Source organism: Desulfosporosinus sp. FKB (assembly GCF_002196705.1).
Lineage (GTDB): Bacteria > Bacillota > Desulfitobacteriia > Desulfitobacteriales > Desulfitobacteriaceae > Desulfosporosinus.
In genome coordinates this window covers 344770-402440 of the sequence record NZ_NADJ01000039.1, presented here as the reverse complement: position 1 = coordinate 402440, position 57671 = coordinate 344770, and the positions used below count along the sequence as shown (strand labels likewise).

At 40.8% G+C, this 57671-nt stretch carries 56 protein-coding genes (2 of these 56 only partly in view); 35 read left to right on the top strand and 21 right to left on the bottom strand.

Annotation, left to right across the window (positions count from 1 at the left end):
- On the bottom strand, window positions 1-586 hold the 5' portion of the coding sequence (locus tag B5Y67_RS20610) for a hypothetical protein (RefSeq protein WP_088228261.1). The gene continues 491 nt to the left of window position 1, outside the view; 586 of the gene's 1077 nt are visible here — the first part of the coding sequence; the start codon lies at window positions 584-586; its stop codon lies beyond the left edge, outside the window.
- 114 nt (window positions 587-700) lie between these two features.
- Between B5Y67_RS20610 and B5Y67_RS20605 the strand changes: the two genes are divergently transcribed.
- The 9 genes from B5Y67_RS20605 (at window position 701) to B5Y67_RS20565 (ending at window position 9955) form a co-directional block, all read left to right on the top strand.
- On the top strand, window positions 701-1033 hold the full coding sequence (locus B5Y67_RS20605) for an AAA family ATPase (protein WP_348982312.1): 333 nt from the start codon (window positions 701-703) through the stop codon (window positions 1031-1033).
- A 512-nt stretch (window positions 1034-1545) separates the two neighbouring features.
- Window positions 1546-3486 carry a DNA mismatch repair protein MutS gene (locus tag B5Y67_RS20600; RefSeq protein ID WP_088228260.1) on the top strand — a complete coding sequence of 647 codons (1941 nt, stop codon included), beginning with the start codon at window positions 1546-1548 and terminating at the stop codon, window positions 3484-3486.
- 378 nt (window positions 3487-3864) lie between these two features.
- Complete coding sequence (locus B5Y67_RS20595; RefSeq protein WP_047808533.1) at window positions 3865-4326, top strand: DUF2975 domain-containing protein; 462 nt, start codon at window positions 3865-3867, stop codon at window positions 4324-4326.
- A gap of 16 nt (window positions 4327-4342) precedes the next feature.
- A complete protein-coding gene (locus B5Y67_RS20590; RefSeq protein ID WP_088228259.1) occupies window positions 4343-4576 on the top strand; it encodes a helix-turn-helix transcriptional regulator in 234 nt (77 codons plus the stop codon).
- The gene (locus B5Y67_RS20585) at window positions 4569-6116 is read left to right on the top strand and encodes a DUF4173 domain-containing protein (RefSeq protein WP_088228258.1); all 1548 of its coding nucleotides are present in this window, start codon (window positions 4569-4571) and stop codon (window positions 6114-6116) included. Before B5Y67_RS20590 ends, B5Y67_RS20585 begins: the two co-directional genes overlap by 8 nt.
- A 284-nt stretch (window positions 6117-6400) precedes the next feature.
- Window positions 6401-7258, top strand: a complete 858-nt coding sequence (locus tag B5Y67_RS20580) for an ARMT1-like domain-containing protein (protein WP_088228257.1) — start codon at window positions 6401-6403, stop codon at window positions 7256-7258.
- A 50-nt stretch (window positions 7259-7308) separates the two neighbouring features.
- Window positions 7309-8115: an ABC-2 family transporter protein gene (locus B5Y67_RS20575; RefSeq protein ID WP_088228256.1), complete on the top strand. Its 807-nt coding sequence runs from the start codon at window positions 7309-7311 to the stop codon at window positions 8113-8115.
- 2 nt (window positions 8116-8117) lie between these two features.
- Window positions 8118-8930: an ABC-2 family transporter protein gene (locus B5Y67_RS20570; RefSeq protein ID WP_088228255.1), complete on the top strand. Its 813-nt coding sequence runs from the start codon at window positions 8118-8120 to the stop codon at window positions 8928-8930.
- A gap of 35 nt (window positions 8931-8965) precedes the next feature.
- Window positions 8966-9955, top strand: a complete 990-nt coding sequence (locus B5Y67_RS20565; RefSeq protein WP_088228254.1) for an ATP-binding cassette domain-containing protein — start codon at window positions 8966-8968, stop codon at window positions 9953-9955.
- 5 nt (window positions 9956-9960) lie between these two features.
- Here B5Y67_RS20565 and B5Y67_RS20560 read toward each other — a convergent pair whose 3' ends face one another.
- Window positions 9961-10530 carry an isochorismatase family cysteine hydrolase gene (locus tag B5Y67_RS20560; protein WP_088228253.1) on the bottom strand — a complete coding sequence of 190 codons (570 nt, stop codon included), beginning with the start codon at window positions 10528-10530 and terminating at the stop codon, window positions 9961-9963.
- Window positions 10531-10645: 115 nt separating this feature from the next.
- Here B5Y67_RS20560 and B5Y67_RS20555 point away from each other — a divergent pair, with 115 nt between their 5' ends.
- The 3 genes from B5Y67_RS20555 (at window position 10646) to B5Y67_RS20545 (ending at window position 13907) form a co-directional block, all read left to right on the top strand.
- On the top strand, window positions 10646-11257 hold the full coding sequence (locus B5Y67_RS20555) for a TetR/AcrR family transcriptional regulator (protein ID WP_088228430.1): 612 nt from the start codon (window positions 10646-10648) through the stop codon (window positions 11255-11257).
- A 33-nt stretch (window positions 11258-11290) separates the two neighbouring features.
- Complete coding sequence (gene trmB, locus B5Y67_RS20550) at window positions 11291-11929, top strand: tRNA (guanosine(46)-N7)-methyltransferase TrmB (protein WP_088228252.1); 639 nt, start codon at window positions 11291-11293, stop codon at window positions 11927-11929.
- Between the two features lie 253 nt (window positions 11930-12182).
- Window positions 12183-13907 carry a diguanylate cyclase gene (locus B5Y67_RS20545; protein WP_170932758.1) on the top strand — a complete coding sequence of 575 codons (1725 nt, stop codon included), beginning with the start codon at window positions 12183-12185 and terminating at the stop codon, window positions 13905-13907.
- 270 nt (window positions 13908-14177) lie between these two features.
- Here the strand turns inward: B5Y67_RS20545 and B5Y67_RS20540 are convergent, their stop codons facing one another.
- The gene (locus B5Y67_RS20540; protein WP_088228251.1) at window positions 14178-14786 is read right to left on the bottom strand and encodes a DUF1836 domain-containing protein; all 609 of its coding nucleotides are present in this window, start codon (window positions 14784-14786) and stop codon (window positions 14178-14180) included.
- Between the two features lie 270 nt (window positions 14787-15056).
- On the opposite strand from B5Y67_RS20540, the gene B5Y67_RS20535 reads away from it, so the two are divergent.
- From B5Y67_RS20535 to B5Y67_RS20525, 3 genes are read left to right on the top strand one after another with little or no spacing between them, the layout of a single operon-like run.
- Complete coding sequence (locus B5Y67_RS20535; RefSeq protein ID WP_088228250.1) at window positions 15057-15731, top strand: PspA/IM30 family protein; 675 nt, start codon at window positions 15057-15059, stop codon at window positions 15729-15731.
- 39 nt (window positions 15732-15770) lie between these two features.
- Complete coding sequence (locus B5Y67_RS20530) at window positions 15771-16295, top strand: protease (protein WP_088228249.1); 525 nt, start codon at window positions 15771-15773, stop codon at window positions 16293-16295.
- Between the two features lie 16 nt (window positions 16296-16311).
- Complete coding sequence (locus tag B5Y67_RS20525) at window positions 16312-17793, top strand: flotillin family protein (protein ID WP_348982311.1); 1482 nt, start codon at window positions 16312-16314, stop codon at window positions 17791-17793.
- 72 nt (window positions 17794-17865) lie between these two features.
- Here B5Y67_RS20525 and B5Y67_RS20520 read toward each other — a convergent pair whose 3' ends face one another.
- The 3 genes from B5Y67_RS20520 to B5Y67_RS20510 are packed head-to-tail and all read right to left on the bottom strand — an operon-like array spanning window position 17866 to window position 19723.
- Window positions 17866-18663, bottom strand: a complete 798-nt coding sequence (locus B5Y67_RS20520; RefSeq protein WP_088228248.1) for a hypothetical protein — start codon at window positions 18661-18663, stop codon at window positions 17866-17868.
- Window positions 18657-19355: an ABC transporter ATP-binding protein gene (locus B5Y67_RS20515; protein WP_088228247.1), complete on the bottom strand. Its 699-nt coding sequence runs from the start codon at window positions 19353-19355 to the stop codon at window positions 18657-18659. The genes B5Y67_RS20520 and B5Y67_RS20515 overlap by 7 nt, the downstream gene beginning before the upstream one ends.
- Complete coding sequence (locus B5Y67_RS20510) at window positions 19355-19723, bottom strand: GntR family transcriptional regulator (RefSeq protein WP_088228246.1); 369 nt, start codon at window positions 19721-19723, stop codon at window positions 19355-19357. The genes B5Y67_RS20515 and B5Y67_RS20510 overlap by 1 nt, the downstream gene beginning before the upstream one ends.
- A gap of 333 nt (window positions 19724-20056) precedes the next feature.
- On the opposite strand from B5Y67_RS20510, the gene B5Y67_RS20505 reads away from it, so the two are divergent.
- Window positions 20057-20614 carry a DJ-1/PfpI family protein gene (locus B5Y67_RS20505; RefSeq protein ID WP_088228245.1) on the top strand — a complete coding sequence of 186 codons (558 nt, stop codon included), beginning with the start codon at window positions 20057-20059 and terminating at the stop codon, window positions 20612-20614.
- 332 nt (window positions 20615-20946) lie between these two features.
- Here B5Y67_RS20505 and B5Y67_RS20500 read toward each other — a convergent pair whose 3' ends face one another.
- The 7 genes from B5Y67_RS20500 to B5Y67_RS20470 all read right to left on the bottom strand — a co-directional run bounded on the left by B5Y67_RS20500 (window position 20947) and on the right by B5Y67_RS20470 (window position 30130).
- Window positions 20947-21804: a pyridoxamine kinase gene (locus B5Y67_RS20500; protein WP_088228244.1), complete on the bottom strand. Its 858-nt coding sequence runs from the start codon at window positions 21802-21804 to the stop codon at window positions 20947-20949.
- Window positions 21805-22045: 241 nt separating this feature from the next.
- Window positions 22046-23443 carry a sigma-54 dependent transcriptional regulator gene (locus B5Y67_RS20495; RefSeq protein WP_088228243.1) on the bottom strand — a complete coding sequence of 466 codons (1398 nt, stop codon included), beginning with the start codon at window positions 23441-23443 and terminating at the stop codon, window positions 22046-22048.
- A gap of 5 nt (window positions 23444-23448) precedes the next feature.
- Window positions 23449-25584 carry an ATP-binding protein gene (locus B5Y67_RS20490; RefSeq protein ID WP_088228242.1) on the bottom strand — a complete coding sequence of 712 codons (2136 nt, stop codon included), beginning with the start codon at window positions 25582-25584 and terminating at the stop codon, window positions 23449-23451.
- Window positions 25585-25807: 223 nt separating this feature from the next.
- Window positions 25808-26176, bottom strand: coding sequence for a hypothetical protein (locus B5Y67_RS20485; protein WP_088228241.1), 369 nt, complete (start codon window positions 26174-26176; stop codon window positions 25808-25810).
- Window positions 26177-26361: 185 nt separating this feature from the next.
- Window positions 26362-27711, bottom strand: a complete 1350-nt coding sequence (locus B5Y67_RS20480) for a putative sulfate exporter family transporter (RefSeq protein WP_088228240.1) — start codon at window positions 27709-27711, stop codon at window positions 26362-26364.
- A 566-nt stretch (window positions 27712-28277) separates the two neighbouring features.
- Window positions 28278-29627 carry a putative sulfate exporter family transporter gene (locus B5Y67_RS20475; protein WP_088228427.1) on the bottom strand — a complete coding sequence of 450 codons (1350 nt, stop codon included), beginning with the start codon at window positions 29625-29627 and terminating at the stop codon, window positions 28278-28280.
- A gap of 281 nt (window positions 29628-29908) precedes the next feature.
- Window positions 29909-30130: a hypothetical protein gene (locus B5Y67_RS20470; RefSeq protein WP_047808549.1), complete on the bottom strand. Its 222-nt coding sequence runs from the start codon at window positions 30128-30130 to the stop codon at window positions 29909-29911.
- Window positions 30131-30531: 401 nt separating this feature from the next.
- Here B5Y67_RS20470 and B5Y67_RS20465 point away from each other — a divergent pair, with 401 nt between their 5' ends.
- The 6 genes from B5Y67_RS20465 to nagA all read left to right on the top strand — a co-directional run bounded on the left by B5Y67_RS20465 (window position 30532) and on the right by nagA (window position 35436).
- Window positions 30532-31080: an isochorismatase family protein gene (locus B5Y67_RS20465; RefSeq protein ID WP_088228239.1), complete on the top strand. Its 549-nt coding sequence runs from the start codon at window positions 30532-30534 to the stop codon at window positions 31078-31080.
- Between the two features lie 240 nt (window positions 31081-31320).
- On the top strand, window positions 31321-31995 hold the full coding sequence (locus B5Y67_RS20460; RefSeq protein WP_088228238.1) for an SOS response-associated peptidase: 675 nt from the start codon (window positions 31321-31323) through the stop codon (window positions 31993-31995).
- A 347-nt stretch (window positions 31996-32342) separates the two neighbouring features.
- The gene (locus tag B5Y67_RS20450) at window positions 32343-33263 is read left to right on the top strand and encodes a ComEC/Rec2 family competence protein (protein WP_242976058.1); all 921 of its coding nucleotides are present in this window, start codon (window positions 32343-32345) and stop codon (window positions 33261-33263) included.
- A 54-nt stretch (window positions 33264-33317) separates the two neighbouring features.
- A complete protein-coding gene (locus B5Y67_RS20445) occupies window positions 33318-33527 on the top strand; it encodes a DUF3006 domain-containing protein (RefSeq protein ID WP_088228236.1) in 210 nt (69 codons plus the stop codon).
- Window positions 33528-33679: 152 nt separating this feature from the next.
- Complete coding sequence (locus B5Y67_RS20440; protein WP_088228235.1) at window positions 33680-34174, top strand: rubrerythrin family protein; 495 nt, start codon at window positions 33680-33682, stop codon at window positions 34172-34174.
- A gap of 107 nt (window positions 34175-34281) precedes the next feature.
- Complete coding sequence (gene nagA / locus B5Y67_RS20435) at window positions 34282-35436, top strand: N-acetylglucosamine-6-phosphate deacetylase (RefSeq protein ID WP_088228234.1); 1155 nt, start codon at window positions 34282-34284, stop codon at window positions 35434-35436.
- 120 nt (window positions 35437-35556) lie between these two features.
- On the opposite strand, the gene B5Y67_RS20430 is transcribed toward nagA, so the two are convergent.
- Both B5Y67_RS20430 and B5Y67_RS20425 read right to left on the bottom strand, forming a co-directional pair.
- Window positions 35557-35859 carry a hypothetical protein gene (locus tag B5Y67_RS20430; protein ID WP_242976057.1) on the bottom strand — a complete coding sequence of 101 codons (303 nt, stop codon included), beginning with the start codon at window positions 35857-35859 and terminating at the stop codon, window positions 35557-35559.
- Between the two features lie 116 nt (window positions 35860-35975).
- Window positions 35976-36590 carry an undecaprenyl-diphosphatase gene (locus B5Y67_RS20425; RefSeq protein WP_088228233.1) on the bottom strand — a complete coding sequence of 205 codons (615 nt, stop codon included), beginning with the start codon at window positions 36588-36590 and terminating at the stop codon, window positions 35976-35978.
- A gap of 198 nt (window positions 36591-36788) precedes the next feature.
- Between B5Y67_RS20425 and B5Y67_RS20420 the strand changes: the two genes are divergently transcribed.
- From B5Y67_RS20420 to B5Y67_RS20405, 4 genes are read left to right on the top strand one after another with little or no spacing between them, the layout of a single operon-like run.
- A complete protein-coding gene (locus B5Y67_RS20420) occupies window positions 36789-37310 on the top strand; it encodes an RNA polymerase sigma factor (RefSeq protein WP_170932757.1) in 522 nt (173 codons plus the stop codon).
- A 16-nt stretch (window positions 37311-37326) separates the two neighbouring features.
- Window positions 37327-37827: a zf-HC2 domain-containing protein gene (locus B5Y67_RS20415; RefSeq protein ID WP_170932756.1), complete on the top strand. Its 501-nt coding sequence runs from the start codon at window positions 37327-37329 to the stop codon at window positions 37825-37827.
- Window positions 37824-38681: a hypothetical protein gene (locus tag B5Y67_RS20410; protein ID WP_088228230.1), complete on the top strand. Its 858-nt coding sequence runs from the start codon at window positions 37824-37826 to the stop codon at window positions 38679-38681. Before B5Y67_RS20415 ends, B5Y67_RS20410 begins: the two co-directional genes overlap by 4 nt.
- Window positions 38682-38704: 23 nt before the next feature.
- A complete protein-coding gene (locus B5Y67_RS20405; RefSeq protein ID WP_088228229.1) occupies window positions 38705-39988 on the top strand; it encodes a DedA family protein in 1284 nt (427 codons plus the stop codon).
- Between the two features lie 101 nt (window positions 39989-40089).
- Here B5Y67_RS20405 and B5Y67_RS20400 read toward each other — a convergent pair whose 3' ends face one another.
- The gene (locus tag B5Y67_RS20400; protein ID WP_088228228.1) at window positions 40090-40416 is read right to left on the bottom strand and encodes a DUF1992 domain-containing protein; all 327 of its coding nucleotides are present in this window, start codon (window positions 40414-40416) and stop codon (window positions 40090-40092) included.
- Between the two features lie 341 nt (window positions 40417-40757).
- On the opposite strand from B5Y67_RS20400, the gene B5Y67_RS20395 reads away from it, so the two are divergent.
- From B5Y67_RS20395 to asrC, 4 genes are all read left to right on the top strand, one after another.
- Window positions 40758-41753, top strand: coding sequence for an NADH:flavin oxidoreductase (locus B5Y67_RS20395; RefSeq protein ID WP_088228227.1), 996 nt, complete (start codon window positions 40758-40760; stop codon window positions 41751-41753).
- Between the two features lie 391 nt (window positions 41754-42144).
- Window positions 42145-43155 carry an anaerobic sulfite reductase subunit AsrA gene (asrA, locus tag B5Y67_RS20390; protein WP_088228226.1) on the top strand — a complete coding sequence of 337 codons (1011 nt, stop codon included), beginning with the start codon at window positions 42145-42147 and terminating at the stop codon, window positions 43153-43155.
- Window positions 43148-43969: an anaerobic sulfite reductase subunit AsrB gene (asrB, locus tag B5Y67_RS20385; RefSeq protein ID WP_088228225.1), complete on the top strand. Its 822-nt coding sequence runs from the start codon at window positions 43148-43150 to the stop codon at window positions 43967-43969. The genes asrA and asrB overlap by 8 nt, the downstream gene beginning before the upstream one ends.
- A 14-nt stretch (window positions 43970-43983) precedes the next feature.
- Window positions 43984-44970, top strand: coding sequence for a sulfite reductase subunit C (gene asrC / locus B5Y67_RS20380; RefSeq protein ID WP_088228224.1), 987 nt, complete (start codon window positions 43984-43986; stop codon window positions 44968-44970).
- Window positions 44971-44982: 12 nt separating this feature from the next.
- Here the strand turns inward: asrC and B5Y67_RS20375 are convergent, their stop codons facing one another.
- The 4 genes from B5Y67_RS20375 to iorA form a co-directional block, all read right to left on the bottom strand.
- Window positions 44983-46107 carry an NAD(P)/FAD-dependent oxidoreductase gene (locus B5Y67_RS20375; RefSeq protein WP_088228223.1) on the bottom strand — a complete coding sequence of 375 codons (1125 nt, stop codon included), beginning with the start codon at window positions 46105-46107 and terminating at the stop codon, window positions 44983-44985.
- A 387-nt stretch (window positions 46108-46494) separates the two neighbouring features.
- The gene (locus B5Y67_RS20370; RefSeq protein ID WP_088228425.1) at window positions 46495-47721 is read right to left on the bottom strand and encodes a phenylacetate--CoA ligase; all 1227 of its coding nucleotides are present in this window, start codon (window positions 47719-47721) and stop codon (window positions 46495-46497) included.
- Window positions 47722-47730: 9 nt separating this feature from the next.
- Window positions 47731-48318, bottom strand: a complete 588-nt coding sequence (locus B5Y67_RS20365) for an indolepyruvate oxidoreductase subunit beta (RefSeq protein ID WP_170932755.1) — start codon at window positions 48316-48318, stop codon at window positions 47731-47733.
- Window positions 48319-50106 carry an indolepyruvate ferredoxin oxidoreductase subunit alpha gene (gene iorA, locus B5Y67_RS20360; RefSeq protein WP_088228222.1) on the bottom strand — a complete coding sequence of 596 codons (1788 nt, stop codon included), beginning with the start codon at window positions 50104-50106 and terminating at the stop codon, window positions 48319-48321. It lies immediately after the preceding gene.
- A 620-nt stretch (window positions 50107-50726) separates the two neighbouring features.
- On the opposite strand from iorA, the gene B5Y67_RS20355 reads away from it, so the two are divergent.
- Both B5Y67_RS20355 and B5Y67_RS20350 read left to right on the top strand, forming a co-directional pair.
- Window positions 50727-51785 (top strand): 3D domain-containing protein, encoded by a 1059-nt coding sequence (locus tag B5Y67_RS20355; protein WP_088228221.1) that lies wholly within the window; start codon window positions 50727-50729, stop codon window positions 51783-51785.
- A 219-nt stretch (window positions 51786-52004) separates the two neighbouring features.
- A complete protein-coding gene (locus B5Y67_RS20350; protein WP_088228220.1) occupies window positions 52005-52853 on the top strand; it encodes a GDSL-type esterase/lipase family protein in 849 nt (282 codons plus the stop codon).
- 587 nt (window positions 52854-53440) lie between these two features.
- Here B5Y67_RS20350 and B5Y67_RS20345 read toward each other — a convergent pair.
- On the bottom strand, window positions 53441-54334 hold the full coding sequence (locus tag B5Y67_RS20345; protein ID WP_170932754.1) for a GDSL-type esterase/lipase family protein: 894 nt from the start codon (window positions 54332-54334) through the stop codon (window positions 53441-53443).
- Window positions 54335-54639: 305 nt separating this feature from the next.
- Here B5Y67_RS20345 and B5Y67_RS20340 point away from each other — a divergent pair, with 305 nt between their 5' ends.
- From B5Y67_RS20340 to B5Y67_RS20330, 3 genes are all read left to right on the top strand, one after another.
- Window positions 54640-55119 carry a DUF4358 domain-containing protein gene (locus B5Y67_RS20340; RefSeq protein ID WP_088228218.1) on the top strand — a complete coding sequence of 160 codons (480 nt, stop codon included), beginning with the start codon at window positions 54640-54642 and terminating at the stop codon, window positions 55117-55119.
- Window positions 55120-55158: 39 nt separating this feature from the next.
- Complete coding sequence (locus tag B5Y67_RS20335; RefSeq protein ID WP_088228217.1) at window positions 55159-56565, top strand: MBOAT family O-acyltransferase; 1407 nt, start codon at window positions 55159-55161, stop codon at window positions 56563-56565.
- A 117-nt stretch (window positions 56566-56682) separates the two neighbouring features.
- Window positions 56683-57671, top strand: the 5' portion of a protein-coding gene (locus tag B5Y67_RS20330) for a DHHW family protein (RefSeq protein WP_242976056.1). 91 nt of this gene lie beyond the right edge of the window; 989 of the gene's 1080 nt are visible here — the first part of the coding sequence; its start codon is at window positions 56683-56685; its stop codon lies off the right edge, out of view.

The following is a 57671-nucleotide window of genomic DNA, read 5'->3' as shown; positions in this document are numbered from 1 at the left end:
ACTCTTCGTCCGCCAACTCCAGTAATCCAGCCAGTCGCGAGAAGCTTCTCCGGATTTCTCGGGGAACAGCGTGTTCATTTTTGTAACCCAAGTCATGTTCGATTTCAGCCCATGTATGTTGAAGGATGGAGCGAATTTGAATTTCCACTTTACAATCTTTAAAGCGTTGGTACTCAATAAGCTGAAGTCTGAAGGATGAAAGTTTGACGACATAATGAAGGGATAGATAGCCAAATTTCTCAGGGTCAATCAGCTCTCGCTTGTCCACGGAATTTGACCGATCTACCTCAAATTCCTCCTCCACGAAACTTGCGATAAGGTCTACTTGGTCAGCAAAATAAGTAATAATCCGGATTCCGGCCAAATCGGTGATGTCTTCAAGTTTTGAGTATTTATCATCTTCCCGATTTGCTTTTCTCTTTAAGCTTTCTCGGCTTTTTACCCGGGAAGTGATTGAGTGAACGTTGATGCACTTAAGCTGAAGTATTCCTTTTAACAGGTTTTCAGTGACATTTGTAAAATCAGAATATACTGGATAAACTTGATCAAATTTAGCGATAATGTCGGCTGAATTTTGATTGGCCATTTTAAATTTCCCTTCGGTTCCCTAATCTTATTTTAGTTATTATGGTATCATATTTATTTTGCCATATAAACGTCACGTCATCACTCAGAATGTACGGGAAATTAAGGAGATGCAATGGACGCAAACAGTGTTAAACAGTACATAAGATATATTGAATTAGATAGAGAAAGAGTCCCATCATTTTCGGAATATCCTTTTAATCTGCCGGCAATCAAGAGTCTGCAGAGGTTATCATTTCATCCGCAGGTTACATTTATTGTGGGAGAAAATGGTTCCGGCAAGTCAACGATCTTAGAATCAATAGCTGTAGCTTATGGGTTTAATGCTGAAGGTGGCACTAAGAATTTCAATTTTACGTCGAAAGCTACTCATTCTACACTGAATAATTATATTAAAGTTGTCAAAGGCACCGTGAAGTATACCAAGACTAAACATTCTATTAACTGATTATTGTCCATATTCTGGTATAATTGACATTTGCCATAGAAATGTAATAAACTAGATTATACCTAAAAACGAGAGGATGGTTTTTTTGTTAAATGTGTCTGTAATGGTGATTTTCAACTAAACAGTTGAGAGAGGCTGCCTGATAAAAGGTGGGTGTTGAGCCTGCATTTTTAAGTGTGCCTTTCTGAAAGCGTATTGTTTGCGCTTTTGGATAACGCCTTACAGATTACTTCCTACAATAACCATTTGAGTTATAACAGTGTCAACCTTTGACGATAAGGTCAACAAAGCTGACATTGAAACTATGGCGATTGTTATCGTTATAGTTATGTAGAGTGTAACAGGCATGTCCTGTTGCACTCTATTTATTTTCTCAATATCGTTGCGTGATTTTATACGTCAGTTAAAATCATTGCCCACAGGAGTAGTCTGCGTATTTTAAGGATCTTAAGATCCTTAAAATACGGCACCTCTCTTGTGGGCAATTTCATTGTTATGAGGAGGATTTATTGATGAACGTCAACAATACACTGGAATTTAATATTATACTTGAAACTTTGGCGGAATACGCACTTTCTCAAAGGGCAAAAGAAAAATTGCTTTCCCTAAAGCCATTTTTAAGCGAGCGGGAGTGCAAATCTAAAATGCAGGAAACAACCGAGGCGCGGAAAATGTTAGAGGGTATTGGCACGCCGCCGCTTGCAGCAATGAAAGAGCTTGATAAGATCCTAGATTTAACCGTGAAGGGCTCTATGCTGACTCCTGAACAGTTTACAGGTATCTGTGATTTTATTTCTTCCTGTAAAAGAATGAAAAAATATCTTAAAAAGGCTGAAGCATTCAAGACGGAGATCGCCTTTTATGGCCAGTCTTTAAGTTCGCTCGACGTGCTTTTTGAGGAGATTGAACGCTGCATCAGAAATGAAGCGGTTGACGATAACGCTTCTTCAGCTCTTCGGGATATACGCAGAAAAATAGAGAACACAAAATCTGCCGTTAATCTCAAGCTTGACGCTATCCTTCACAGTAAAAAGGAATGGTTCACCGATGGATATGTCACCATCCGTAACGGACGGTTTGTCTTGCCGGTTAAAAAGGGCTATAAAAATCAGTTAAGCGGCACAGTCGTTGATACTTCAAGTTCAGGCGGCACGTATTTTATTGAACCTACAGCAGTTAGAAAACTTCAGGAAGAACTGGCCATTTTAAGAATTGATGAAGAGAATGAGATTCGAAAAATATTATATACCCTTACTGTCCTTGTTGATGAGCATATGAATGAGCTGAAAATCAACAAGGACTGCATGGAAACATTGGACTTCATATTTGCCAAGGCCAAGCTGTCTGTGGAAATGAAAGCAATTCCCGTCTCCATGACAACAGAACGGAAAATTGTCATAAAGCAAGGAAAGCACCCACTATTGAGGCAAGATCAATGCGTCCCTCTTGATTTTGAACTAGGAGGGGATGTTCGCGATGAAGTAATTAACGGTGTTGTGATTACCGGACCAAATACAGGCGGTAAGACCGTGGCCTTAAAAACAATTGGTTTACTATCATTGATGGCTCAAAGCGGACTTCATGTTCCTGTGTCCCAGGGCAGCATCTTTTGCATGCATAATAGTATTTTTTGCGATATTGGTGATGGGCAAAGTATTTCCGAAAATCTATCCACTTTTTCATCCCATATTAAAAACATCGTTGCCATTCTTAAAGGTATATCCAGCGAAAGTCTTGTTTTGCTGGATGAGTTAGGTTCCGGTACAGATCCTGCTGAAGGAATGGGACTGGCAATTGCAATTTTAGCTGAATTAATTCAGAGAGGCTGTCTTTTCGTTGCGACCACCCATTACCCGGAAATAAAGGATTTTGCCAAGAATACTAAAGGACTTATGAATGCACGAATGGAGTTTGATCGTGAAAACTTACAGCCTTTATACAAGCTGCAAATTGGCGAGGCTGGAGAAAGCTGTGCCTTATTTATTGCCCAAAGATTAGGATTCCCGGGGCATATGCTAAAACGAGCCCAAATGGAAGCATATCGAAGCAGATCTTCGGGGTCAGGCGACAGAAATACTATTCTGTTTGACGAGGACAAGACTAAGATGGATGCTGATACCGTTTCCTATAGTAAAATTCAAAAAGAAGTTCCGAAAGAAAAATCGCCCTCACGGAGTGAAAGCTTTAATATAGGTGACTGTGTAACGGTTTACCCGCAAAAGTTGCTTGGTATTATTTACAAGAGGGCCAATGAAAAGGGCGAACTGGGAGTACAGATAAAAGATAAGAAACAGCTTATCAATCACAAGCGGATTAAGCTTTTCATTCCTGCAAGTGAACTTTACCCTGAGGATTATGATCTTTCGATTATTTTTGATACGGTGGAAAACCGAAAGGCCAGACACCAATTAGAAAAAGGGCACGATGTAGTGATTGAATATGATGAGGATTAAAGGAAATTAACGAAGTGCAGTGAAGCAATCATTGCCGAATGCAAGTCCCTTCTTAAGTGGCCGGATCACAAGGTGATTCGGCTCTTTTGCCCTCATCGGAAAGTTGCATTTGGTTTTCAAAACGGGCTTTTCGGCTACAAAAACTGCGTTTCATTTACAAATATTTAGTTGTCAGTTTCAAAGATTGCTTTTCAGTTTACAAAATGGCATCTCGCCTTTCAATTAAGTTCCTCAGATTAGTGTTTATTGAAAAACAATAAATATTTAGCGTTTATTAATAAAAATTTATTGATAAATATACGAATCCCATTTATACTCTTATGGTAAGGGAACGTTATAAAACAGCAGAAGATGTTATAAAGGAGGATTTAGTGGATCATGGTTATTTTGGACAAAAACGGCTTGTCGGGCTTTACGAAACGAATTTTGGATTTTATTTTCCTGGGAGGGCTTGGAATCTTTGTTACTCTTCCCTATGCCCTGAGATGGTATATGAATGCAATTTACCGCACGAGTACGGAAAATTATTATTTTTTGCTTGGATTCCTATACATAACAGGACTGGTATGCCTTGGGTTGGTTAACGAGATGAGAAAGATATTTAAAACCCTCAACAGAAGAAACCCTTTTATGATGGATAATGTAAAAAGCCTGAACCGAGTTGGAGGGTCTTGTTTTATCATTGCTGCGGCTTATCTCATTAAGATTTTTTTCTATAATTCGGTCCTAACTGCGATTATTACAATGGTGTTTATTATTGCAGGACTGTTTGCCGTAGTTCTGGCAGAAGTTTTTCGACAAGCAATTGCAGTTAAGGAAGAAAATGATCTGACAGTATGATGAAAGGATGCTTGAGATGGCTATAGTTGTGAACTTAGATGTAGTAATGGCAAAAAGAAAAATTAGTTTATCCGAATTAGCAGCTAAAATAGATATTACTTTAGCGAATCTTTCAATCTTAAAAAATAATAAGGCCAAGGCCATTCGGTTTACGACCTTGGAAGCGATTTGCCGTGCTTTAGATTGCCAGCCAGGAGATATTTTAGAATTTACGCCGGAAGGGCAGATTGGAGACATTGAAGATGAGTGAAATTAATGTTTATCCATCCGTATGTAAGGATGAACCCCTTGCCAAGAAGGAGAATAGCTTTCTTTTAATTTCTGCTCTAGGCTTGGGTTTACTGTTTGATCTTTTGTTCTATGGAAAACCTCTAGGAGTATCCTATCCGTTATACATAATGGTTCTATATCTCGTATTATTTTGGAATATGCGAAATAAGCGACCCATTAAATTTGATCAGAAATTGCTGATGGGCATCCCGATTATTTTTCTTTCGTTTTCTTATTTCCTATATTCCAATCAGGTTTTCGCTGTTCTGAATTTCTTTGTAATTCCTATTCTCGTAGTTGCCCATACACTGCTTCTGACTGCAAACAACAGATACGAGTGGTTTAAATCTCAATTTTTGGGAGAAATAATTTATGGTATGGTTGTCCGTCCCCTGGAGAACTTCCTCAAGCCTTTCTTCGTGATCTTAGCCTTTGCAAGGCGTGGGGCAAATCCAGATAAGTATAGTGTTGCCAGCAAGATATTTATTGGTTTATTGTCTGCAACGGCATTGCTAATTATAATCATTCCACTTTTAGCTTCTGCAGATGATATATTTCGTCAGTTGATTGAACAAATTCCCAACATTTTCAAGTTCGTTAACATTGATGATGTTATTCCAAGATTGATTGTCGTCACACTGGTTACATGCCTTGTGTTCAGCTATCTTTGGAGTTTATTAACTTCTAAGGTAAGATTAAACAAGGGATCATCAAACACGTTAAGCGAGGGAGTTTCAGAGACTGACAGTCGGCAAAAATCCAGAGCATTTCTTGATCCTATTACGGTTACATCGATGCTGGTGCTGATTGACTTACTTTATGCCGTTTTTATAGCAATTCAGTTTTCCTACCTTTTTGGCAGTTTGAGGTTTGGCCATCCGCAAAATTTCACATATGCCCAATATGCAAGAAAAGGATTCTTTGAACTGGTTGTAATCACGTTAATCAATCTGATAATTCTCTTGGGGAATATGAATTTTCTGAAGTCGTCGGGTACTAAACTAGATAAGGTTGTAAAACTATTAAACACAATTCTGGTGGCTTGTACCCTCATTATATTGTTATCGGCCCATTTTAGAATGTCTTTATATGAAGAGGTGTACGGTTTTACTTATCTGAGAGTTCTAACCCACGCTTTCATGGGATATCTGTTTGTCTTGTTAGTTGTTACCTTATGCAAAATATGGCGCCAAAGGACGCAATTACTTAAATCTTACTTAATAATATCAGTGGTTGCCTATACACTGATTAATTATGTTAATATCGACAATATCATTGTCAAAAATAATATTGAACGTTACAACAAGGGAAATCCAATAGACATTATATATTTAACAACCCTTTCCTATGATGTTGTGCCCAAGCTTGTGGACCTTGCTAACAGCACTTCTGATCAGGTGTTGGCTGACCAGCTGGAGAAAGGCCTTACCCATAAAAAGCAAGTGTTGGCTCAAGCGCGGCCCTGGCAGTCGTTTAATATTTCAATGTATAGGGCAAGTAAAGTCTTAACACAGCAATAAGTTCGGCTCTGACTTAGAAACTCTCAACGTATACTGCAGTAGTATTCAATTTTCTTTTAAAGGATGCACTATATTTTGTGAGTGACATAAACCGATTAAATAGATATAATTAATGATTTAGAAAAGAGATTGAACCAGAGGTTGAATTTTATACTTCTGTGCAACGAAGCAAAATTATTAGATTAACAATATATTTGCCTGAAATGGGATAACTTAAGTCGGGGATTGCTTTAGAGTAATAGATAAATAACCAATTAAAGTTAAATATCAAGGAGGCTCCCATATTGAACGTTGTCTTGGATTGTATCCCCTGCTATATCAAACAAACCATCAATACCTTAGCCCAAACTGATATTTCTGAGGACGAAATGCGAGAAATTATTTATCAGACGCTGCTTCTCTTGCCGCAATTAGATCCTCACGGAACTCCCGCTGAAAATTCGACGATTGTTCTGAGAAAAGTCAATGAGCTATTGGGAAACAAAGATCCCTTTCATAAGGCTAAGAAGGAGTCCAACGAATTGGCGCTTAAACTTCTCCCCCAGCTAAAGGAGAGAATTAAGCAAAATTCAGATCCCCTCTTGATGTCTTTGAAAATCGCTGTTGCCGGAAATATTATCGATATGGGCATTCTCAAGGACTTTGACGTCGAAGGAAGCATTCGGGAGGCTATGGAGAAGAATTTTGCCCGGGACGATTATTCATCGTTCCAAAGAAAATTAAAAGATGCCAAGAAAATCCTAATTCTGGGAGATAACAGCGGAGAAATTGCCTTTGACCGTCTTTTGGCTGAACAGTTGTCCGAATTGGGGGCTAAGGTAACCTATGCCGTTAAGGATCAGCCGATCTTGAATGATGCTACGATGGAGGACGCGGAATATGTAGGCATGACAGAACAAGCCCGCGTTATTTCCAATGGCAGCATCTTTTTGGGGACCATTCTCAAAGATTGTTCAGATGAGTTCCTGGAGGCCTATAAAATGGCCGACTTAATAATCTGTAAAGGGCAGGCCAATTACGAATCACTGGAGGCACTGGGTAAAGAGGACCAACGACTGTATTTTCTGCTGCGGGCAAAGTGTGAAATTGTGGCGAAGAATTTGGGGGTTCAACTTGGTGAAATGGTATTTTGCTGCAGCTAAAGGGGTAAGATTTTTATAATTTCGGTTATAAATGGGCGGGGAAGATAGATATGATTGGAACCTTGAGAATGTACGGGGTGTTTACTCGTAAATCCTTCCAAAGGGCGGCGGCTTACCGTTTTGATGCCTGGACGAGAATTCTGGGCAATGTCATTATGCTTTTTCTTTGGGGGGTAATTTGGTATGCTCTTTATCGAGGGAAAGGTTCGGTTGAAAATGTTACCTTTCATTCGATGTTAAGCTATATCCTTATAAGCCAGGCACTCCAAGGCATTCACGGGGCAGGTACTCCGCTGTGGGAGATCCAGGAACGGGTACGGACCGGGGATATCGCTATGGAGATGCTCAGGCCTTATGATTATCCTCTGCGTATGCTTTTTACTGACCTTGGAAGTATCCTTTTTTATTTTTTAACGGCTATACTGCCAATTTATACGATTATCTTTCTTGTTTTTAAGCCCATAATGCCCTCAACCTTTTCCCAAGGGGCTTTGTTTATTGTTTCCGTAATACTAGGTTATCTCATTCGTTACAGTATTGAGCTGACCTTTGGCTTATTTACTTTCTGGCTGGTTGAAACGGGCGGAGTGGAGGACGTTTTCTATTTCTCCATCTCATTATTTTCGGGCTCGGTAGTACCTTTGTGGTTTTTTCCCAATTGGCTGGAACATGTGGCTCTGTACTTACCTTTTCAAGGAATTTACTTTGTGCCTAATTCCATCTTTGTAGGACAATTAAGCGGACATGCCCTTTGGGCGGGGCTCTTTACCCAGGTTCTTTGGCTGGTACTATGTTATGCCTTACTTCGGTTTGTTTGGGTTAAAGCATCCAAGAGAATTGTTGTTCAGGGGGGATAGTTGTGCTTAAGTCTTGGCTTAGAGGAATGAGAATGTACTTTTATATGATTGGGGTTAGTATTCGGACCCAATTGCAATATCGCTATGCCTTCGTCATGAATATTTTAGGTTGGGCTATGACTTATGCCGGAACAGCGATTACCATGTGGGTCTTGCTTTATTCTTTTGGAGCTATCGGGGGTTGGGGCTTTTGGGAAGTCCTCTTTCTCTTTGCCCTTTCGGTTCTATCCTGGGGAGTTTGTGTCGTTTTCTTTTTCCATTTTCGAACCTTGGATCAATTTATTGTTCAGGGAACGTTTGATCGTTTCTTGGTGCGGCCCATCCACCCCTTTTTCCACTATATGTCCATGAAGTTTGATGTGGGTGCCTTTGGACAATTTCTTTTTAGTATTGCTGCCGTCGCTCTGGCTTACAACAAGCTTAATCTTCACTGGTATATGGGGCAATGGCTTGTTTTCTTCGGGGCTGTAGTTGGAGGAACGCTTATCCAAGGGGGGCTTATTATTGCAATTTCGGCCTTAGCCTTTTGGACCACGCGCTCGGAACAAGTTTATTGGGTAGTTATGTGGCCGGCTAAAAGCCTTATGAACTATCCTCTCTCCATTTACCCGAAGGTCGTCCAATTATTGGTGACTTTTGTTTTGCCCTTTGCCTTTGTTAATTACCTGCCCTCCCTTATTTTGTTAGGGAAAACAAGTGACAGTTATCCGGCTTACTTGGGCCTCTTCAGTATTCTGGTAGGAATTATTTTCTTTTGGCTCTGTTTTCAATTTTGGATGTTGGGTTTAAATCGGTATAAGAGCGCTGGTTCCTAAGGTTTGGATCTAAGCTAGGGAGGATTATCTATTTCATGAGTTTAATTGAAGTTAACCATCTCTCGAAAGAGTTTCAAATTGCTAAACGACAAGCAGGAGTCAGGGGAGCGCTGAGGAGTCTCTTTTATAGAGAATATACAACGAAATTAGCTGTACAGGATGTCTCCTTCGCAATCAACTCAGGGGAAATTGTCGGCTATATCGGTCCCAACGGCGCTGGAAAATCTACTACGATTAAGATGCTGACGGGGATTCTTGTGCCGGCCTCCGGCGATATCCGAGTTAACGGGATAATTCCCTTTAAAGAACGTCAAAAAAATGCGCGGCAAATTGGGGTAGTCTTCGGACAGCGGACACAATTGTGGTGGGATTTGCCGGCCATTGAATCCTTTGAACTCCTAAAGCAGGTGTTTCAAATTCCCGATGAACAGTATCGGAAGAATATGGTTCGATTTTCCGATATCTTAGGCCTTGAGGAATTCCTGCAAACTCCCGTTCGGCAATTGTCTTTGGGCCAACGAATGCGGGCAGATATTGCAGCTTCTCTTCTCCATGATCCGCTAATCCTCTTCCTCGATGAACCGACTATTGGCTTAGACGTGGTGGCAAAAGAACGGATGCGCAGCTTTATCCGGGAAATTAACCGGGAGAGAGGGGTTACGGTAATTCTTACGACTCATGATATGTCTGATATTGAAAAACTCTGCCAGAGGATGATTTTAATTGATCACGGTCAAGTGATGTATGATGGAGAAATTGCCAAGATCAAAGAGCGGTTCGGTAAGGAGCGGGTTTTAATCATTGATCTGGAAGAGCAAACACCTGAGTTTTTCATCGAGGGGGCCGAAGTGATCAAAGCTGAAGGCAATCGAAAATGGCTGCAATTTAACCGTGATGTGATGAGTGCCTCCCAATTGATTAGCCGGATTTCCGAGTCCTGGGAAATCAAGGATTTAACAATCCAAGACCCGGAAATCGAGGTCATGATCCGTAATATCTATGAACATGGACTTGAGGAAGCATAATTACTTTAACTTATTGTATTGATCCAAGCGTCAACCGTCACTACTTCGGCTTGACGAGGGAACACCTTCTCCATTAGAACGCGTTGAACATCCGGATCAGGATCGAGGCAGGCGTCGGAGAGAACAGTCAGGGCAAAATCCATATCGGCCGCTTGACGCAAGGTTGATAGAACAACTCCGCTTGTGGAAATACCACTAAGAATCAGTGTGTCAATTTGGCGTGACCGAAGTATAACTTCAAGATCGCTTCCGGCAAAGGCACTAACGCGAAGTTTTGTGACGACGGGTTCATTAGGTTGATGATTGAGAGATTCATGAATTTGTGTTGCCGTGTCGGCAACCGTCATTCCGCCGTATCCGGAAATTGCTGAGAAGGCCTTATTAAGGGGACTTACTTCAGGATAACCATCGCGAAAGGCGACCCGTACGAAAATTACTGGGATATTGTGTTGACGAGCGGCTTCCGCAGCTTTTACGAAGGGATGCAGTGGTTTTTCTTTTTCAGCAAAACGTGAGACAATGCCGTTTTGCACATCCATGATTAACAAGGCAGGCTTATTGGAACGATCTGGCATGTTGTACACTCCTTTTTAGTATGTTACTATTAAGTGGAGAACCCTCCTCTTATATTAAGTGGAGCAGTCTCCGCTTGTCAAGACGGTTTTTGAAGTTATTTTCGGAGGTGATGATATGGTTAAAGATGCAGAGGCAAGCAACGTTCGTTCTGAACGGCGTGATGCCGCCGAGAATCGACAACGTATCTTGAATGTGGCTATCAGGCTCTTTGAACAGCATGGGGTTGAACATGTCAGTATGAATCAAATCGCTGCGGAAGCACAGATTGGATCAGGAACCCTTTATCGCCGATATAGAAATAAAAGCGAATTGTGTCTTGATTTGATTAAAGATAACGTTGTTCTGCTCTTCGAGGATATGGAAACTTACCTGGAACAGAATCGTTCTAAGCCGCCAAGCCAGCGTTTGAAAGGGATTCTTAATTTATTTATCCGTTTCAGAGAAAAGAAAGCGCAATTGCTTACAGGAGTCGAAGATTCATCATCGAGCAAGCCACGAACGCGGAGTCCAATTTATGACGAATTGCATCAGCTATTGGTTGAGCTTTTTGATGAGATAAATAAAAGCGAGCCGATTCATCCTGAGAGCGCTTTTAGAGCTGATATGCTTTTAATGGCCTTAAGTAGAGATGCCTATTTATTTCAGCGAGAAGTGCGAAGTTATTCTCCGGAGACGATCTTGGAACAGATCTGTTTAACCTTTATCCCACCTAAAAGAGACGATTGAAGTTTGATCTATATTTATTGAGGAGAAAAGTTAATGCGGCTTAGAAGAAAGTGGTGGGCAAGGCCTGAATTAGAAAAAGATGATAAGGCTGTCTTCGATCCTATACGTTACAAAGGAACATGGAAAGGACTTTTTGGCAATGACCGTCCGATTCATCTGGAATTAGGCTGCGGGCGGGGACGTTTTATCAATGAACTAGCTAAGATGAATTCGCATATAAATTACCTTGCTATTGATGTTTATGATGAGCTTTTAGTTTATGTTCTGAGAAAAGCCAATGAAAGCTGCTTAGATAATCTTAAAGTGATCTCCATAAATGCTCAGAATCTTGGAGACATCTTTGCTCAAGATGAAATTGAGAAACTCTATATTAATTTTTGTAATCCTTGGCCTAATAAACGACATCATAAACGAAGATTAACTCATCCCAATTTTTTAGGATTATATCGAACATTTTTAAAAAGCGGATCGGAAATCTGGTTTAAAACTGATAGCGAATTTCTTTTCACGGATAGTCTTGAATATTTTGCAGCCGCGGGGTTTAAAGAACTTTATAAGACCTACGATTTACATCAGAGCGATTTCCAGGTCAACGTTATGACCGAATATGAAGAGAAATTTTGCGCTCAAGGAATTAAAATTAAATTTGGCAGGTTTAAAAATTCTAAATAGAAAAGGGAATTATAATGTCGAGATGCTGGCGCACCTCGACATTTTTAGTGTTATTAATACGAAATGATCAACGATTTAACATAGAAAAACAATAAACTTAGTAAAAATCAGGAATTAATTCTTCCTATCATGGGAGGTAATGGAGAAATAATGTAGAAATGTTAGTTATCAGGAGATAAAGCTGCTGTGAGATCTAAGGATCGAGTAATTTAAACTCCGAAATAAAGCCCCAAGGCTAATCGCGTGAGGTATTATGCTGTATAAGGTGACAGAAACCAAAAAAAATAATTATATTGAGCTTATCAAATGGATAAAGTGTTTGAATGCTCGTTCCTATGAGATTGTTTTTCAAAAACCTCTAAAAGCACTTAGACTGTGTAAATGTGCCTATCATTTAGCCCAGAAGTGTGGCTGTCAAGAGGAGAGGGCATTTAGCCTCTTAGTGACAGGTTACGCCCATAAAGGACTTTCGAATAATACTAAATGTATCAAAAACATGCTGGTTGCAGTCCAACTCTTTGAACATTTGGGACACCTTCAGGGGAAGATGAGGGCTCTTAATTTGTTGGGTACCAATTATTTCTATTTCGGTGCCTATGAACTTTCTCTGGAATATTATAATGAATCATTGGGATTAGCGAGGGGTATGGCTGATAAAGCAGCTGAAGCTTCTATCTTAAATAATATCGGTGAAATTCACCGACAACTGGAACAATATAGAGAGGCTTTAATATATTACGAGAATGCCTTTGTTATGAGCAAAGATTTAAATAACCTCAGAAATATGGCTGGTATTTTAATAAATATGGGCTATATTTATAGCTACTTAAACCAGAATATTAAGACCCTGAATATTTATAGGGAGAGTCTTAACTATTGCAGGAAAATTGGCGATAAAATTAAGATCGGTGAAGTATTGAATTGTTTAGGGGAAGCTTATGAAAAGCTACAAAAGGAGCAGGTCGCTTTACAATATTACCTAAATAGTTTGCGTGTTCTCAAAAAGTACGGCAATATGTACTATCGGATTAATGTATTAGTTAGGATCGGCGAATTGTTGATTAAGCAAAACCAACAAGATAGGGGGTTAGCGTGTCTTCAAGAAGCACTGTCCATTGGGGAGAAAATATCGGCTGAAAATGAGCTTTCTAAAATTCATTTATCCTTATCTGCTTACTATGAAGATAAGGGCAATTTTGCCATGGCTTTGCACCATTATAAAAGGTTTAGTCTCCTAGAGAAAAAGATAAGAAATGAAAAACTTGAAGAAAAATTAAAACTTGCTGCAACGGAATTTCGCATAGAACAGATGAAAAATGAAGCTGAAATATTTCGGCTCAAAAATATTGAATTAAAAAGAAGGAACGAGGAGATTAAGGAAAATGCCCGCCTTCTTACTCTAGCCAATCAGAAGATGTTAAAATTTCAGGAGCAGTTAAAGACAGCGAACCAACGATTAAAACTTCTTTCGACGATTGATGAGGTTACGGGAATTTCCAATAGGCGTTCCTTTGAAAATACTTTAAAAAAAGAATGGAACCGCTGCCTGCGAGAAGGAAAAGACCTTTCGCTGATCATTGTGGATATTGATAATTTTAAACGCTACAATGACAGTTATGGTCATTTGCAAGGCGATAAGTGTCTAAGGAAAGTTGCCAAGGTTTTAGAGAGTATCTTAAAGCGATCCTCTGATTTTATGGGGAGATTTGGCGGAGAGGAATTTGCTGCGATCCTATCCAATACGAGTTATGATGATGCCCTGAAAATTGCCGATCGGATGAGGAGGCGGATAGAAAAGATGAAGATTGTCCATGAACAGTCTGCAATCGTTTCCTACATTACCATTAGCCTGGGTTTAGCCACGACTATGCCTTCATATGGAGAAGATCACATGAATCTAGTCAAAGCAGCAGACCAGAAACTGTATCAGGCTAAAGATCAAGGTCGCAATCGAATATGTTCAGTTCGACTACGGTGAGTTTTTTCTTGAAGGAACGCTTATGCGCGTGATTAAAAAAAGCGATCGTTTTCCATACAAAAGGAAATGATCGCTTTTATAACTCGAAAGGGTTATTATTTTTTTAAACTTAAGCAGAACATATGTTCCTAAAACACTGATAATTTTTGTAAGTGAACTGCATTATCTGAGTGAATTACTTATCTGTAATAAAAATTCTTTTCCTGCATAGAGAGGTGATGGAGTTTATAATGCCTGGCAGAATTGAGGGGCGAGAAGTGGAAGGCGTATTTAAGCGGGGTTTTCCGGTTTATGAAAATAAGTATCTATTATTTTTTCGGCAAGTCTTTTTTGGGCATTTGCTTGGGCGATCAACATGATTACAATTAGGAACAATTCGGCGGTATCTTTACCATCCTTATCTATCATACTGGTTTCTTCTTTAATCATTGTTGATTTTTCAATTAAGTGCTCATGAAAAGAAGATAATTCAATGTTTTTCACATCGAGAAACGTCGAATAAATATCTTCGAGGGAAATCAGATCATCTTCAGGTGTGGCTATATTGTTAAGAACGGGTTCAAACAAACGTTTTATGTCGTTAATGGATAGTATATTTTTCAGATAATAGATTAGGTTCAAGAGGATTATATGACGCTTATTGTATTTCTTTTTGATGGGAGGCATCAGTAGCCCTGCTTTCGTATAATTGTTGATCATTGTCTTAGTAAGGATTTTGTCCTGATCATCTCGCTTTTGGCTTTTCAGACTACTGTCCATAAAAGAGGTCAGCTGTTCCATGTAGAGATCGATATCAGGAATCTCTGTAATCTTGATGTCCTGGTTTAAAGAGAGTTCATCAATAAGTTGTTTGAGCACATCTTCATTGAATTGCTGCATAGTTATTCACCTCATCTTTATTATATAGTATTGATTTCTAGCATTCAATGCAGGTGAATAATTACACGTGGTATTAAAAGCTATATTGTGAGAGACGTTGAAAACTTTAGGAAAGAGATGGAATTTAAAGCGAAAATAAACGTAGTAATAAAAACTACCATTTGTAGATATATCAACCATATGATATGATCCGTATCAAATAAACCTTGGTGTTGTTGGAAAGGAGGTACATAAATACCGTTATCCATTAACGTTTAAGGAGGAGGTTTTATGGGTTTATTTAAGAGAGTCAGTGATAATATCAGAGCCAATTTAAATTCCCTGCTGGATAAAGCAGAGGACCCTGAAAAAATGCTGGATCAATACTTGCGGGATATGGAAGAGGATATAGCAGATGCCGAGGCTGCTGTAGCAAGGCAGCTGGCTGTTGCCTGGAAATTCAGAGCCCAGCTGAGTGATAGTCTCGCCATGGCCGAGAAACGTGACTATCAGGCCCTTGAAGCTTTAAAAAGGAATCGCGAGGATCTGGCCCGTAAGGCTCTTGAAGACAAGAAACTTCATAGGTCCAAGGCCGAGGACTACCACAGGCAGTATGAAGTATGTAACGAAGCGGCGGGAAAATTAAGGTCCCAGCTGCAAGAAATGAAAACCGAGTACGAAAAATTGCGTTTTAAACGGGATGATTTAGTGGCCAGGCTTCAATCCGCCAAGGCTCAAAAAGAAATCAACGAAGTAAAAAGCGGGTTTGGGTCAAGCAGTGCCCGCTGGAATTTTGACAGAATGGTGGATAAGGTTTTGCGTATGGAAGCCGAAGCTAAGGCGTCAGGAGAATTAGGCAGGACGGATAAAAGCCTTGATCAGGAATTAGAAGATTTGGGCAGTGAAGAAAATGACATTGAAAAGGAATTAGCTAAATTAAAGGAGGAATTAGCAAAAACGGAATAGGACCTCAATAGTGGTTTAGTCATTGGAGGGGGAGATAGAATGCTTGAGGTTTATTGGATTTGTTTCAGTGGTGGTGTGTTGTTTGCGTTGGTTACCTTAATTGTTGGGGATATTCTAGGAGACTTTTTAGGCGGCTTTTTTCACTCCCTCTCCATGGATCATCTTGACGTGCTGCAGCCCATGGTTTTGGTTGGGGGAATCACTGTCTTTGGAGGCTCCGGGATTATGTTAAATCAATATACACATCTGGAGCCCGTATCAGCCGCTATTGTTTCGTTAGTGATTTCAAGTTTAGTTTCAATCGGGGTTTATTTCTCCTATATAAAGCCTATGAAGAATAGTGAAAATTCCACAGGGTTTTCGATGAAAGACCTTGTCGGTAAAATCGCTGAGGTCACGGTACCAATCCCTGTCGAAGGCTATGGAGAGGTTGTCCTTAAAGCCGGAGCGGGTAATACCAACCAAATAGCCGGTAATCTCGATTCGGTAGAAATACCGTCCGGAACCCGGGTTGTGGTTGGTAAAGAAATTGACGGCATACTTTATGTATTCCGTTACGAATAGAAAAGGGGGGAGTTTTATGCCGGAAGTTATGCTGGGGAATTTTGGCTTGGGAATTCTGGTTATTCCTATAATTGTGTTGGGTGTTATTGTTGTTCTTGGTTTGGCATTTTGGGCTCGTTATAAAACCGTGGGACCTGATGAGGCGATGATTGTCACCGGTTCTTATTTGGGCAGCAAAAATGTCCATACCGACGAGTCAGGGCGGAAAATTAAAATTGTTCGTGGCGGCGGAGCGTTTATTCTGCCTATTTTTCAGCAGGCTGAGTATATTTCCTTACTATCTCACAAGCTTGAGGTAACGACACCGGAAGTTTATACAGAACAAGGCGTTCCGGTTATGGCTGATGGAGTAGCGATTATTAAAATTGGCGGTGCCGTAGAAGATGTGGCTACGGCTGCGGAACAATTCATGGGTAAACCCACGGAAGCCTTGCAGCAGGAAGCTCAGGAAGTCCTGGAGGGACATCTGAGAGCGATTTTGGGGACTATGACTGTCGAGGAAGTTTATCGCAACCGGGATAAATTTGCCCAGGAAGTTCAGGGAGTTGCTGCTAAGGATCTCAAGAAAATGGGACTGCAGATCGTATCCTTCACCATTAAAGATATTAGGGATAAAAACGGTTATTTGGAAGCCTTAGGTAAACCGAGAATTGCCGCTGTGAAACGGGATGCAGAGGTTGCTGAGGCAGAAGCCCTTCGCGATGCCCGTATTCAGAAAGCGAAAGCCCATGAAGAAGGACAGAAAGCTGAGTTGCTTAGAGATACCAATATTGCTGAAGCAACCAAGGAAAAGGAACTAAAAGTAGCCTCCTTTAAGAAAGACCAAGATACGGCGATGGCTGAGGCTGATCAGGCCTATCATATTCAGGAAGCTCGCTCTCAACAGTTGGTGACGGAAGAACAAATGAAAGTTACTCTTGTCAAGAAAGAAAAAGAAATCGAAATTGAAGAGAAAGAAATCCTGCGCCGTGAAAAACAATATGATGCAGAAGTTAAGAAAAAAGCCGATGCTGACAGATATGCGGTAGAACAGACCGCCGAAGCTGAAAAGGCTAAAATGATGAGGGAGGCTGATGCTCTTAAGTATAAAATTGAGGCTGAAGCTAAAGCAAATGCTGAACAGAAACGTCTTGAAGGTCTGGCAATTGCTGAAGCCGAAAAGGCTAAAGGAACTGCTGAAGCTGAAGTTGTGAGGCTCAAAGGGTTAGCTGAAGCAGAGGCTAAGGAGAAATTGGCCGAAGCCTTCGAAAAATTCGGCCAGGCTGCTGTACTTGACATTATCGTTAAAATGCTGCCTGAATTGGCCGGCAAGGTTGCCGAACCGCTGAAAGCCATTGACAAACTGACAGTTGTTGATACAGGCCACGGCGAAGGCGCTGCCAGGGTCAGCAATTATGTCACTTCACTTATGGCAACCGCTCCGGAGATGTTAAAGAATGTATCCGGAATTGATCTGGAAAAAATGGTGAAACAACTCACGAAGGGGTCAGAAGTTTAATAGCTCAATGGTAAAGAAAACCCTCCCGCCGCCGAAAAAAAGCTGCGGGAGGGTTTTGCATCATTTGAATATCTATTCCAGATTTAGTCGTCTGCTCAAAATATAGTTAGTTACCGCAAAGTAGGCTGCACAAGGAATTGCGATCAGAATGAATCCACTAGCAAAGATTAGTTCAGAGCGGACGAACTCATTGGAAGTAATATTATAGAGCGAAAAATTAGCGAAATGGGCTATTCTCGTAATCTGAAAGACAAGTACGAGATAGATTTGACTTAGTGTAGTGAGACCAATAAAGGCTCCGAAAGATGACAGTATTTTATGGCGAGTGAACAGATGTCCGATAGCTATGGAAGCGTAAACAATTAAAATACCCGAAGCTAAGGTTATTAGACCACCTAAGATCATCTCAAGGAGCAAAAGGTAGGCTGAAAGTCCAAAGTTTCCGATTATTTGGTTATGAATCGTGGCTAAAGCCTGCAGGATTTTGCCGAGAGTTCCTGGTTTGTAAGCGATTATTTCAGTTGAAAGCATAGCTGTGAGGGCGCTGGCAATGATCCACATCAGAGATACCAGAAGTTTACTGATAATATGCTGCCAGGACTTTACGGGAAGCGTATACATCAAATAACCTTCATCGGTTAACAGGTTCTTATGGAAACGTTGAATCATGACGGTAAAGGTCATTACAAACATTCCAGCCATAATAATACTATAAATGATCATGGTTATAACTGCAGGAGTGGTCCATGTTGGATGGTTAAAAGCAGAAAGAATTTTATTAATGGCGGCTAAGACCAGCAGAGAAAGAAATATAGGAAGGAATAGTCTTCCTGTTGCCTTAACTTCGTATTTTAAAAGTTTGATTAGCATTTGAATACCTCCCTGAACAAGAGATCTACAGATTTTCCTTTAGCATCGCGGATATCGTCGACTGTGGAGGTCAAAACAACTTTGCCTTGATTGAGAAAGATGACATAGTCTAATATTTTTTCAATATCCGATATAAGGTGGGAGGAGATAATCACCGTGGCATTTTCATTATAATTACTTAGAATTGTTTCCAGAATATAATCCCTTGCCGCCGGGTCGACCCCGCCTATGGGTTCATCTAAAAAGTAAAGCTCTGCTTCTCTGCTCATAACAAGAATCAGCTGTACTTTCTCCTTCGTTCCTTTAGACATGGTTTTCAGCCGATCATTAGGGCTGATATTCAGACGTTTAAGCATATCATAAGCCTTTTCGGGTTTAAAATTATCATAGAAATCAGAGAAAAATTCAATGATTTGCTGAACGCGCATCCAATCATTTAGATAAGTTCTTTCCGGTAGGTATGACACAATCTTCTTGGTTTCAATGCCAGGTTGTTGGCCGCCAATGAGGATCTTTCCGGAAGTGGGAGTCAAGAGCTCGTTGGCAAGCTTAATGAGAGTACTTTTTCCGCTGCCGTTGGGGCCAAGAAGTCCTACTATTTGCCCACGTTCAATTTTTAGATCAACGCCAGATAAGGCGGTTTTGCTGCCGAATTTCTTTGTCAGGCCGCTGCATTCAAAAATGGTGCTCATTACTTCAGCTCCTTTGCCATAGTGGTGATAATTGTTAAAATCTCTTTTTGATCAAAGCCCATTAGCCGCATTTTTTCTAAAAACTCAAAGATTTGATCCCGAGCTAGCTTAGTTTTAGCAAGTTCAATCATACTCGCATCCTCCGTTATCGACCGACCGCTGGTGCGGTGGGTTATTATGAGGCCGTCTTCCTCTAATTTTGCCAGAGCTCTTTGCATGGTATTGGGATTTACCGCAGCTTCTTGTGCCATATCCCGTACTGAAGGCAGTTTTGACCCTGGCGGATAAGTTCCGGAAAACACCATCAGCTTGATTTGTTCGACAAGCTGGGTATAAATGGGTCTGTCAGATTTCAAATCCCATGGCATGTGATCACCTCGTGTATTATTGTATTAAGCGCTTAATACAATAATACACTGTTTTGAACTGGTGTCAAGATATAAGATTCTCTAGAATAATGTGAAACAAGGTATGGTAAGGACGTTGCATAATGAATATATATCCGTTTTTATAAATAAAACCTTGCATATCAGTGGAGGATTTAAACCACTATTTATGCGGGGTTTTATTTAATGAGGGGCGTTTATGCATTTTGCAACAGGTCTTACGATTGGATAAATTCGCTTATGTTTTGTCCTAGGTTCAGTCCTTATGTTATATAATGGAAATGTATAATATATCTTACTGAAGGAGGATTTTAGATGTCTAAAAAAATTCTAATCATTGCCGGTGATGCGGTAGAAGCTCTCGAAGTTTACTATCCCTATTTTCGCGTTTTAGAAGAAGGATTTGGAGCTGTTATTGCTTCACCAAACAAGAAAGTGCTGCGTACCGTTGTCCATGATTTTGAGGGCTGGGAAACCTATACTGAGAAACCTGGATATCAGCTGGAATCTCATATTTCTTTTGTTGATGTTGTTCCAACCCAATATGATGGTTTGATTATTCCCGGCGGCCGCGCTCCGGAGTATATTCGACTTGATGAGAATATTCCCCGCATTGTTGGGCATTTCTTGGAGGCTGGCAAGCCAGTAGGGGTAATCTGTCACGCAGCTCTTGTACTGAGTGCTTTAAACGATAAAAAGTATTTCCAAGGGCGTACCATGACGGCTTACACGGCTTGCAGCCTTGATGTGGAGAGTTTAGGTGCAACGTATACTAAAGAAACACTTCATGTTGACAACAATATCGTTTCCGGTCACGCTTGGCCTGATCTTCCTGGTTTTATGAGAGAATTCCTTAAGTTAGTAAGGAAATAAAGTGATAAAGGTCAAGGACGTTTCTACCGAATGTAAACTGATCAAAGAAGCTCTCCACTGCATGGAGAGCTCTTTTTTAGTGTTCACTAATTCTAATGGCTTATATAGAATTTTTCTCAAAGCAGGAAATTACAGCATGGGAAAAGAGGGCTAGTGAGTTAAGAGGGAAACTGAAAGAACAAGCAATAGGACGAAAATTAGAATGTGAATGTTTGTTGGATGCGTTTGAAGGAAACATTTAAAACAAATATTTAACATTGCAAGATAGAAAGCGCCTTCGTCATTGTGGACGAGGGCGCTGAATGGTTTTGTCATGAGAATAAGAGAAGAGATTAGTCTGCGTGCAGTCCCAATTGTTGGATAAGATAGGGGATGGCTCTTTCAAAGCAAACGCCGTAACGTTTCTCCAGCCCTAAATTTTCCGTCAAGCGTATACACTTAAGAGTATAGTTCACGGCAATTTGCAAGGCATCTTCAAGGGGAAAATCATTTAACAGCCCCGATAATAAGGCACTGCTGAAAATATCACCTGTGCCGTGGAAGTAGCCGTCAACTTTTTCATTGAAGGCATAGTTGATTTTCCCTGTATCACTATCAAAGGAGGCGGCTCCTAATTTGTTCTTTTCAAAGGAAATACCCGTTAGGACAACCTTTTTCGCTCCCAGAGCTGAGAGCCTTTTTAATAGAGCTTCAATATACTCCTGAGAGTAATTTTCCCCGATGTACTCCTCTTCTAAAAGAAAAGCGGCCTCCGTTAGATTCGGCACGATAATATCTGCTTTAGCACATAATTTACTCATTCCCTTGGCCATTTCCGGAGAGTAAATGGAATATAAAATTCCATTGTCCGCCATAACCGGATCGACCATGACGAGAGTTTCGTTGCTTCTAAATTTGTCAAAGAGGCCTGCCACCAAATCAATTTGCTCAAAAGACCCTAAAAATCCGCTGTATAAAGCGTCAAATTTTAGATTGAGTGACTGCCAATGTTTAGAAATAGGCTCAATATCATTTGTTAAATCTCTATAGGTAAAACCTTCGAAACCTCCGGTATGGGTGGATAAGATCGCTGTTGGCAAGACGCCGGTATCAAACCCGGCTGCTGAAAGAATTGGCAGAGCTACCGTTAGTGAACACCTGCCGACACAAGAGATATCATGAATTGCCGCGACTCTTTTTTGTTTATCCATCTGTTGATAAATCCTCCTTAGTATCTAAGCCGTATTAAGGCAAAGTTTGTTTTAGTCCCAAATATTAATCTAATTGTAAGACTCCCACTTCTACAAGTGGGAGTGGTTCCCATACCTTGCTTCGGTGGGGGTAAGGCCCATCATTCGGCGCGATAGTATTTGTTATGGGCTAGGCGCTTTCGGTGAAAGTGCCCACATGACACTAACTGTCGATCTATCTCTCAAGCGGCTGCAATTAAAGTTAATGGTTAGATGGCTCACTTTCATAACTCTGTAACTTTCGATACAGATTCCGAACACTGATGCCTAATAAGCCGGCTGTTTGAGTTTTATTGCCTTTAGCCCTCTTGAGAGCCGCAGCGATGTAGTGTTTTTCAACTTCTTCTAAAGTTGGATAATGATTATTACGGAAAAGATTGAAAAATTCTTCGTCTGAATCTAAGGAAGAAGAATTTTGCACAATTTGTTCTGAGTCCCCCCAAATGTCTTTAGAGGCTATCTTTCCGTCGGTGGCTAAAATTCGTCCGCGTTCAATGAGATGGAAGAGTTCACGAACATTACCGGGAAAACTATAATTGAGAAGCTGTTCCTTGGTTTCAGGTAACAAGCTGTAAGCAGGTTGGCGGGATTTTTGGCTTTGGTTCTCAAGAAAATAGTTTGCCAGAGGAAGAATATCGTCTCGGCGTTCACGCAAAGGAGGAACAATTAAGGTTAAACCGTTTAGACGGTAAAATAAATCTTCGCGAAACCTCCCTTGACTGACTTCTTGACGAAGGTCTCGATTGGTTGCCGCAACAATCCTGACGTTTACCCGCCGCAGACGAGTATCACCAACCCGCCGGAACTCACCGCTTTCTAAGAACCTCAATAATTTAATCTGAATGGATAAAGGCATTTCCCCGATTTCATCGAGAAAGAGGGTTCCTTTATCGGCCATTTCAACTAAACCAATTTTCTGAGTTCCTGCACCGGTAAAAGCCCCTTTTTCATGTCCGAAAAGTTCACTCTCAATTAAAGGTTCTGGAATGGCCCCTGAGTTTACCGGAATGAAAGACATGTTGATTCGTGAGCTGCAGAGATGGATGGTTTTAGCGATTAACTCCTTGCCTACCCCGCTTTCTCCCTGAATGAGGACGGAGGCATCGGCTTGAGCAACTTTTTCGGTCATTTCAAGAAGCGCCGTCATGGGTGCGCTTTCGGCGATTATTTTCAGCTCCGGAGTTTGACGGTTTACAGCTTGTCTCAGTCCTTTATTTTCACGCAATAGCTCTCGCTTTTCAAGAGCTTTTTGCAGCGTAATTTCAAGTTCAGACAAGTTACAAGGTTTGGTCAGGTAATCATATGCTCCCAGCTTCATCGCCTCGATGGCCGATTCAATCGTACCATTCCCGGTTAACATAACGACCTGAAGATCAGGTTGGATTTGTTTAAAGGTCGGTAAAAGGGTAAGCCCATCGCCATCCGGCAGCTTGATATCCAGAAGGACAGCATCAAGCAGAGTATCCTTGAGAAATGCTATGCCTTCTTGAGCGGTGCCGGCTTCCAATATTTCGTAGCCTTTACGCTTTAAGCGCTGAGCTATTATCCTTCGCAATGCTTCCTCATCGTCTAAGATCAGTACTTTTTGCCGGAATTTCATCAGTTTTAATCACCCGCCTTATGGAAGGGCAAGGTTATTCTCACACATGTTCCTTGACCTTCTGTACTTTCTAATGACATTTTGCCTTGCATTTTCAGAACAATTCCGTAGCTGACATATAACCCTAACCCCGTTCCTTGGCCAACGGATTTCGTTGTAAAGAAGGGGTCAAAGGCTTTCTTCAGATTGCTCTGAGAGATTCCTTCGCCATAATCCTGTACTATGAAATTGATAGTTTCCCCTGCGCGGCAGCCTTTAACCTCGATTATTCCGCCTTCAGAAGAAGCATCCAAGGCATTGGTAAGCAGATTGAGGACAACTTGCTGCCATTCATTTGCATTGCCTAGGGAGTAAAGGCTATTTTCTATTTGGAGTTTGATTTTCAGTTGCTTTTGCTTCGCTTTATGGGCTATGAGTTCCAATGACTGAAGGCTGGCGGCGGCTATATCAATGAGGTCATTGGCATTTTCATTGCGTTTACGGGCAAACCCAAGCAAACGATCTGTAATCTGTTTGCAGCGAACGATTTGCTCCAAGACGATGTTGAAGCCGGTTTTAATTTCCTCATAAGTTGGTTCCTGGTCATCTTCATTCATACGGTCCAGCAAGTCTTCACAATGGGCAGCGACAATTGCCAGAGGATTGTTAATCTCATGAGCTACCCCTGAGGCCAATAACCCAATGGCGGCCATTTTATCGGTTTCAATCATGCGGGCTTCCATTTCCACTTCCTGAGTAACGTCTTCAAGTAATAATAAGTAAGCTGCATTCTCCGGATTATCCGGTAATAAATTGTAATACATTTGACGAAAATGCCGGCGTTCTTCGTGCACAAACACAGAAAGAGTACGGCCGTTTTCCGGTTGGACGTCCTGTATACTTTGACTGTTAACAACTTGGTCACAGGGGAGGTTTGCTAAATGTTCTCCGAACCATTCAGCAAACTTCGTATTCCACCATATAATCTTTTTCTCCGGGTTCAAGAGAACCATCCCGGCGCCAATTCCGTCGACAACGGTAGTCAAAAGCTCTTTCTCATTTTTTAAGTTTTCGTTTTTCTCATCAAGAGAGTTTAACAACTGGTTAAAGGATTTAACCAATCTTCCGATTTCATCCCAACTTTCTATTGGAATATGAGACTCTAAGTTTCCGGTTGAAATGATTTGCTGGACTTGGGCTTCAAGGTTTTCAATGGGATGAACGACCTGTAAGCCAAAGGCAATACTTAAAATCATGACTAAAGCCATGATCAGGATGGCGATCATGATGAGACGTAAGGCAAAATCATAAATTGGTTTATTAGCTTCTTGAGTGGGTTGTTCAATAACCACTGCCCAATTTGGTATCCCCACGGAGGCATAGGCTCCAACAACAGGAACACCGCTGAGATTTTTATATTCGCTTCCCTGAGAATAGGTTTTTCCCTCTATAAAGCTTTGGACAGCAGGATTTTCGCGGATTTTTTCAGGATGCGGCATGCCTGCGGAATCTGTCGTTCCAATTAAATTTCCGGTTTGATCAACTAAAAATATGTATTCGCTGTTACCTAATTGGAGATTGTGGTAGTTGTTGATAATGGTTGTAACGTCAATTTTGGCTTGGAGATAGCCGATTTTTCGCTTTGTTGCAGGATCCTGAACGGTTACGGTTAAATAGATTTTCGGGCGCTTGTCACTAGCGAAAAACACTTTACTGATTCCTGAAAACATTTCCGGGGAAATGGGGTTCTCAAGTTTAAGCGCAGGAGAAGGCTGTGTTATTTCTTCGTGAAAAGAAATTTGATCAATGATTTTAGCATTTGCGTCGGTAACCTTTATTTCTTCGATCAAGGGTTCCTTTTGCAAAAGAGTTTCTAAAATGATTTGACGCGATGTTTTATCGTTTCCGACGAGGGCGCAGGCGCTTGTCGTCTTGGTAAGGATAAGACTGTTTTCGAGATTTGTAAAAGTATCTTTTATTTCATGTGCCAGGACTGTCACCTGTTCGAAATTTTGCGCGTAAATATCTTTTTCAAGATTTTGACTTACGGACGTAAAACCTAAATACCCGAGAAAGAATAGTGGGAGAATGGACATGGTAACACCAAATAACAAAAAATGAACTTTGATCCGCATCCACCAAGGAATTGAGCTGTTTTTCATCCTTTGGCCCCCATCCACTGTCTTAATTCCCACAATGACTATCTGCTTCTAGTGTAGCACGAGTCCGGATAGTTTTGTCTCCCTACCATGAGTTTTAAGAAAAAAAGAACAAGTCATTAAAAAAGGATGCAGACCTTTTCCAGTCAACACCCATAGCCGTTTCAGCAGGTAAGAACAATTATTCGCATTATAGGTAAGACATAATTGATTTTCAGAACAAGGCTTAAAGGACTCCCCATTTGCGGGTATACTCCAACTTAATGATGTACTCATCTTTGTGGAAGCCATGGCTGCTCAAAACATTAATGACTTTATTAACCTCAAAGGATTGGGTTTCCATTTGGACAAAGCCTTTCCTTCCGGTGATGGCCCAATCTTCATGAGCTTCCAGGAGTACTTCCATCATCTGGGCAATTCGTTCTAAGCGTTCCGTCAAATAGTTCTTCCATAATCTGATATCTTCCGGCCCGATGTCTTTCCCCAGTGTCACTTCGGTTATAAGCTTGTTTTCTTTGTTCTTTAGTTTGGGAAAATTTTGATGATAGAATTGGATAATTACTCGTTGTACACAGGTCTCGTTGTTAATATTCATTGGTCTGACTCCTATTCCCCAATCAATCTATATCGTTACACTGAACCTGCAAACAAACTTGTCCTCTGTTCATTTTAACGTTTTTCCGAACATAGGTATAGGGCCAAAAGAACCTTTGCGAAGGTTTTTTGGCCCTATCAGAACTATAACCTTCGGTTGAACAATTTCCTCTAGTACAAGTGCAATTACTTAACTAATTGCCAGAAACCACCAAGAATGATGGTAGAGAAGATGAATCCTAAAGGAACGTTGACACAAACGCCGGCTGTGAAGGCTGCAAAAGGCTTCCAGCCTACGGATGTTAAATCGCGAAAACGAGTTGTTAAACCGATGCAGAGGAAGGTGAAAATGAAGGCCCAACTTCGCAATACTTTTATGGGGTTTATAACATCTGCCGTTACAGAGGCGGCTGCATGAGGGTTGGATGTTGCAACAATAATTGTTAATAGTATAGACGCTATGAAGAAACCAATAACAAATTTGGGGAAACGGTACCAGATTTCACCGGCTTGGGGTTTGGCACCACTTTCGTCTTTTTCCCATTTTGTTACGGAAATCAAAGCCATAATGAAGCACCAGATTCCAATCCACATATCACGGCCTACGACCTTCATAAGCGTAAAGGTTCTGATAGCTTGTTCACTAATGGCCGCAGCTGCAGCCATTCCGGCGGCATCAGCAAATTCGGAGGTTCCAATCCATGCTCCGCCGGGGCCATCAGGAATTCCAAAGGCTTTAATGACAAAAGGCAAGCCAATAACCATAACGATAGCCCAGACAACAACCAAGGAAATAGCAACAGAAACATGCTGCTTTTCAGATTTGACTGCACTGCCGATGGCAATAGAAGCCGAAACACCACAGATTGATCCGCCGGCGGCTAAGGTAGCCGCAAAACGGTGATCGAGTTTCAAAACGCGTGTTCCCACAAAATAAATCGTTAAATAAGTAGACACAGCGATAACCGTTGCTTGCAGAAAGGCGGCAGGTCCGGCTTGCACAATCATTGTAAAAGGAAGAGTTGCTCCTAAGAGAACAATTCCTGTCTTGACATAGAATTCCGTTCTTAATGAGGTATTAAACCATTCTGGCAGTTTAAACAGATTAGCTATAATCATTCCGATGACCAAAGCCCAAAGGGGAGCCTCCAGATTATAGTGATTAGAAAATTTGCTTGCTCCGAGAATATAGATGACGATACTGGCAATAAAGATAATTGTAAAACCGAGGATAAATTCCCCAACTTTATGTCCTAGGGTTTTAATGGCAACGGTGAAAATCACGGTAAATACCAACCATAACAGGAAAAGATTCATGAGATTGGCTGAAAGGAAGGCAGCTATTTTACTAAAATCAGTCCAGTTTCCCGGGAAATTTACAGCGATGGATTTAATAAAGGTGTTGCCGGAAGTCCATAATAAAAGAGCAACGACGACGATACCGAGGCCTAACCATACTGCCCAATAATCCTCTTTCTTAAATAAATCCCCCAATCCGCCTGATGGCCTTGTTTGGGTCTTCATATTAGTACTCATTGGTTCTTCACTCCTTTTGCTTTTTGGTATGATCTTTTAATTATCATTGAGTAAGATTTTGTGAAATTTTAAAAATCACTCCCTTTGCATTTTTTGTATCCAGCAACTGTTAATACTTTCCCACCGTTCAAAGCTTTATTTCATAAAGAATAATGAGGACTGTTCTCTGAAATGGTTTAAAACGATTACTGGATACATGAAATCTATTAGTTTGATTTCGATATAATCATATAAGCAATAATTATGCCAAGTTTCTTCTTGAGAAAGATTCGCTTAGATAGGCATCTTAGAGCTTTAGTATGGTAGCTTTTGATTTGCTGGAATCGTGACAATTTGTCACTTGTGCCAAAATGTCCTGTCAAAATGTCTTATAGTAGCAGTGAACTCGTTCAGCTAAAGCTGAACATCGGGACTTCGGTGACGAAGGAATTATTCCCACTTGAAGTGGGAGTCTTACGATTGGATAAAAAAAACCCTCGCAGACAAGTATCTGCAGAGAGTTTCAGTCGATGGTTTAGCATCAAGTATCTTTTTTAACTATTATTCACATTATCGCACACTAATTATTATTTAATAGTTGTCCAATAATTTCCCATGATTATCACCGACAACAAATAGCCTAGAGGAATATTTACCAATACGCCGGCAGTGAACGCTGCAAACGGTTTCCAACCAACGGAAGCAAGTTCCTTCAGGCGGCTGGACAAACCGATGGAGAGAAAGGTAAAGATAAATGTCCAATTTCGTAATTCGATAATCGGACTAATGATAGTTTCATCAAGCGTTTTGGCAGTCATTACATCAGAAGACGCTGCTAAAAAGGTTATGATGATCGAGGCAATAATGAATCCTAAAACGAATTTTGGGAAGCGAATCCAAATATCAAGAGCGTTTGGGTTTGTGTTACGATACCGTTTATCCCATCTTGTGATCGACGTAAGAGCCATAATAAAACACCAGATCCCAATAAACATATCACGGCCCACGACTTTCATGAGTGTGAAGGTTTTGATGGCTTGTTCATTAATGGCTGCCGCTGCTGCCATGCCGGGAGCATCAGCAAATTCAGCGGTTCCGATCAAAGCTCCAGCCGGACCGGGCAAAATATTCAGGGCTTTAATGGCCAGGGGAAGAATGAAAATCATGATGATGGAGCAAAGAATTACCAAAGAAATGGCCATTGATACATGTTGCTTTTCAGCTTTAACAGTCCCTCCCATGGCAATAGAAGCAGAAACGCCACAGATAGAGCCTCCTGCTGCCAGCGTTGCAGCGAAGCGTTTATCTAGGGAGAAAAGTCGTGTCCCGGTCCAGTATATGGTGAGGAAGGTAGCAACAGCAATGATTGTTGCCTGAGCAAAAGCGGTGGAACCGGCTTGAAGAATTAAAATAAACGGCAGGGAAGCTCCCATTAAAACAATCCCGATTTTTACATAAAACTGAGTTTGGAGTGCCGTACTTAACCAATAAGGTATCTTTAGAAAATTACTTATGATAAGGCCTACGACGAGGGCGAGAAGGGGAGTTTCAAAGTTATAGCGCTTCATCACATCCCAAGAACCCCAAACCGAAACAAGAACACTCAACAAAAAAAGAAAGCTGAATCCTACTATAAAGCGTTTAACTTCTCCAGTGAGCGCCTTAACGGCAATTGAAAATAAACCAAGAAAAAATAAGTAGAGGGTAAAAAGAGCACTTTTATGACTGCTGATGTAAGCAACAGCAGTTCTATAATCACTATAGTTTGGTACTTTAAGGACAATCCGGTTTAGAAAGTTATTTCCTAGACTCCAAAACGCAATGGCTAATACTACAATTGTAAGACCCAACCACATTGCCCAATAATCTTCCTGTTTCCAAAGGTCGGACCAACCTCCGGACGGAGCAGTTGGTTTTTTGGCTGATACATAGCCCAATAGCATCCCTACCTTTCTCAACCGACCTGAATTTAACTTAATACCATTATATACTAAGTCTGGGGCTTATATGGACATAATCTTTTGGCTTAGATAAATTTAATGATTTATCTAAGCGTGAGACTCCCACTTCTACAAGTGGGAGTGGCCCCGATGTTCAGCTTTAGCTGAACGAGTTTACCTGGAGTGACTATTAAGAAAAATCATAAAAAAAAACAGGCTTCCAGGATTTATGGAAAGCCTGCATTGTGATATTCTTTTAAGAGAGGAGAGCTGACTTTTTAGGCGTTAAGGTAGTGGTATCCTTCCTTTTTGAGCATCTTTTTGACTTTAGTTAATTCCAGCGGATCAAAAAACTGAAGTTCTTTTCCGTTTCGGATGGTCCAAATTTGGGGGTTTAAATGTCCTTCTTTAATGAGTTTCTTAAATTTAAACCTTGATACTTCAAGGTAATATGTAGCTTCCGTAGTATTTAAGAGAGAATACCTGTATTGCGGGGTCATTGATACAGCCTCCTTTATAAGCTAAAATAAACAGCTCATTTTAAGTAACGATGTCTCGGACCCAATACGCAGTAATAGCCTCACCTCTTTTCCCGAGTGCTACCCTTCCTTAATTATATACGTTGAGTATTAACGCAATATTAATAAAACTTTATGAGCAGGTTAATACTGAAAAGACGTGAAAGCACGTAAGGTTAGAATTAAACGTATATAAGTGCTCCTCCAAATCTCCAGGTAATACCTAATGTGAACCGCTGGCCAATGACGATAAGCGGACGAGCTTATCGCCACACTGCAGCTCATTACGCATGCTCCTGCAGTGTGGATTGGCCGAATGTCCCCGAAGCCAAAGATGGCGATAATCTTTATAGTTACTATTACTATTAATGGGGAGTGATTTAATGGAAAAGTACTGTTTAAACGGAGAAGAAGCAGTGTTGATGGCTATTGATATCCAAGAACGATTGGTACCTTCGATGAAATATGGAGAAAAGGTTATTCAAAACACGAATATCTTAATTTCGATTATGAAAAAAATTGGAGCGCCAATCATTGCAACGGAACAATATCCTAAGGGTTTGGGGAAAACAGTTTCTGATATAAGCAGCAATCTAGATGGTTCCTCAACCTTCGAAAAGAGCACTTTTAGTGGCTGCACCAGCGAAGTGACTTCTGCGCTCCAAGGCCTCGGAAGAAAAAAGATCATCATTACCGGAATGGAAACTCATGTTTGCGTATTTCAAACTGTAAGGGATTTATTATCTCAAGGTTACCAGGTTTTTGTAGCTAGTGATGCCGTATGCTCGAGAACTAAAGAAAATTACCGCAACGGACTATCACTTATGTCAGATATGGGAGCAGTCATTTCAAATACGGAAACCCTGCTCTTTGATATTTTGAAGCAATCGGGGACGCCTCTTTTCAAGGAACTCTCTAAGCTAATTAAATAAGGGGATGCCCATTGAATCCCCACTTTCGCTTGCCTAATCATTCAATAAAGGCGTTCTCGCGCCACTATACAAGTTAAGCGAGAACGCCTTTGGCTATTTGCCACCCACTTCGGATTTTTAGAGTTAAGTTTTTACACAGCCCCTTACGATTGGATTAAAATAAGTTTTAACCAAGAGTCATATGTGGCTTTCCTTAGAATATTGAAGGATCCTGTTAGATTAGAAAGGTTGAATGTCAGGATGTGCGGCCGATTTTCCTTGATCCAGGTCAAAGACCTTGAAAAACGTTTTGATTTTGTCCAACTCGAATTTGAGTTTGAGCCGCGCTTCAATATAGCACCGTCTCAGCCGGTTCCTGTAGTTGTACGAGACAACGACTGCAACTATCTCCGGATGTTTCGCTGGGGCCTTATACCTTCTTGGGCTAAGGATGAACATTTGGGAAGCAAGATGATCAATGCTCGAGGAGAGACTTTAAGTGAAAAGCCAAGCTTTCGCAAATCCCTCGAGCAAAAACGCTGCCTGGTTTTAGCTGATGGTTTCTACGAGTGGAAAAAGGCAGGACGAATTAAGGAGCCTTACCGGATTACCTTGCAAGACGGCAAACCCTTTGCCTTTGCTGGCCTTTGGGATACTTGGCTGTCACCGTCGGGACAGAAGATAAACTCGTGTACCATCATTACTACTGCGTCAAACAAGCTTATGGAGACAATACATCAGCGTATGCCAGTGATCTTGCCGGCAGACAAGGAATCCCTCTGGCTCAATGTCGAGTCGAGTTTCAGTTACGATGTTCAGGATCTTCTGACGCCGTATCCGTCAGAACAGATGATTGCCTGCGAAGTGTTGCCCTACGTCAATTCGCCGAGCTATGAAGGCCCTGAGTGTGTAATACCGGTAAATAAACTATTTTAGAGTTGCCTAGAAGCTATCGGTATCGCGGCAGTTGTTCGTTCCAGGGGCTGTTGCAAAACAAAACTTGCAATAGCAATTTGCTCAAGCATTTTAGAATAAGGTAAGAGAAGGGGCCCAAAAGGCGTTAAAGCGCCCTCATGGGCTTTATTTTTTTGCATATTATTTTCTGAAGGCTGTTGCACCAGCCCCGATGTTCAGTTTTAGCCGAACGAGTTCACAAGCAAAAACTTTTTGTCGAAGGTAAATGTTATACTAAATAAGAACTTTAAAAGGCAAACGATTAAAAAGAAAAGCATAATTAGAGTCAAATGAGTCCAAAGACTAAATAGTGAGAGGAGTTACCTTAATTGTTATCTCGCAGAAAACTTTTTATCATCCCTTTGGTTATCCTCATTTTGATGGTTTTTTCCGGGTGCAGTCCTGCGGTAACAAAGCCAAACCCTTCAGACATTCAAACAAAACAGGGCGGCTTGTTACAGGTTCATTTTCTTAATGTTGGCCAGGCAGACAGTATTTTGGTGATGGTACCTAACGGTCAGACAATTCTTATTGATGGGGGAAATGTTGAGGATGGACCTGGGGTTATCAGTTATCTGAAATCTCAGGGAGTCAAACAACTTACTGCGATTGTTGCCACTCATCCCCATGAAGATCATATTGGCGGACTTGCCGCTGTCATTCGCAGTTTTCCGCCCCAACAAGTTTATCTAAGCAATGGAACGGCAACCACTCAAGCTTTTAAAGATTTTATGACTTCCGTCAATAACAGCGGGGCCAAGAAAATTAGAGTTAAGGCGAATACTCAGCTCAATGTTTCCGGGATCACAGGTTTATTTCTGGCACCATATAGTGAACATTATGAAGATCTTAACAACTATAGTGCTGTTTTAAAGCTAACTTATGGTAAGGTTTCCTTCTTGTTAACAGGAGATGCTGAATCTATTTCCGAGGCAGAGATGTTAAAAAACGGGGAAGATTTAAGGGCAACAGTGCTCAAAGTTGGACACCATGGCAGCAGCAGTTCAACTTCCAAAGCTTTTCTAAAAGCAGTTTCTCCGCAATATGCTGTTATATCTGTGGGGGTTAATAATGATTATGGTCATCCCGCTCAGACGACGTTAAAAAAATTAGCGGGTGCCGGGGTTCAAGTATATCGAACAGATCAAGATGGAACAATCATAGCAACAACCAACGGAGACACCATAACATTTACTAAAACCGGAGAAACAATTCCATCGAATACCCCGCCTCTTAAAGCTGCAGATTAGAAAAACGAGTCGGTACTATTGAGGAACCTTAAATTGTTGAGGGAGGATCATATTATGGCAATGATCATCGATCGTTTTGAGGGCGATTTTGCAGTCGTTGAAGTTGATGGACGATCTATGGAAAATATCCCTAAATCCGATATTCCCGCTGGGGCTAGAGAAGGCGATGTACTTCGGCCTGTCAACGGCAAGTATGAAATTGATAGTGAGGAAACGAAACGGCTTAGGGACGAGGCTGCCAAACTTACCCAAGATTTGTGGTGATATAACCTGTGAACTGTAATTATTTTTGGAGATACCTGCAGGAGTTGTCATAAAACAGTAGAAGTAGTGCTATATATAGTTTTGCATGCTTTTGTAATGGCCTTATGTTAAGCGGTTGATTATGATGCTTAGTGAAATGGGAGGGAACATATATGAATAGCCAAAAAACATTGGAAAACTTGATGAGCGCTTTTGCCGGAGAATCTCAAGCCAATCGGAAATATCTCGCTTATGCCAAAAAAGCAGAGTCTGAAGGGAAAAAGAATGCTGCGAAACTTTTCAAGGCTGCCTCAGATGCAGAAACAATTCATGCTTTAAAACATTTTGAGGTCGCCGAAAAGATTAAGTCAACTACGGAAAACTTAAATGATGCGGTTAATGGTGAGAACTATGAATTTCAAACTATGTATCCGGAATTTTTGAAAGTTGCTCAAGAAGAGGGTAACCAAGCTGCCATAAGAACATTTTCCTATGCCCTTAAAGCTGAAGAAGCCCATGCTAAACTCTATCAAGAAGCCTTAGATAACTTGGAGCAGGAGGAAGAAGTCTTTTATTATCTCTGCCCCGTTTGTGGAAACATTGAAAAATTTGTTCCGGAAAAATGTCCGATCTGTGGGGTTCCGGGATCTAAATTTATTAAGTATTAGAATATCCTTTAGAAAGCAAGAGCTGCTGCCTAATGAGCCGAATAGGTTTGTTTTGCAGCAGCTTTTTTGCTATCGGTAAATGTTGTTAAATTAAGGTGGTTAAGTTCATGCAGGATCTCCTCATTGAGAAGGGTAACGTTTTAATAAATGGTCATTTTGAAAAATGCGATATCGGTATCATCAATGGAAAAATCGTAAGTTTAGAGAAGAACAGTTCTGATCATAAAGCCTTTAACCGTTGGAATGCTGCCGGTAAAAGAATAGTTCCCGGCTTTATTGATGTTCATACTCACGGAGGAAATGGAGTCGATATTAACAATGCAACGACGAAAGATCTGCTTCGGCTCAGTCGTTATTTTGCCGCTCAGGGAACAACCGGATGGCTTGCCTCGATCCTCACCGATACATATGAAAGGACCGTCCAGTGTATAGAACAGGTTTGCCGGGCTAAAGTGGAGATAAAGGACGGGGCCCGAATCCTTGGCATTCATTTGGAGGGACCCTTTCTCAGCGAGGCTTATAAAGGAGCAATGAATAGGCGTTGGCTGCGAAAAGCCGACAGCTCCTTGTTTGAAACCTATCAGAAGTCAGCGGCAGGTTTGATTAACTATATAACGGTTTCTCCCGAAGTGGAGGGAGCACCCGAGTTGGTTAAAGAACTATCGGCGAAAGGGGTCATTGTTTCAATTGGTCATTCGGGGGCAGATTATGAGACTGCCTTAGCTTGTATTCGCAATGGAGCGAGGAGCGCGACCCACACCTTTAATGCTATGAGATTATTGGATCATCATGCTCCAGGAATTTGCGGAGCTGTACTAGAGACGGATGTCTATTGCGAAGCTATTTGTGATGGAAAACATCTTCATCCGGGAATAATAAGATTGCTCCTCAAAACAAAGGGCCTCAATAGAATTGTGGCAATCACAGACAGCATCATGGCTGCCGGATTGCCTGATGGATTTTATAATCTTGGAGTCAGCAGCGTACAGGTCAGCGGCGGGGATGCCAAACTTGTCAGCGATGGCACGCGAGCAGGAAGTACTCTTACCACATCAATTGCTTTAAGAAATCTGATGAATTATACCGGTCGAAAATTAGAAGAGGTTATTTTGCTGCTGACAGCAAATCCTGCATCAATGTTGAATCTGGAACAGCATAAGGGCTCTATTCAGATAGGCAAAGATGCCGATCTCGTCGTACTTGATGAGCTGCTCAGAGTTGAGATGACAATAGTCGGCGGCAGAGTAGTTTATCAACGGTAGGCGCTTTACTGTACCCAGCAAATACTGGGTGTTATTACAGCTCTTTTTCGAAACACATGATTGTTAATTGGTCTCTTAGTTTCTCCTGGTAAAAGGTGAATCCCCTCTTAAGCCAGAACTTTAAAGCGTGGTCATTTTCCTTAATAACCCAAGCCAAGGCAGCTTATCCGATGGATTCTCGATGAGGTAATCAATCACTCCTACAGGGGAACCATTAACCAGGATATAACTCATGACTGCGCCGATTCTTTTAGATGATTCGTACATCTCTAGGATTTCTGCATCAGTAAGTTCAGCATGACTTTTGGACAATAGGTTATATTCTTTATTTGAGTTAACGATTTGTTTTAATAGTTCAAGACGATTCGAGGTGACCGATTGGAATTCAACCAACGGCAACAGGTTTATCGAATTTTCATTCAATGGTTAACAAACAACCTTTCTTTAAATTTTTGGTGACTTGTGATATTCCTTTAGCAAATAGGTTCGGTCTAAAAAATAGCCTTATAAGATTCTTACATTAACCAACTCGAATCTAATTACCGGGTCTTTCCAACTAATTCTATATGTCCTTCTGAATATCTTCCATATCGAAATAACCGCAGTCCCAAGTTTGTTAAGGGCTTTAAGACCGGATTAATAAGCCAGACAATCTTAGAACTTGCAATGCCGATTATAACACCCGCAATCACATCAGTAGGCCAATGCACGCCACAATATATACGGGCAAATGCTACGATAATTGCCAAAAGTGTAAAACTCCATCTTACCCAAATAGAGGCTTTACCCCATGATCCGGCGGCAAAACCAAAACTCCCCGAAGTATGATCACTCGGAAAGGATGAATCCAGTGAATGAGGAATAAGTTGGGTAAAGGTTCCCTTAGGGAGCGTAACAAAAGGTCTGGGCCGGAAGAAAAAATGGCCTATGATAACATTAAAGATCAATGCTAATACACCTGAAAAACCGGCGACGACTAAGGCGTGACGCCGATCTGAATCGGACTTAGCCAAAGTAAACCAAGCGATTAAAAATAACACAGCATATAACTCTAAGGCATATTGGGCAAAGAAAGCCATCAGTTTATCCAATACTGGGTGGTGGCCCGCCCACTGATTAATAAAATGGTAGCCGAAACGGTCAAATGAATTCATCGAACTATTATCCTCCTGTCGTTCGTTTAAACTGTCTAATTGATAAGACGAGAGAAGATGCTAAAAGTTCACGTCTGAAAAATATTTTTTTGACTGAACTTTTTCTCTGGAGCGTCGTCTTAATATTAGAGAGTTCAAATCAGAACTATATAGGGAGGATATCGCGGAATTCATCAAGAAAGAAGAAGGGAGAATGTTGTGGCGGAACTCGACATTTCTCTGATAGAGCAGGTTCTATCTGGGGATTCTGAAGCGTTTAACCGACTTGTACAGAACTACAGCGCTTACGTTTACCGTACAGCATTTGCTTTTCTCCATGATAAGTCGGAGGCGGAGGATGCATCTCAGGAAATCTTTTTAAAAGTATACCGATCAATCCATCATCTTAAAGATGTCCATGTGTTTCCTGCCTGGTTTAAAAAAGTCATAACTTCTGTCTGTCTCGATCGAATCAAACTTAAAAAACTTGATATTGTACCTGAATCACAGATTGAATCAATAAGCTCGTCCTTATATAACCCCAGAGACATCAGAATTGAGATTCGCGAGGCCCTAAACATGCTCAGCTCAGAGGAACGTGAACTTGTCCTGATGGTCGATTGGCAAGGCTATAATTACCAGGAGATCGCAGCTATCTTAAAGATTCCACTAGGAACGGTTAAATCCCGAATCCATGCAGCAAGACTACATTTAAAAAAAATCCTGTCTGATGAGACTTAAAGAAGGAGGGTTATCCATGGGATGCCAGCAATGTATGGAACGAATATCAGAATATCTTGATCATGAGCTTTCAACGACCGAATGCCATGATATAGAAGCTCATTTTGAGGAATGTTCTCATTGCCTGAACCTAAAAAATGAGCTTAATGCCTTATGCGAGGCAACAAGGCTGAGTATTGAAAGTATCCCTGTCCCACCAGGCTTAACAGATAAAATCATCCTAAGTATTCAAGCGGAAAAACAGAGGACATCTAAAAACCAATGGCTTACTGCAATTTTTTTACTTCTTATCTCAAGTCCTCTTCTGTTGTTGCTTACACGCGCCTTTACCAGGGTTTTCTATTTGCTATATGTTATCGGTGCCGCAATCTGGCGGTCCTTAATAACATTGCTTAGCGCTGTATCCCCATGGTTCATTCTTTCTCTGGGAATTTTCTCAGTGATCGTCGTAATCACTAGTACCTTCGTCATAAAAAAACTAATCCATGATTTTCAGTTAAACGAGGTGTTCCAATGAAGCGGAGCTATAAATTCAGTATCGTTATAATCCTTGCTTTGCTCTTTCTCTTGCCAAGAAATGCCCTGGCTGATGAACTGTCTTCCCAATTTGGCGGCAGTACCCCGTTAACTGTTCCGGCTGGACATTTTGTTGATTCTGTTCTGGCTCTCGGCACAGACGCTCATATTGCCGGGGCCGTCAAAGATATTGTTTTAGTCATCAATGGGGACGTCTATCTTGAACCTACGGCTCAGACTGATCTCGTTATCGACTTGGGAGGGCAGGTTATTAACCCTTCCAATGTCGTGGTCAAAACGGGTATATTCCGGCTCAGTTTAACGACAAAGTTTATGAATGAGTTATTTATCGGTTTTGCTATGATTTTAGGCCTTTGGCTCGTGCGCTTGGTCGTCAGTATATTAGGTATTGTATTGCTTACCGGACTAGGTTTTTTATCCCGTAACCACTTGAAACGGGGAGAAAGCCTTCTAACAACTGCCCCTTTGAGACTGTTGAGTATCGGGTTGGCAGCATTTTTTATTATCCTGGGGCTGGTTATTACTCTTTCTCTGACTGTTATTGGTATTCCGTTTGCAATTTTAATTTTAATTATTGCAACAGGAGCTGTCTTATTGGGAATACTACCTGTACTTGAGCATCTTGGAAAGGAATACTTTTCAGAAAAAATACGAGACTATCCAACATTAAGTCAGTGGTTCATTTTCGCTCTGCTTTTTGTTTCTGTTCTAAATCTCCCGCTAGTGGGTATTATCGTTCTTTTTGGCTTTATTTTAATGAGTTTAGGAATTGTAACTGTGGCCGCTTGGGGCTATTTTGAAAAGCGCAGGCACAGATTACAAACTCCTGAATAACTTCAATCCCATAAGGAGCAATTATGAGTTCAGAATTTCTTATAGCTTTTATTTCGCATTATGGATATCTGGGTTTATATGTCATTTTGGGAATTTCTATTTTGGGAATTCCTCTCCCTGATGAAACATTAATGGTTTTCATTGGCTTTTTGACTTACGAAGGAAAATTAAATTCTATTTTGGCGGTATTATTTGCGGCAAGCGGAAGCATTACCGGTATTACTATTGCCTATTTCCTGGGAAGATTATTTCAACAGAAAGTGATGCACCATCTTAAAAAACATGCTGGCAGCGAGCGTTTGGAAAAAGCATTTCAATGGTATCATCGGCATGGCGGCAAGCTCTTAACCATTGGCTATTTTATCCCCGGAGTTCGTCATTTATCGGGTTATATTGCTGGGTTAACCCGTTTAAGTTACAAAAGCTTTGCTTTCTTTGCTTATCTTGGGGCCATTCTCTGGGTGTCAATTTGGGTTATCATTGGCAGGCTGCTAGGGAGCCGCTGGAAGATGCTTCTTCCCATTATCCATCGCTATGCTTTTATTTTGGGACTTATGGCCGCTTTCTTAGTTCTAACGTTCTATTTTGTATACAGATACCATCAACGATTGGGAGATTGGTTATATCATCAATGGCAACACTTGCCTGAACGGTATATGTCCCTGGGCAAGCGGCGTCTTGTCGTCACGATCGGCGGCCTCTTATTTTTGGTCCTATTTATTATCTTCATGGGTTTAATCCAGGATTTTGCGGCTTATGAAGTAGGCCCCTCTGATAATCTCGTTGTGACTTGGTTAGCCAATTCATCCCCCTATTTTCTGGTGCCGCTGATGCAATTCGTCAACGCTCTGGGAACGCATCTTTGTATCTTCATAGTTCTTATAATTGCGGGAGGATTACTTCGGTTTACAACAAAACGATGGGCTCATATGGTTCCCTTAGCTTTGGCCTGGCTGGGCGGGACAGTCATTGATTCATTGTTTCGTCTTATTTTCAGAGGGTATAGTATTCGGCTTTTCGAAAATCTTACGCCCTTTCAAGCACCAAGCCAAGGTTTTCTTATCGCAGCCTTATCGTTTTATGCGGTTCTTGGGTACCTTATAGGGAAAAACAGAAAGAGGAAGGGTCAGCTTTTTCTGGTCTTTGCTGAATTCTTCTTATTAACTCTCTTAGCCTTAAGTCCTATTTATCTCCGCATTCATCCTCCGAGCACTATGGTTATGAGCCTTACGGTCAGTGGACTCTTAACGTTAATATGTCTCTTTGTCTACGAATTTCGTTTTTCATATTTAAAAAAATATCTATGATAATTCGTCAATCATTTTGTTGGCTTTGACGGATTTAATGTCAATTGATTTATGATCAGGCTTGCTCATTACCTTTGTAGTAATTATCTTGGGCAGAGAAATTATTTCTTTTGTTTTTTATATTCGTTTATTAGGTTATATTTTAATTGCGTCTCTTGCAGCTTCCTCTGCATAGCAAGCCTTTCTTCTTGATCAGGGCAGTTTGCCATCTGTTCCCTTAATTTTTCCATATCCTTTAACAACTGTACTTCTTCAGGAAGAAATCCTGCATTCTTTAAAAGCATATATCCGGCGCGGATTCCTGCGGGAAGACTTGCCCAGTAGTCGAGGTTGATAGGTTTACCCTGTGAAGGAAGGTTATCAAATTCACCGTTTCTAAGGGCCTCTTGAATCCTGTCTTCTGCAATTTTATCAAAAATGTTTGACATCGAAGGACAGCTCCTTAATCCAAACTTTAGATTCTATAATCTTATTATATAAGGTTTAGATAGTTTTTTTAACTTCAATTTGCAGTGAACTCGTTCAGCTAAAGCTGAACATTGGGGCTTCAGATACAATAATGTCCAGTGGACATTATTGCCGAGCCGCCTTTCCCAATAGTGATATAAGCCAGAAGAATTGAGAGAACTAGTTTACAAAAAGAGCAGTATATGGGGCCATAAATTAACAGAGGATATAACATAGAGGCATTATTAATGTTGACAACTCATTCTATTTTAATAAACTATCATGTATAACGAGAACATAAGAAACAATAAGGAGGTTCCAGATAATGTTTTTAGACCAACCTTTAGAAAACAGTAAATTATCCTTAAAAAATAGATTAGTAATGCCGCCAATGGCTACTGCGAAATCCGGAATAGATGGGAGCATCACCCAGGATATTTTGAACTATTATGATGAAAAAACTAAGGGCGGCTATCTTTCTCTGGTAATCATTGAACATAGTTATGTCTCTATTGCTGGAAAAGCCAGTAAAAACCAACTTTCCGTCGCTGAGGATTCTCTTATAGACGGACTGAAAAAGCTGTCTAATCTTATCCATAACAATGGTTCCAAAACAGTGATGCAAATTAACCATGCCGGAAGCGCCGCCAGCAAAGAAGTGATCGGTATGGACCCTATTGGTCCTTCAGCTGTGATTAATCCTTCAAAGGAAAATGCAGCAGTGCCAATAGCACTGGATAGAGATGGAATTAAAGAAATTGTTGATAATTTCCAAAAAGCTGCCATAAGGGTAAAGGAGGCGGGGTTTGACGGCGTAGAGATTCATTCTGCTCATGGCTACCTCCTCAACCAATTTTTGTCCCCGCTGACGAATAAAAGAACTGATGAGTACGGTGGTGATATAACAGGAAGAATAAAATTCCATCTGGAAATCATTAAGGCAATTCGTGAGGGGGTAGGCGACTTCCCGATTCTTTTGCGTATGGGGGCAACGGATTACAGGGAAGATGGCCTTACCATTGAAGACAGCCAAAAAGCTGCATCAGCTTTTGAGCAGGCCGGGGTCGACATTTTAGATATCTCGGGGGGAATGTGCAGATATTCCCTTCCGGGTGTTCAAGAACCCGGATACTTTGCTCCCTATTCTGCGGCTATCAAGGCAGCAGTGTCAATTCCTGTAATAGTCACCGGTGGGATCACTAAAGCCGAAGACGCTGAAGCGATTCTTGGGGAGAAAAAGGCCGATTTAGTTGGTGTTGGCAGAGCCATTTACAAAGATTCTAATTGGGCCAAAAATGTTATGGGAAGTTTCGAGTGAACTCGTTCAGCTAAAACTGAACATCGGGGCTTCGGTGACGAAAGTGTCCTGTGGACACTTTCGCCGAAAGCGCCTAGCCCATAACAAATGCTATCGCGCTGAAGGATGGACTCTACCCCCACCGAAGCAAGGTATGAGAACCACTCCCACTTGATAGCTTAAGATTAAACGAGAGTCTTGAATAAGGAATTTTATACATCTCTTGCATAATAATAAAACTTAAACTCGTTTAAATTAACAGCCTGCTCGGGCTGTTTAATTTTTAAGACCTTTTTAGTTTGAAAAGGATTAAGATCTAAGGCGAGTTTTTTGTGATAACAATCACAGTCACAAAAGAGTTTAGGGCTTATACTTAACGTTGAAGTAAAAGAAATCAAAGGAAGTGTGAACTTTGGGCTATAGGTTTACCGCCGCGGCGTTTAATCAGCTTCTTGAGAGTCTGAGGGAAAAGTACCGAGTCTATGCTCCGACGTTATTAAAAGGCAAAGGCAAGTTTTCCGATACCGATTTGGTCGGGTATGCTGAAATCTCAAAAATTGAAGACGTTGTCTTTAACCAAAAATCCTATTTTTCTCCTAAAGAAACCTTTTATCCTGTTACTCAGAGACTTTTCTATTTTAATGAAAACGGTTTTAGTGAATCTGTTGTTGATGAAAAAGGTATGATTGTTTTCTTGCGTGCTTGTGACATACAGGCGGTAGAACGTCTGGATAAAATAATGTTAGAAAACGGTCCCTCTGCGGATTATTACTATGAGAGACTGAGAAACAAACTAAAGATGATTGTTATGGATTGTCAGGAGAGCTTTGACAGTTGTTTTTGTGTCAGTATGGGGACAAATAAGACTGAGAACTACAGCGCATCTGTTCGCTTAGAGAACGGTGTTTATCTAAGTGATGTCAAAGAAGACATTGAAGGACTGTTTGCTTTCCATGGTGAGACGATTGAGGTGTCTCCTAAGTTTGTTGAGAGTAATAAGCAATCAGTTAAGGTTCCGGAAAATCTGGTCCTTGAATCAGTGGCTGCAAACCCTATCTGGGAGGAGTATGGTTCACGCTGTATTGCCTGCGGACGCTGTACTGTCGTCTGTCCCAGCTGTAGTTGTTATACAATGCAGGATATTTTCTATGACGATAACCCCAAGTGCGGAGAGAGACGTCGGGTTTGGGCCAGCTGCCAGATCGATGGTTTTACAGATATGGCCGGGGGGCACAGCTTTCGCCGTAATAATGGAGAGCGGATGCGTTTCAAGGTTATGCACAAAATAAAAGACTTTAAACAGAGATTTGGAGTTCATATGTGTGTCGGATGCGGACGTTGTGACAATGCCTGTCCCGAATATATCTCCTTGGCTCACTGCATCGACCGCCTGGGCAAAGAGGAGGCAGAAAACCGTGGCTAAAAACAGCTATTTACCCTTTAAGGCTAAAATTCTCGCTAAATATCAACAGACTGAACTGGATTGGACCTACCGTTTAGAGTGCCAGATACAACCCATTGCTGGTCAATTTATGGAAGTTTCCCTTCCCGGAGTCGGGGAATGTCCAATTTCCATCAGTGACTTTGGGGATGGCTATATTGAAATGACCATTCGCAGGGTTGGCCAGGTGACAGGGGGTATTGATAAGCTAGTTCCGGGAGATTATCTTTTCCTGCGAGGCCCTTATGGGAATGGGTTTCCTCTGGAGTCCTTTTACGATAAACATTTGATTATCGCCGCAGGTGGAACAGGACTTGCTCCTGTCAAAAGTGTCATTAATTACTTCTATGCTCGTCCGGAGCTTTTGCAACGGTGCGATATTTTAACCGGATTTAAAACCCCTAACGACGTTTTGTTTAAATGTGACTTAGATAAATGGGCCCAAACGTTCAGAGTTGAAGTTACTGTTGATAAACTTGATGAGTTTGGAAACCTCGAAGTAATCGCCAATTCCTGCAGCCGCAGAACAGGTCTAATTACTGCTTTGATTCCGGATGTAGAGATACCCTCCCTGGAAGATGTGCGGGTTATCATCGTTGGTCCGCCGGTCATGATGAAATTCACTGCTCAAGAATTCCTGTGCAGAGGCTTAGCCAAAGAGAGTATCTGGGTCTCTTTTGAACGCAAAATGTCCTGCGGTCTCGGCAAATGCGGTCATTGCAAGATTGACGAAACGTATGTATGTTTGGAAGGGCCGGTATTTAATTTTGCTCAAGCGCAAACTCTCTTGGATTAGTTGGAGGGATTAAGATGACAATTAATACAAAAAAAGTTATGAAAAATGCCTGGCGGATTACGAAAGACAGAAATCTTACCTGTCTGCGTCTCAGGGTACCCGGAGGTCATTTGCCGGTAAAGCTGCTTCCGCTGATCCAGGAAATAGCTGAACGCTTCGGCAATGGGGAAGTTCACCTCACGACAAGACAAGGCTTTGAAATTCCCGCTATCCCTTTTGAGCATATGAAGGAAATTAATGTTCTTCTCGTACCATTTCTTGAGGAACTGGAAGTTAATATCGGGGTACTTCTTGAGCAGCCTGCCCAGGGTTATCCTGCGGCTGGGACACGAAATGTGGTAGCCTGTATCGGCAATAAAGTTTGTACTAATGCTGTGTTCGATACGACGGCTTTAGCTAAGGATATCGAGAAAATTATTTATCCTAATAATCCCCACGTTAAAATCGCAGTCACCGGCTGCCCCAATGACTGCGTAAAAGTTCATATGCATGATATCGGCATTATCGGTCAGGTTGAACCACTTTACGATGCCCAGCGCTGCATCAACTGTCAAGCCTGTGTTAAAAATTGTGCCAAGGTTTCTACCGGGGCTCTTTCCATCGTCAACTATAAAGTGAAACGAGATGCTTCCCGCTGTATAGGCTGCGGCGAGTGTGTTTTGAAATGTCCGACAGGTGCCTGGACTCGGGGCGGACAATATTATCGGGTTGTGGTTATGGGCAGAACCGGGAAAAAGAATCCCCGTTTAGCTGCTCCATTCTTGGAATGGGCAGAACGAGAAGCAGTCCTGCGGCTGTGTAATAACCTTTATGATTATATTGATAAGCACATTGACTGCTCTCTTCCCAAAGAACATGTCGGCTATATCCTGGATCGCACAGGCTATCCTGTCTTTAGAGAGGAGATGCTTAAGGGAGTTGAATTGGGCCCGAAAGCAAAAACAGCCAATTATTTGGATTTTGCGGGCTACACCTATGATAAAAAATGTCTTTTTGACTGATCTGGCAAATCATTAGTACATTAAACCCTTTACTTTTTCAGCCAAAGTCAGAGAGGAGGTTAAACCGGGCGATTCTATGCCGATGAGGTTGATTAACCCTTCAAAACCGCGTTCGGCTTCATGACAGACAATGAAATCACGAACGGGATCACCCGGGGCCTGGATTTTTGGGCGTATGCCAGCCATATCAGGCCAGAAATCCTCAGAGTCTAAGAATGGCATATACGTTGTGACGGCATTAAAAAATTCCTGGCCATGTGCTTCGTCGACATCATAATCCAACGTTTCGGTATAGATAGCATTGGGACCGAACCTCATGCGACCATCCAAGGATTTGGTCGCATGGATGCCTAAACCCTTCAGTGCCTTGAGGGGAGGCGGATAAATAAGATGTGACACCAGTGCGGATTTGGAGTTCGGGACACTAAAATATTCTCCTTTGCAGGGATAGATGCGATATCCGCTGTTATCAATGTCAATTCCCAGGAAGGAAGGGATTTGATCTGAACTTAAGCCTGCACAGTTAATGAGCCACTGACATCGCAGCGCTTCGAGTTGGTCTGCCGGATTGCGGTAAGTCACCTCAAAGCCATTATCTATGTGTTCAACACCTTGGACGTTATGCTGATAGGCTATGACGGCTCCTTGTTCAAGAGCTAACCATTCAAGTCTTAACATCAACTGGTGAGAGTCAACAATCCCGGTGGAAGGAGATAAGACGGCGGCGACCGCGCAAATGTTGGGCTCTAATCTGGCGATCTGATCGTTGTCGATAAGTTCCAGATCATGAACTCCGTTCTTTTGTCCCTGTTCCAGGAGGGAGCCCAGTACTGGGATTTCCTGTTCACTTCGGGCAATAATTAATTTTCCGATTCGTTGATGAGGGATATTCCAAGCCCGGCAAAAGTGATAAAGGCGTTGGCTGCCCTCAACACATAGGTTTGCCTTGAGACTTCCTGTTGGATAATAAATACCAGCATGGATGACCTCGCTGTTGCGGCTGGAGGTTTCCTGCCCAAATTTGCTATGCCGCTCAAGCAAGACCAGAGAACGATCTGCGAAGTGTTTTGATAGTTCCGCGGCGACGGCTAAGCCGACTACTCCCGCTCCGATAACAACAATATCTACTTGCTCCATAGCTACCGTCCCTTTTCGTCAATTGTTAGCATAAAATTTCTTAGGTATTACTAACCTTACCTTTATAATTATAAGCGTTATGTCCTGGTAATTGTCAACATTGCCAAACTATGCATGATCGTATTTTTAGAGAGTGAACTGGGAACCACGCCCACTTGTAGAAACGGGAGCCTTACGCTTGGATTAAAGTAAAGCCCGAGAACTTCCAGTAATTAGGATTTTCTCGGGCTATTTCGTACTATCGGAAAGTATAATCTTTGGTTGTAGACTTTCCTCAGCTTCAGTGCAACTAAACCGCCGCTTTCGCCAGAGACTAACAAAAGCACAGACAGTGTCTGCGAGCGCAAGTTAAGTTCCCTTTATATCATGCTTTTCTAAGCCTATCGCTTAATATCTGTTATCGAAAATACGTGTGGATTTCTTCTCACTTCGGGGAAGCTCTCCAATGGCAACAGCCTTTGGCACAATAGTGATTCCGATTTTTGCTTTACAATGTTGCTTGACGTTCTGTTCAATGACGCGTTTATCGGCTTCATTCTCCGTTTCAAAGAACACCGTCATAATATCTTTCCCATTCAAATGGTCAATAATTACCTGATATTCACTGCTTGCCCCTTCAACTTCCCGCAGCATTTCATCAATTTGTGCCGGAAAGATATTTGTGCCTTTTACTTTAACCATGTCGTCGGTTCGGCCTATCAGGGTATCGATCCTGGGATATTTTAAACCACAAGCACATTCTCCCGGTATGAACCGCGTCAGATCGTGTGTGCGATAGCGAATGAGCGGAGCGCCTTCTTTTCGGAGAGTTGTAATAACTAATTCACCGATCTCCCCAAAAGGAACCGGTTCGCCGGTATTATGATTAATAATTTCAAAATAGAAATAGTCATCCCAATAATGCATACCGCATTCTTGATCACAGCTCATAGCTATGCCGGGTCCGTAGATTTCAGTCAAACCATAGATATCATAGAGCTGAACTCCGAGTTCATTGGCTATGCGGCGGCGCATTTTTTCTCCCCAACGCTCTGAACCAATGATGCCCTTAGTAAGATGAATTTTATCTTTGACTTTGCGTTTGGTAATTTCTTCTGCCAAAAGCAAAGCATAGGAAGACGTCGCACATAAAACCGTACTTTTTAAATCTTTCATCATTTGAATTTGCTTGTCCGTATTCCCAGGTCCCATGGGAATAACCATGGCACCTAACAGTTCTGCGCCGGTTTGAAAACCTATCCCTGCAGTCCATAAACCATACCCGGGCGTGATATGGACTCGGTCTAAATTGGTTAACCCGGCAGTTTCGTAACAGCGTTTGAATATTTCTGCCCAATCAGCGACATCCTTTTTTGTATAGGGAATAATTACTGGAGTACCCGTCGTGCCGGAAGAGGAGTGAATACGAACAATTTCGCTGTCAGGAACTGCCTGAAGTCCTAAAGGATAGGCCTCTCTTAAATCGCCTTTGTCAGTAAAGGGCAGCTTTTCAAAATCCTCTTGGCTCTGAATAGCCGTTAGATTGATGCCTGCAAATTTTTTCTTATAAAACCCATCGACTCGGGAAAGTTTGACAAGCATTTTTTTAATGGCGTCAAATTGGGTCTGATTCATCATTTTAAATTACTCCTTTATGGCGGTTTTAGCGCCTGCATGCAATGCTTTTAGATTCATCGCAATAAATCGCTGCGGTAATTTTTTTTCAATGGTCTGTTCTATTTCTGCCAAAGAAATATCGAATACATCGGCAGCTGCCGCCGCCCCCAGCAGGGCGATATTTAAAACTCTAGTGCTGCCGCAGGCGGCGAAGATTGGTTCAACATCGATAATGACCAGATGTTTGACATGGTTTTTCAGGTAGTCAAGCATTTCTGTTCCCTCATAATTCGTGTTGGCAAGAGAGTCTGTAACCGGCTTGATATCTTTTTGGCTGACAATGACAATTCCTTCTTCTTTTAAATAAGGCAAGCTTCTTACCGCTTCGGCAGGCTCAAAGCCAATAATAACATCGGCGGACTTGAGGGGAACCAAAGGAGAATAAATCTCTTCACCAATGCGAACATGGCTGACGACACAGCCGCCGCGCTGTGCCATACCTATAGTTTCCGCTGTGCGGACGTTTTTACCCTTGTCCATGGCCGTTTGGGCAATGAGTTTCGATGCAAGTACCGTACCTTGACCGCCGACCCCCGCTAAAATGCAATTAATCATTTAGTTTGCACCTCCGATTGCCTTAAATGGACAGACTTGCGCACATATTGAACAGCCGTAACATAAGGAAGCATCAATTCGAACTTTATTATTATCTTTAACAATAGCCGGACATCCCAATTCCTTAATACATAGTTTACAGCCTGTACATTTGTCGCTGTCAACGGAATAGACAGGTGCCGGGTCGGCAACAGCAATGCAGGGGGATTTAAAGATAACAGCGGATATACCCTTGCTGGCGGCTGCCTCTTTGACGGCTGCGCTAGAGTCTTTGAGGTTAAAAGGATTCATCGTTATGATATGTTTAACGCCAAGTGCTTTCAGCACTTCGCTGATCTTAATTTTTTCGGAAATGTTTCCCATCATAGTTTTGCCTGTTCCCGGATGGGGTTGGTGGCCGGTCATAGCAGTTGTTGAGTTGTCTAAAATAATAAGAACAATATCTGTCTCATTGTAAACGGCATTAATGACCCCAGGTATACCCGTGTGGAAAAAGGTAGAGTCGCCAATAAAAGCGAAATTCACCGCATCGGGTTCTGCTCGATGCAGGCCTTGGGCTATGGTAATACCGGCACCCATGCAGAGGCACGTATCAACCATGTCCAAGGGCTTAGCATTTCCTAACGTATAGCAGCCGATGTCACCGGAGAAAACGGCTTTTCGCCCTTTCATCGCTTGTTTTACGGCATAGAAAGAAGCTCTGTGCGGACAACCTGCACATAAAACAGGTGGTCTGAGGGGAAGCGCGGGCATATTTTCAGAAGGTTTTGCAGGCTGAATTGGGATCTGTAAAAATTCAGCAACGGCCTTACTGACTGATTCGACCGAATTTTCTCCGGCATTTTGTAGATGCTGTGTCAGCTTGCCCATGATTTTCACAGGTAAATGATGCTTTCCACATAAATAGACCAACTCTTTTTCAATAACAGGATCTAATTCTTCGATTACGAGAACTTCTTCAAGACCTGTCAGGAACTCCAGGGCCAATTTCTCCGGGAAAGGATGCGGTGTAGCCACGCGGAAGACTTTGCATTCTCCCTTTAGGCTTGATAATGCTTCGCAAGTATAGGCATAACTGATTCCTCCGGCAGCAATCCCCTTTTTACCGCTTCCCTGTACGGAATTATAGCGATAAGACGAAAAATCCTCACTAAGCACAGGCTGTCGTGCTTCGATTTTTAAATGATTAAGATATGAAAGCCGGGGAAAAATAGCCCACTTGGGATCTTTAATGAAACCCTCGGCTTTAACTTCAAAGCGCTTTTCTTCAAGATCGACTGTGGCGTAACCATGACATACTCTGGTAGTTGGGCGGAATAACACAGGAGTATTATATTTCTCCGAGTATTCAAAAGCATCCCCGATCATCAGATAGGCTTCTTCGGGAGAAGCTGGATCAAAGACAGGTAATTTCGCAAAAATGCCAAAATGCCGGGTGTCCTGTTCTGTCTGCGAAGAGATAGGACCGGGGTCATCGGCGACGACGATAACCATGCCTCCTTTGATACCCAGGTAAGCCAGACTCATTAAGGGGTCTGAAGCCACGTTTAGTCCAACTTGTTTCATGGTTACCATGGTTCGGAATCCGGCGAAGGCAGCGCCGGCGGCGACTTCCAACGCCGATTTTTCATTGACAGACCACTCAACATAGATGCCGGGATTCTTCTTAGCAACTGTTTCCAGAATTTCAGTTGAAGGCGTACCAGGATATCCTGTAACGACTCCGACTCCGGAACGAATTGCTCCTAAAGCGATAGCCTGATTCCCCATTAATAACTCTAATGCCATAGTCTTACCTCCCTGATAAGATTTTCAAAATCAAAGGTTTCCTGAAAGGAAAGCAAAAAAAGCCATATCACCCACATAAATATGGGGCGATATAGCTCGCGGTGCCACCCAATTCAGAAACCGACCTTTCTTAAGTAAGTAGGCTGGTCTCTCTTTCAAAGGTACGCTACGCAGGTATCAAACCTTCGTATTAATACCCTTCCCTTATAACGCAGGGACAGACGGCGCGGGATAGTCAAGCATTGCTCTTTTCCCCTGCTCCTCCCAGAACCATTCGCTGATTTCCATTGAACCGGACCTTTCACCGATTGCCGGCTCGCTTTTCAATATTCATCAGTTACTTTCTCTGATCATCAGATTTAATTTAAAATTTACTGTAATTTTAGATGGAATGAGTTCCTTTGTCAATAGGTACTGGTATCCTCTCACGGGCAGATGCAGCTAAATGCAGCCAAATACTGAACTAGCCGCAGGTATTTTTGTGGCCAACGAGTTTACTTATTATGGAACAGCTTCCTATTAGTACAACTAATATTTACTTAAACGAAATTATATGCTACAATAAGCAAATATCAGGGTGACAACTTCGTCAAACCTCCTTTGTTATCATTTAAAGCGGGGTGAGTTTCATAGTAAGCTTAAGAATTAAATGTTCAAATATTTTTGCAAAAATTAGAGGTGATCTTAAACCTAATAAGAAAAACATACTTAAAACTATCTTACCTTTAACGTTAACAGCATTTCTTGCTGTTGTGATTATTATTTTAATCACAAGAAAATCTGTCTGCATTATTATTAATGGCAATTCAAAAAGTGTCATTACCTATAAATCTAACGTAAGTCAAGTATTATTTAGCGAAGGCATTAAATTATCTCCTTATGATAAAGTTATCCCAGCGCTGGATTCTAAAGTAACTAATAATTCGACCATAACTGTAAAACATGCCGTCGCTATAAATTTAACTCTTGAGGGAAAAGAGACCACAAAATACTCTCCCGAGGATAGTGTCAAAGACTTCTTAACCTCTCAAGGAATCGTCTTAGGTTCGGAAGATAAAGTTACCCCTGAAAAAGAAGCTAAATTGTATGATGGGATAAAGATTGATGTGGTTAGAGTTGAGCATAAGGCTCTTTCTTCCCTGGATACGGTTGCCTATAATACCATTAGAAGACCTGACAGCAGTTTGCCTAATACTTATGAACAAACTGTACAAGAAGGACAAAGTGGGGAAAAACAAACTGTATTTGATACAATCTTTGAAAACGGCAAAGAAATTTCAAGAAAAATTATAGATGAGCATTTTACGAAAAAGCCTGTTGATAAAATTGTAGTTGTTGGCACCTTTCCTTTAATGCCCGTATCCAGAGGCGGACAACAAATTGATTATAAAAAGGTTATTCAAGTTAAGTCGACAGCCTATTATGCTGTTTATGGTGTTGGCAGGACTTGCACTAGTTCCGGACGAATGGCAGTGAGAAATCCGGACGGATATAGCACGATTGCTGTAGATCCCAGCGTTATACCCTATGGGACTAAAGTTTTTGTCGAAGGCTATGGTTTTGCTGTTGCCGCTGATACCGGTACGGCGATTCGAGGAAACTGGATTGATGTTTTCTTTGATACCTCTGCGGAAGCCCGCCACTGGGCTGTTAAATATGTAAAAGTATATATTCTTTAAAATCCTCCCATAGCAGCTATAATCGAAATGGTTTTAATAAGTGCGGATTATGAAAACTCTAGCAGGAAGCTAGAGTTTTTTTGGTTTTCAAGCATGTTTTGAAAACAATGAGAGGTACCAGTAAAGATAATGCAGAAAGGCTGGTACATCAATATCCATATATGGTAAAATATGTAAACTACAATGTTACACATTTCGCCGAGAGGAGTTGTTGGATAAATGGCTAGCTTAAGAACGTACAAACACGTAAAAAAAACCATGAAATGGTATTTGTCACTAAAAACCACGATCGTTACAGGGCTGTTGTTTTTATTGATTTTTGGTTTCTTCTTGCCCTTAAGAGCTGGAAAAGCAAACAATCCCACGCAATCTCCTGATTCAAGAGCAAAGGAAACCCAGATCCAGACCCAGACTAAAACCAAAACTAAAACAGTCCCTGCTTTAGTGCCCTCAACTCAAACTATTGTTCAAGCCGAATCTCAATCGAGATCTTCATTATCGACTGTGGCTCCAAGCAGGGAAATAAAGGCCGACTTTTCAAATGTAATATTTGTAGGTGATTCAATAACATATGGATTTAAGAAATCTCACAATACTGCGGTAAATCAAGGCCACGTTTATGCCAAAATTGGGGCTCATGTTTATGAAGGGGCTCAACTTTTGGGGGACAATAGCAATATAATCAGGAGTCGATGTAACGGTTCGGTAGATTACGTTTTCCTGATGTTTGGGGCAAACGATTTTGGCTATGATATGAATTCCTACCAAAAATGGTATAAAGAATTGATAGAATCCACAAAAAAGATGTTCCCCGAGGCCAAAATTATTTTACAATCTGTAATGCCTATGAAGAGTACCAATGATCAACCGCAAAGGAATTTGGAACCACAAAAACTGAATAAGATTGTAAAGGCCGTAGCTGGTGAAGAAAATGTAAAGTATTTAGACGTTTCCAATAGTATTCCTAATGCGACAAATTTACTTCTTTCTGATGGACTGCACTTCAAATCAGAGTTGTATCCTCTCTGGATTTCGGTGATTAAAAATAATGCTAAACAACTATTATAATACTTTGACTCACAAACAATAAGGCCGCTGCATTCGAACGATTTAGTTCGGTCTGGCAACGGCCTCTTTTAAAGGGTCAGACTTTGGCATCTCGCACCTTAAATTCCAAAACTTTTTATCTTATTTATGGACTATTTTGCTGCCAATTTAACGGGTGTTTTCTTTTCGGCAGAATCTTTTGTTTTAACATATACAGGACAGCCCATAATGTACATTAATAGTTGTTTTTTCATTTTAAAACACCTCTTTTTTGTTCTTGAACTAATTATCACATACAAAAAGTTGATTTACAATACCTGGAAAGAAGTTTTTATTTTAAAACTTTATAGAATGAGTCAAATACTTTGTTGAGTTATATTTTTCACTAACTAACAAATTTAACATTTATAAAAAATTATAAACATATTTGAAATATTGCTTTTTTATATAAATATTATGGTTTGAGATATTATTGGAAAAAGTGAGTTAGTTCAGAATATCTTAGCAGAATTGAAACTAAGAAAAGAATAAATGCCGTTGCTTCACGAAGGTTCTTGTCCTTTGAGCAACGACATTTATTTTTACAATTATCAAAATTTGGTTTTTCGCTATAAGGCATTGTTCTGAAGAAAATTTAACCAAGATGTATAAAAAGATGGTTTATAGTGGATTCCATCATTGGCATAGTAACTTTGATTAAAATTTACTAAGGATGAAGGATTAATAAATCCGACATTTTCATTGTTGGCTATCTGGAAGATCGCCGAATTATATTCGTCAATATTAACATTATTTAAAGCTGGATTTTTTTGAGTTGCTTGATCTTGTACAGGAAGGATAGATTGTACATATATTTTGGCATTAGGGCATTCGGCCTTGACGGTATTTATTAAATCGGTATAGTGTTGAGCAAATTGAGCCTTTGTATAGTTCCCCACGTCATTAACTCCGCACATAATAAAAACTCTTTGAGGATTCTGTTTTGCCGCCGAATCAACCAGCTGCTTAACTTTGGCAGTACCAATTCCAACCTGGGCATAAACCTTGGAATCATCTAACAGTTTGTAGGCAGATAATCCTTTCGTTATTGAATCGCCTAAAAACACATCATTATTAAATGTTTTATTGTAATTACTGTTAGACGAGGTGGAGTATATGGGCTGGTTCTGAGAATAAATTCGGGCAACTTGATTTCTGTCTTCAAAAGGCTGCGAACCGGTTTCAGGTTCAAGTAGTGTATGGGCAATTAAATTAGTAAGAAGTTGACTCGTGAGAGTATTATTATTGGCGCTTAATACATTAGTAAATGAATTATCCGAATTGTCAAAGCTTGAGAAATCGGAGTCGTAAGGACCGGAAGAGTCTTCGGTATGTAAAAGTTCATACTTTAAGAATTCTTCAAAGCAATTTAAAACCGCAGGCAGTTTGTTTTTGCTGGAAGAATCTTGATTAAGAGTGCTGGATTGGAGTAAGGTCACTAAATCGGGATTAGATATATACATTAAGATATATCCTCCTTTTCGAAACAAAAAATTAACGTCTAACATCTTTATCTTGCATTATTCTATCGCATAGAATAATGTAGTTTTTTGCAGTATTTTGCTATAAATATACTATTAGGAGCCTTCTAAATCAAGATTGGAATTGAAGAATTCACCGTAATAATAATGTAAACTTACTGTAATAATACTGTAATAATTTGCGTCTTGACAAGGTTTTCAGATTAATATAGCCTATACTCATGAGTTTATTCACATATTACCAAGAAAATTGGGTACTTATTTACGAAAACGGGGGATAAAGGGAAATGGTGAAAAAGTTTGGAATTATTTCTTTAGTGCTGTTAATTACGGTCATAACCTTAGTTGGATGTGGTTCATCGCCAACAGTAGCGGCTAAAGACCCTTCTGCGGCTGATATAGTTCAGAAAATCAAACAAACGGTTGATATTTCTAAAATGAGAGTTGCAGATGCTGCAGAATTAAAGAAGTTATATGGAATTAATAGTGACGAACTTTCCGATTTCGCACTTTACACTGCTCCTTCTAATATAAAAGCTGATGAATTAGCTATTTTTAAAGTTAAGAATTCTAATGATATGCAAGGTATTAAAGACCAAATTACGAAACGAATCAATAAGCAAGAAAAGAGCTTCGGCGGATATCTTCCTGATGAGACATATCTTGTTCAGCATAATATCGTCAAAGCGAAGGGTAATTTTGTTATCTTAATAATCTCCAAAGATGCTGACAAGATTTCCAGTGCAATTGATCAAGTGCTGAATTGATTTAGTGGTTTAATCTAATTTCGTTTAGGAAGTGGCAATTTGGTTTTTAGTAGTCTGCTTTTTATCTTTAAATTTTTGCCCATTACTCTTTTCTTATACTACATTGCACCAAAGTCCATCAGAAACATTATTTTAATTCTTGCAAGCTTAATATTTTATGCTTGGGGAGAACCTGTCTATATAGTAATTATGCTCTTTGCAATAGTCTTTGATTATACTAATGGGCTGATCATTGAAAAATATTCCACGAATATAGTTGTAAAACGATTAGGTTTAATTGCGTCTTTAACGGTAAATCTTGGCCTGCTAAGTTTCTTTAAGTACTATGGCTTTTTTGTCGGCAACTTTTCGGCCTTATTTCATCTTAATTTAACGGTTAAAAGTCTTCCTTTACCCCTGGGAATTTCCTTTTATACATTCCAGTCCATGTCTTATATTATTGATGTTTATTTGGGGAAAGTCCCTGCCCAAAAGAAGATTTTAGCATACGCTACATTTGTAACTATGTTTCCTCAACTAGTTGCCGGACCGATAGTACGATACATCGATATCTCAAAGCAGATTGACAACAGAAAACAAAACTTAGTTCAATTTTTAGATGGCCTTGAGCTTTTTATTATTGGACTGGCTAAAAAGGTTCTGCTTGCTAATAATATTGGAATCTTATGGAGCAGCATCAAGGCAGCCCCGCAGGGGGAAATATCTATTCTCACAGCATGGATAGGAATTGTTTCCTTCACCTTTCAAATTTACTTTGATTTTAGCGGCTATTCCGATATGGCTATTGGTCTTGCCAAGATGCTTGGCTTTGAATTAAATATAAACTTTAATTACCCTTATATCTCCAGGAATGTCACGGAGTTTTGGCGGAGGTGGCATATATCTCTTGGTACATGGTTTAGAGAATATTTGTACATACCTCTTGGCGGCAACAGACAAGGCAAATGGAAACAACTGCGGAATTTGTTTGTCGTTTGGTTTTTAACAGGCTTTTGGCATGGAGCTAACTGGAACTTTATTGTGTGGGGTTTATACTTCGGAGGTTTCGTAGTACTTGAGAAGTTCTTCTTATTAAAATGGCTCAGTAATAAACCCAGGTTTATAGGCCATGTCTATACCCTTTTGGTTGTCATTGTTGGCTGGGTATTTTTTGAGTTTGACAGCTTAACTCAAGGGTTAGGGTTTATTAGAACAATGTTTGGGATTGGAACTAATAAACTGATTGATGGGCATTCAATATACTATCTCTATACTAATGGTATTTTGCTCATTATACTTGCCCTTTGTTCCACACCCCTTATGCGTAATTTGCTGATTAAATTTAAGAAGACGATGAAAGTAACTGGAACTATTGCTATTCCCATTGCCTACATGCTCATTGTCGTATTATGTACTGCCTTTTTAGTTAATGAAAGCTATAATCCATTTCTATATTTCAGATTCTAACTCAACTTTCTCTTGAAAGTTGAGTTAACTATGCGCTGATAGTTATGTAATTTTGGAGAAAGAAGAATTATTTTGAAGAATTATAGTTTATCATATAAATATTTTTTGGGAATTTTAATGGGAATATATATCCTCTTACTTGTGTTCTTTAATTTGATATCACCGATTAAAACTTTCTCGGAAACAGAAAATAGGGACCTTGAACAGAAGCCGGTCTTTTCCTTGGAAAATCTCTTTCAGGGACGGTTTACTAAAGAGTATGAGAAGTACATCGAAGACCAATTCGTATTAAGAGATTTGTGGATCGGAATTAAAACTGACTGTGAAAGGCTATTGCTTAAAAATGAAAGTAATGGCGTATTTTTAAGTCAACATAACTACTTAATCCAATCGTACCTTAAACCTAGCACTCAAAGTTTTAAGGCTAAACTAGACACCATTAATCAGATTGCAGCTCAAGCTCCCCTGGCAAACAAATATTTAATGATGGTTCCGACGACAGCAGAGATATTAAAGGATTATCTTCCAGCTTATGCTCCAACGGACAGCGAAGCAGCTGCTCTTAATCAGACGAAGCAGTTACTTGATAAACGTATAAAATTTGTTGATGTATCCGATACCTTGAATTCGAAAAAGAATGATTACATTTTCTACCGAACAGATCATCATTGGACGTCGAAGGGTGCTTATTATGCTTATCAAGAGCTTTCAAAGTATATGGGCTTTAAAGCCCATGATGAAAGCTATTATAATATTAAGGATGTCACTGATGATTTTTCGGGTTCATTGTCATCGAAAAGTGGTTATCAATTTCTAAAACCAGATAGTATTGAACTTTACATACCGAAAGATGAAAAAAGTTATACAGTGGATTATGTTGATTTGAATAAAGTTACCAATACTATCTATGATATGAAAAGTCTTCAGACAAAAGACAAGTACAACGTATTCTTTGGCGGAAATTACGGTCTAGTTAAAATAACGACCGGTGTACCCGGCGGAAAAAAGCTTTTAATAGTTAAAGATTCCTTTGCTAACAGCTTAATCCCTTTTCTCATGAGTCATTATAGTGAAATCTATGTTGTTGATCCAAGGTATTATGAAGA

Coding starts and splice junctions, on each gene's coding strand:
- B5Y67_RS20480 (WP_088228240.1), bottom strand. CDS start 27,711: ATGAGTACTAATATGAAGACCCAAACAAGGCCATCAGGCGGATTGGGG.
- B5Y67_RS20600 (WP_088228260.1), top strand. CDS start 1,546: ATGAACGTCAACAATACACTGGAATTTAATATTATACTTGAAACTTTG.
- B5Y67_RS20525 (WP_348982311.1), top strand. CDS start 16,312: ATGCCGGAAGTTATGCTGGGGAATTTTGGCTTGGGAATTCTGGTTATT.
- B5Y67_RS20545 (WP_170932758.1), top strand. CDS start 12,183: ATGCTGTATAAGGTGACAGAAACCAAAAAAAATAATTATATTGAGCTT.
- trmB (WP_088228252.1), top strand. CDS start 11,291: ATGCGGCTTAGAAGAAAGTGGTGGGCAAGGCCTGAATTAGAAAAAGAT.
- B5Y67_RS20440 (WP_088228235.1), top strand. CDS start 33,680: ATGAATAGCCAAAAAACATTGGAAAACTTGATGAGCGCTTTTGCCGGA.
- B5Y67_RS20405 (WP_088228229.1), top strand. CDS start 38,705: ATGAGTTCAGAATTTCTTATAGCTTTTATTTCGCATTATGGATATCTG.
- B5Y67_RS20595 (WP_047808533.1), top strand. CDS start 3,865: ATGGTTATTTTGGACAAAAACGGCTTGTCGGGCTTTACGAAACGAATT.
- B5Y67_RS20555 (WP_088228430.1), top strand. CDS start 10,646: ATGGTTAAAGATGCAGAGGCAAGCAACGTTCGTTCTGAACGGCGTGAT.
- B5Y67_RS20425 (WP_088228233.1), bottom strand. CDS start 36,590: ATGAATTCATTTGACCGTTTCGGCTACCATTTTATTAATCAGTGGGCG.
- B5Y67_RS20400 (WP_088228228.1), bottom strand. CDS start 40,416: ATGTCAAACATTTTTGATAAAATTGCAGAAGACAGGATTCAAGAGGCC.
- B5Y67_RS20565 (WP_088228254.1), top strand. CDS start 8,966: ATGAGTTTAATTGAAGTTAACCATCTCTCGAAAGAGTTTCAAATTGCT.
- B5Y67_RS20465 (WP_088228239.1), top strand. CDS start 30,532: ATGGAAAAGTACTGTTTAAACGGAGAAGAAGCAGTGTTGATGGCTATT.
- B5Y67_RS20510 (WP_088228246.1), bottom strand. CDS start 19,723: ATGCCATGGGATTTGAAATCTGACAGACCCATTTATACCCAGCTTGTC.
- B5Y67_RS20560 (WP_088228253.1), bottom strand. CDS start 10,530: ATGCCAGATCGTTCCAATAAGCCTGCCTTGTTAATCATGGATGTGCAA.
- B5Y67_RS20410 (WP_088228230.1), top strand. CDS start 37,824: ATGAAGCGGAGCTATAAATTCAGTATCGTTATAATCCTTGCTTTGCTC.
- B5Y67_RS20495 (WP_088228243.1), bottom strand. CDS start 23,443: ATGAAATTCCGGCAAAAAGTACTGATCTTAGACGATGAGGAAGCATTG.
- iorA (WP_088228222.1), bottom strand. CDS start 50,106: ATGGCATTAGAGTTATTAATGGGGAATCAGGCTATCGCTTTAGGAGCA.
- B5Y67_RS20370 (WP_088228425.1), bottom strand. CDS start 47,721: ATGAATCAGACCCAATTTGACGCCATTAAAAAAATGCTTGTCAAACTT.
- B5Y67_RS20540 (WP_088228251.1), bottom strand. CDS start 14,786: ATGCAGCAATTCAATGAAGATGTGCTCAAACAACTTATTGATGAACTC.
- B5Y67_RS20535 (WP_088228250.1), top strand. CDS start 15,057: ATGGGTTTATTTAAGAGAGTCAGTGATAATATCAGAGCCAATTTAAAT.
- B5Y67_RS20485 (WP_088228241.1), bottom strand. CDS start 26,176: ATGAATATTAACAACGAGACCTGTGTACAACGAGTAATTATCCAATTC.
- B5Y67_RS20365 (WP_170932755.1), bottom strand. CDS start 48,318: ATGATTAATTGCATTTTAGCGGGGGTCGGCGGTCAAGGTACGGTACTT.
- B5Y67_RS20515 (WP_088228247.1), bottom strand. CDS start 19,355: ATGAGCACCATTTTTGAATGCAGCGGCCTGACAAAGAAATTCGGCAGC.
- B5Y67_RS20500 (WP_088228244.1), bottom strand. CDS start 21,804: ATGGATAAACAAAAAAGAGTCGCGGCAATTCATGATATCTCTTGTGTC.
- B5Y67_RS20445 (WP_088228236.1), top strand. CDS start 33,318: ATGGCAATGATCATCGATCGTTTTGAGGGCGATTTTGCAGTCGTTGAA.
- B5Y67_RS20590 (WP_088228259.1), top strand. CDS start 4,343: ATGGCTATAGTTGTGAACTTAGATGTAGTAATGGCAAAAAGAAAAATT.
- B5Y67_RS20470 (WP_047808549.1), bottom strand. CDS start 30,130: ATGACCCCGCAATACAGGTATTCTCTCTTAAATACTACGGAAGCTACA.
- B5Y67_RS20605 (WP_348982312.1), top strand. CDS start 701: ATGGACGCAAACAGTGTTAAACAGTACATAAGATATATTGAATTAGAT.
- B5Y67_RS20375 (WP_088228223.1), bottom strand. CDS start 46,107: ATGGAGCAAGTAGATATTGTTGTTATCGGAGCGGGAGTAGTCGGCTTA.
- B5Y67_RS20460 (WP_088228238.1), top strand. CDS start 31,321: ATGTGCGGCCGATTTTCCTTGATCCAGGTCAAAGACCTTGAAAAACGT.
- B5Y67_RS20415 (WP_170932756.1), top strand. CDS start 37,327: ATGGGATGCCAGCAATGTATGGAACGAATATCAGAATATCTTGATCAT.
- B5Y67_RS20520 (WP_088228248.1), bottom strand. CDS start 18,663: ATGCTAATCAAACTTTTAAAATACGAAGTTAAGGCAACAGGAAGACTA.
- B5Y67_RS20350 (WP_088228220.1), top strand. CDS start 52,005: ATGGCTAGCTTAAGAACGTACAAACACGTAAAAAAAACCATGAAATGG.
- B5Y67_RS20585 (WP_088228258.1), top strand. CDS start 4,569: ATGAGTGAAATTAATGTTTATCCATCCGTATGTAAGGATGAACCCCTT.
- B5Y67_RS20340 (WP_088228218.1), top strand. CDS start 54,640: ATGGTGAAAAAGTTTGGAATTATTTCTTTAGTGCTGTTAATTACGGTC.
- asrC (WP_088228224.1), top strand. CDS start 43,984: ATGACAATTAATACAAAAAAAGTTATGAAAAATGCCTGGCGGATTACG.
- B5Y67_RS20490 (WP_088228242.1), bottom strand. CDS start 25,584: ATGAAAAACAGCTCAATTCCTTGGTGGATGCGGATCAAAGTTCATTTT.
- B5Y67_RS20575 (WP_088228256.1), top strand. CDS start 7,309: ATGATTGGAACCTTGAGAATGTACGGGGTGTTTACTCGTAAATCCTTC.
- nagA (WP_088228234.1), top strand. CDS start 34,282: ATGCAGGATCTCCTCATTGAGAAGGGTAACGTTTTAATAAATGGTCAT.
- B5Y67_RS20345 (WP_170932754.1), bottom strand. CDS start 54,334: ATGTATATATCTAATCCCGATTTAGTGACCTTACTCCAATCCAGCACT.
- B5Y67_RS20505 (WP_088228245.1), top strand. CDS start 20,057: ATGTCTAAAAAAATTCTAATCATTGCCGGTGATGCGGTAGAAGCTCTC.
- B5Y67_RS20530 (WP_088228249.1), top strand. CDS start 15,771: ATGCTTGAGGTTTATTGGATTTGTTTCAGTGGTGGTGTGTTGTTTGCG.